Source organism: Rhodoferax sp. LB1P47, from assembly GCF_056521445.1.
Genome location: NZ_JBWMAU010000011.1, coordinates 57,672 through 114,639 on the forward strand (window position 1 = coordinate 57,672; position 56,968 = coordinate 114,639).

The 56,968-nt window shown below is 62.3% G+C and carries 49 protein-coding genes, 5 tRNA genes and 1 pseudogene (2 of these 55 only partly in view); 23 read left to right on the plus strand and 32 right to left on the minus strand.

All coding sequences use genetic code 11. The features are described from left to right. Window positions 1-993: the 3' portion of a D-amino acid dehydrogenase gene (locus AC0969_RS13320; RefSeq protein ID WP_479624633.1), read on the plus strand. The gene continues 246 nt to the left of window position 1, outside the view; the window shows 993 of its 1,239 coding nt (coding positions 247-1,239); the start codon falls outside the window, past its left edge; its stop codon occupies window positions 991-993. A 57-nt stretch (window positions 994-1,050) separates the two neighbouring features. Here AC0969_RS13320 and AC0969_RS13325 read toward each other — a convergent pair whose 3' ends face one another. After that, window positions 1,051-3,768, minus strand: a complete 2,718-nt coding sequence (locus AC0969_RS13325) for a DEAD/DEAH box helicase (RefSeq protein ID WP_479624634.1) — start codon at window positions 3,766-3,768, stop codon at window positions 1,051-1,053. A 130-nt stretch (window positions 3,769-3,898) separates the two neighbouring features. On the opposite strand from AC0969_RS13325, the gene AC0969_RS13330 reads away from it, so the two are divergent. Both AC0969_RS13330 and AC0969_RS13335 read left to right on the plus strand, forming a co-directional pair. Continuing rightward, window positions 3,899-3,975 (plus strand) — tRNA-Arg (locus tag AC0969_RS13330). 235 nt (window positions 3,976-4,210) lie between these two features. After that, window positions 4,211-4,882 carry a hypothetical protein gene (locus tag AC0969_RS13335; RefSeq protein WP_479624635.1) on the plus strand — a complete coding sequence of 224 codons (672 nt, stop codon included), beginning with the start codon at window positions 4,211-4,213 and terminating at the stop codon, window positions 4,880-4,882. Between the two features lie 19 nt (window positions 4,883-4,901). Here AC0969_RS13335 and AC0969_RS13340 read toward each other — a convergent pair whose 3' ends face one another. After that, a complete protein-coding gene (locus AC0969_RS13340) occupies window positions 4,902-5,621 on the minus strand; it encodes a Crp/Fnr family transcriptional regulator (RefSeq protein ID WP_479624636.1) in 720 nt (239 codons plus the stop codon). Between the two features lie 247 nt (window positions 5,622-5,868). Between AC0969_RS13340 and AC0969_RS13345 the strand changes: the two genes are divergently transcribed. Next, window positions 5,869-8,082 carry a hypothetical protein gene (locus tag AC0969_RS13345; RefSeq protein ID WP_479624637.1) on the plus strand — a complete coding sequence of 738 codons (2,214 nt, stop codon included), beginning with the start codon at window positions 5,869-5,871 and terminating at the stop codon, window positions 8,080-8,082. A gap of 201 nt (window positions 8,083-8,283) precedes the next feature. Here AC0969_RS13345 and AC0969_RS13350 read toward each other — a convergent pair whose 3' ends face one another. The 3 genes from AC0969_RS13350 to lexA all read right to left on the minus strand — a co-directional run bounded on the left by AC0969_RS13350 (window position 8,284) and on the right by lexA (window position 10,599). Beyond that, a complete protein-coding gene (locus tag AC0969_RS13350) occupies window positions 8,284-9,291 on the minus strand; it encodes a D-2-hydroxyacid dehydrogenase family protein (RefSeq protein WP_479624638.1) in 1,008 nt (335 codons plus the stop codon). A gap of 63 nt (window positions 9,292-9,354) precedes the next feature. Then, the gene (locus AC0969_RS13355; protein WP_479624639.1) at window positions 9,355-9,720 is read right to left on the minus strand and encodes a hypothetical protein; all 366 of its coding nucleotides are present in this window, start codon (window positions 9,718-9,720) and stop codon (window positions 9,355-9,357) included. Window positions 9,721-9,933: 213 nt separating this feature from the next. Beyond that, window positions 9,934-10,599, minus strand: coding sequence for a transcriptional repressor LexA (gene lexA, locus AC0969_RS13360; RefSeq protein ID WP_479624640.1), 666 nt, complete (start codon window positions 10,597-10,599; stop codon window positions 9,934-9,936). Between the two features lie 102 nt (window positions 10,600-10,701). Here lexA and AC0969_RS13365 point away from each other — a divergent pair, with 102 nt between their 5' ends. Beyond that, a complete protein-coding gene (locus tag AC0969_RS13365) occupies window positions 10,702-11,691 on the plus strand; it encodes an asparaginase (protein ID WP_479624641.1) in 990 nt (329 codons plus the stop codon). A 39-nt stretch (window positions 11,692-11,730) separates the two neighbouring features. On the opposite strand, the gene adk is transcribed toward AC0969_RS13365, so the two are convergent. The 6 genes from adk to AC0969_RS13395 all read right to left on the minus strand — a co-directional run bounded on the left by adk (window position 11,731) and on the right by AC0969_RS13395 (window position 15,486). Continuing rightward, window positions 11,731-12,387, minus strand: a complete 657-nt coding sequence (adk, locus tag AC0969_RS13370) for an adenylate kinase (protein WP_479624642.1) — start codon at window positions 12,385-12,387, stop codon at window positions 11,731-11,733. Window positions 12,388-12,490: 103 nt separating this feature from the next. Beyond that, window positions 12,491-13,246, minus strand: coding sequence for a 3-deoxy-manno-octulosonate cytidylyltransferase (gene kdsB, locus AC0969_RS13375; protein WP_479624643.1), 756 nt, complete (start codon window positions 13,244-13,246; stop codon window positions 12,491-12,493). Continuing rightward, window positions 13,243-13,425, minus strand: coding sequence for a Trm112 family protein (locus tag AC0969_RS13380; RefSeq protein ID WP_479624644.1), 183 nt, complete (start codon window positions 13,423-13,425; stop codon window positions 13,243-13,245). The genes kdsB and AC0969_RS13380 overlap by 4 nt, the downstream gene beginning before the upstream one ends. Before the next feature lie 9 nt (window positions 13,426-13,434). Beyond that, window positions 13,435-14,427, minus strand: a complete 993-nt coding sequence (lpxK, locus tag AC0969_RS13385; protein WP_479624645.1) for a tetraacyldisaccharide 4'-kinase — start codon at window positions 14,425-14,427, stop codon at window positions 13,435-13,437. Between the two features lies 1 nt (window position 14,428). Beyond that, window positions 14,429-14,845: an ExbD/TolR family protein gene (locus tag AC0969_RS13390; protein ID WP_479624646.1), complete on the minus strand. Its 417-nt coding sequence runs from the start codon at window positions 14,843-14,845 to the stop codon at window positions 14,429-14,431. Window positions 14,846-14,853: 8 nt separating this feature from the next. Further along, a complete protein-coding gene (locus tag AC0969_RS13395; RefSeq protein ID WP_479624647.1) occupies window positions 14,854-15,486 on the minus strand; it encodes a MotA/TolQ/ExbB proton channel family protein in 633 nt (210 codons plus the stop codon). Between the two features lie 461 nt (window positions 15,487-15,947). Here AC0969_RS13395 and xseA point away from each other — a divergent pair, with 461 nt between their 5' ends. Together xseA and AC0969_RS13405 are read left to right on the plus strand one after the other, a co-directional pair. Continuing rightward, on the plus strand, window positions 15,948-17,279 hold the full coding sequence (gene xseA, locus AC0969_RS13400) for an exodeoxyribonuclease VII large subunit (protein ID WP_479624648.1): 1,332 nt from the start codon (window positions 15,948-15,950) through the stop codon (window positions 17,277-17,279). Between the two features lie 54 nt (window positions 17,280-17,333). Continuing rightward, window positions 17,334-17,915 (plus strand): Fe-Mn family superoxide dismutase, encoded by a 582-nt coding sequence (locus tag AC0969_RS13405; protein ID WP_479624649.1) that lies wholly within the window; start codon window positions 17,334-17,336, stop codon window positions 17,913-17,915. 43 nt (window positions 17,916-17,958) lie between these two features. Here the strand turns inward: AC0969_RS13405 and AC0969_RS13410 are convergent, their stop codons facing one another. The 9 genes and pseudogenes from AC0969_RS13410 to AC0969_RS13450 form a co-directional block, all read right to left on the minus strand. Then, entirely contained in the window at window positions 17,959-18,414 is a 456-nt protein-coding gene (locus tag AC0969_RS13410; RefSeq protein WP_479624650.1) for a DUF192 domain-containing protein, read from the minus strand. 82 nt (window positions 18,415-18,496) lie between these two features. Then, window positions 18,497-19,576 (minus strand): nucleotidyltransferase domain-containing protein, encoded by a 1,080-nt coding sequence (locus tag AC0969_RS13415; RefSeq protein ID WP_479624651.1) that lies wholly within the window; start codon window positions 19,574-19,576, stop codon window positions 18,497-18,499. After that, entirely contained in the window at window positions 19,573-20,490 is a 918-nt protein-coding gene (locus AC0969_RS13420; RefSeq protein ID WP_479624652.1) for an HprK-related kinase A, read from the minus strand. Before AC0969_RS13420 ends, AC0969_RS13415 begins: the two co-directional genes overlap by 4 nt. Next, window positions 20,490-20,783: an HPr-rel-A system PqqD family peptide chaperone gene (locus tag AC0969_RS13425; protein WP_479624653.1), complete on the minus strand. Its 294-nt coding sequence runs from the start codon at window positions 20,781-20,783 to the stop codon at window positions 20,490-20,492. Before AC0969_RS13425 ends, AC0969_RS13420 begins: the two co-directional genes overlap by 1 nt. Window positions 20,784-20,811: 28 nt before the next feature. Continuing rightward, complete coding sequence (locus tag AC0969_RS13430; RefSeq protein WP_479624654.1) at window positions 20,812-21,432, minus strand: hypothetical protein; 621 nt, start codon at window positions 21,430-21,432, stop codon at window positions 20,812-20,814. 259 nt (window positions 21,433-21,691) lie between these two features. Further along, window positions 21,692-22,489, minus strand: a complete 798-nt coding sequence (gene cobA / locus AC0969_RS13435) for a uroporphyrinogen-III C-methyltransferase (protein WP_479624655.1) — start codon at window positions 22,487-22,489, stop codon at window positions 21,692-21,694. Beyond that, a complete protein-coding gene (gene ybiB / locus AC0969_RS13440; protein ID WP_479624656.1) occupies window positions 22,486-23,415 on the minus strand; it encodes a DNA-binding protein YbiB in 930 nt (309 codons plus the stop codon). Before ybiB ends, cobA begins: the two co-directional genes overlap by 4 nt. A gap of 30 nt (window positions 23,416-23,445) precedes the next feature. Further along, window positions 23,446-26,223, minus strand: coding sequence for a nitrate reductase (locus AC0969_RS13445; RefSeq protein WP_479624657.1), 2,778 nt, complete (start codon window positions 26,221-26,223; stop codon window positions 23,446-23,448). 125 nt (window positions 26,224-26,348) lie between these two features. Then, window positions 26,349-27,578: pseudogene (locus tag AC0969_RS13450) on the minus strand (NAD(P)/FAD-dependent oxidoreductase); the annotation flags it as partial. A gap of 320 nt (window positions 27,579-27,898) precedes the next feature. On the opposite strand from AC0969_RS13450, the gene AC0969_RS13455 reads away from it, so the two are divergent. The 6 genes from AC0969_RS13455 (at window position 27,899) to AC0969_RS13480 (ending at window position 36,407) form a co-directional block, all read left to right on the plus strand. After that, the gene (locus AC0969_RS13455) at window positions 27,899-29,152 is read left to right on the plus strand and encodes a type IV pili methyl-accepting chemotaxis transducer N-terminal domain-containing protein (RefSeq protein WP_479624658.1); all 1,254 of its coding nucleotides are present in this window, start codon (window positions 27,899-27,901) and stop codon (window positions 29,150-29,152) included. Window positions 29,153-29,471: 319 nt separating this feature from the next. Further along, a complete protein-coding gene (locus tag AC0969_RS13460) occupies window positions 29,472-31,223 on the plus strand; it encodes a bifunctional protein-serine/threonine kinase/phosphatase (RefSeq protein ID WP_479624659.1) in 1,752 nt (583 codons plus the stop codon). A 100-nt stretch (window positions 31,224-31,323) separates the two neighbouring features. Further along, window positions 31,324-31,713 carry a VOC family protein gene (locus AC0969_RS13465; protein WP_479624660.1) on the plus strand — a complete coding sequence of 130 codons (390 nt, stop codon included), beginning with the start codon at window positions 31,324-31,326 and terminating at the stop codon, window positions 31,711-31,713. A gap of 98 nt (window positions 31,714-31,811) precedes the next feature. Further along, window positions 31,812-32,291 (plus strand): GyrI-like domain-containing protein, encoded by a 480-nt coding sequence (locus AC0969_RS13470; protein ID WP_479624661.1) that lies wholly within the window; start codon window positions 31,812-31,814, stop codon window positions 32,289-32,291. Window positions 32,292-32,362: 71 nt separating this feature from the next. Continuing rightward, a complete protein-coding gene (locus AC0969_RS13475; protein WP_479624662.1) occupies window positions 32,363-33,049 on the plus strand; it encodes a helix-turn-helix transcriptional regulator in 687 nt (228 codons plus the stop codon). A gap of 160 nt (window positions 33,050-33,209) precedes the next feature. Then, window positions 33,210-36,407, plus strand: a complete 3,198-nt coding sequence (locus tag AC0969_RS13480) for an EAL domain-containing protein (protein ID WP_479624663.1) — start codon at window positions 33,210-33,212, stop codon at window positions 36,405-36,407. Between the two features lie 195 nt (window positions 36,408-36,602). Here AC0969_RS13480 and AC0969_RS13485 read toward each other — a convergent pair whose 3' ends face one another. From AC0969_RS13485 to AC0969_RS13520, 8 genes are all read right to left on the minus strand, one after another. Further along, a complete protein-coding gene (locus AC0969_RS13485; protein ID WP_479624664.1) occupies window positions 36,603-37,061 on the minus strand; it encodes a chemotaxis protein CheX in 459 nt (152 codons plus the stop codon). A 2-nt stretch (window positions 37,062-37,063) separates the two neighbouring features. Next, window positions 37,064-37,435 (minus strand): response regulator transcription factor, encoded by a 372-nt coding sequence (locus tag AC0969_RS13490; protein WP_479624665.1) that lies wholly within the window; start codon window positions 37,433-37,435, stop codon window positions 37,064-37,066. Further along, window positions 37,432-39,564, minus strand: coding sequence for an ATP-binding protein (locus AC0969_RS13495; protein WP_479624666.1), 2,133 nt, complete (start codon window positions 39,562-39,564; stop codon window positions 37,432-37,434). Before AC0969_RS13495 ends, AC0969_RS13490 begins: the two co-directional genes overlap by 4 nt. A gap of 178 nt (window positions 39,565-39,742) precedes the next feature. After that, entirely contained in the window at window positions 39,743-40,579 is an 837-nt protein-coding gene (locus tag AC0969_RS13500) for an ABC transporter ATP-binding protein (RefSeq protein WP_479624667.1), read from the minus strand. 133 nt (window positions 40,580-40,712) lie between these two features. Then, complete coding sequence (gene ntrB / locus AC0969_RS13505) at window positions 40,713-41,657, minus strand: nitrate ABC transporter permease (protein WP_479624668.1); 945 nt, start codon at window positions 41,655-41,657, stop codon at window positions 40,713-40,715. A gap of 57 nt (window positions 41,658-41,714) precedes the next feature. After that, the gene (locus tag AC0969_RS13510) at window positions 41,715-42,959 is read right to left on the minus strand and encodes a CmpA/NrtA family ABC transporter substrate-binding protein (protein ID WP_479624669.1); all 1,245 of its coding nucleotides are present in this window, start codon (window positions 42,957-42,959) and stop codon (window positions 41,715-41,717) included. A 311-nt stretch (window positions 42,960-43,270) separates the two neighbouring features. Beyond that, entirely contained in the window at window positions 43,271-45,448 is a 2,178-nt protein-coding gene (locus tag AC0969_RS13515) for a putative bifunctional diguanylate cyclase/phosphodiesterase (protein ID WP_479624670.1), read from the minus strand. A gap of 312 nt (window positions 45,449-45,760) precedes the next feature. Then, the gene (locus tag AC0969_RS13520; protein ID WP_479624671.1) at window positions 45,761-46,408 is read right to left on the minus strand and encodes an ANTAR domain-containing response regulator; all 648 of its coding nucleotides are present in this window, start codon (window positions 46,406-46,408) and stop codon (window positions 45,761-45,763) included. Window positions 46,409-46,483: 75 nt separating this feature from the next. Between AC0969_RS13520 and tsaD the strand changes: the two genes are divergently transcribed. Continuing rightward, window positions 46,484-47,512 carry a tRNA (adenosine(37)-N6)-threonylcarbamoyltransferase complex transferase subunit TsaD gene (gene tsaD, locus AC0969_RS13525; protein WP_479624672.1) on the plus strand — a complete coding sequence of 343 codons (1,029 nt, stop codon included), beginning with the start codon at window positions 46,484-46,486 and terminating at the stop codon, window positions 47,510-47,512. On the opposite strand, the gene AC0969_RS13530 is transcribed toward tsaD, so the two are convergent. Continuing rightward, the gene (locus AC0969_RS13530; protein WP_479624673.1) at window positions 47,509-47,877 is read right to left on the minus strand and encodes an Hsp20/alpha crystallin family protein; all 369 of its coding nucleotides are present in this window, start codon (window positions 47,875-47,877) and stop codon (window positions 47,509-47,511) included. The genes tsaD and AC0969_RS13530 overlap by 4 nt on opposite strands. 92 nt (window positions 47,878-47,969) lie before the next feature. Here AC0969_RS13530 and AC0969_RS13535 point away from each other — a divergent pair, with 92 nt between their 5' ends. Next, window positions 47,970-49,241 (plus strand): branched-chain amino acid ABC transporter substrate-binding protein, encoded by a 1,272-nt coding sequence (locus tag AC0969_RS13535; RefSeq protein ID WP_479624674.1) that lies wholly within the window; start codon window positions 47,970-47,972, stop codon window positions 49,239-49,241. Here the strand turns inward: AC0969_RS13535 and AC0969_RS13540 are convergent. Continuing rightward, entirely contained in the window at window positions 49,238-49,441 is a 204-nt protein-coding gene (locus AC0969_RS13540; RefSeq protein ID WP_479624675.1) for a hypothetical protein, read from the minus strand. The genes AC0969_RS13535 and AC0969_RS13540 overlap by 4 nt on opposite strands. A gap of 56 nt (window positions 49,442-49,497) precedes the next feature. Between AC0969_RS13540 and AC0969_RS13545 the strand changes: the two genes are divergently transcribed. The 7 genes from AC0969_RS13545 (at window position 49,498) to AC0969_RS13575 (ending at window position 52,483) form a co-directional block, all read left to right on the plus strand. Continuing rightward, window positions 49,498-50,655, plus strand: coding sequence for a pyridoxal phosphate-dependent aminotransferase (locus AC0969_RS13545; protein ID WP_479624676.1), 1,158 nt, complete (start codon window positions 49,498-49,500; stop codon window positions 50,653-50,655). Window positions 50,656-50,756: 101 nt separating this feature from the next. Further along, window positions 50,757-50,832: transfer RNA gene (locus tag AC0969_RS13550), tRNA-Gly, on the plus strand. Window positions 50,833-50,880: 48 nt separating this feature from the next. Beyond that, window positions 50,881-50,954, plus strand: a tRNA-Cys gene (locus tag AC0969_RS13555). 67 nt (window positions 50,955-51,021) lie between these two features. After that, window positions 51,022-51,097, plus strand: a tRNA-Gly gene (locus tag AC0969_RS13560). A 231-nt stretch (window positions 51,098-51,328) separates the two neighbouring features. Continuing rightward, window positions 51,329-51,413, plus strand: a tRNA-Leu gene (locus AC0969_RS13565). A 57-nt stretch (window positions 51,414-51,470) separates the two neighbouring features. Next, complete coding sequence (locus AC0969_RS13570; protein WP_479624677.1) at window positions 51,471-51,692, plus strand: hypothetical protein; 222 nt, start codon at window positions 51,471-51,473, stop codon at window positions 51,690-51,692. 155 nt (window positions 51,693-51,847) lie between these two features. After that, on the plus strand, window positions 51,848-52,483 hold the full coding sequence (locus AC0969_RS13575; RefSeq protein WP_479624678.1) for a DUF6806 family protein: 636 nt from the start codon (window positions 51,848-51,850) through the stop codon (window positions 52,481-52,483). A gap of 11 nt (window positions 52,484-52,494) precedes the next feature. Here the strand turns inward: AC0969_RS13575 and murI are convergent, their stop codons facing one another. Both murI and AC0969_RS13585 read right to left on the minus strand, forming a co-directional pair. Beyond that, complete coding sequence (gene murI / locus AC0969_RS13580) at window positions 52,495-53,307, minus strand: glutamate racemase (RefSeq protein WP_479624679.1); 813 nt, start codon at window positions 53,305-53,307, stop codon at window positions 52,495-52,497. Beyond that, on the minus strand, window positions 53,304-54,857 hold the full coding sequence (locus AC0969_RS13585; protein WP_479624680.1) for a fumarate hydratase: 1,554 nt from the start codon (window positions 54,855-54,857) through the stop codon (window positions 53,304-53,306). The genes murI and AC0969_RS13585 overlap by 4 nt, the downstream gene beginning before the upstream one ends. 372 nt (window positions 54,858-55,229) lie before the next feature. Here AC0969_RS13585 and AC0969_RS13590 point away from each other — a divergent pair, with 372 nt between their 5' ends. Further along, window positions 55,230-56,968: the 5' portion of a sensor domain-containing protein gene (locus AC0969_RS13590; protein WP_479624681.1), read on the plus strand. 796 nt of this gene lie beyond the right edge of the window; the window shows 1,739 of its 2,535 coding nt (coding positions 1-1,739); its start codon is at window positions 55,230-55,232; its stop codon lies off the right edge, out of view.

The following is a 56,968-nucleotide window of genomic DNA, read 5'->3' on the forward strand; positions in this document are numbered from 1 at the left end:
AACCCCAAGCCCAGCTGGCACAAGATGGCCTGGTTTGCCGAGTTCATTGCCGCCATACCGCAGTACGAAAAAAATACCATCCAAACCACCCGCCTGGCGATGGCTGCGCGCCAGCATCTGGATGCCTGGGCAGCCGAGGAGGGCCTGGACTTTGACCACAAGCGCGAAGGCATCCTGCATATTTACCGCGACAAGGGCAACTTTGTGCATGCGGGCAAGGTCTCCAAACTGCTAGCCCAGGGCGGACTGGACCGCCGCGCCGTCACCCCGCAAGAGATGCGCGCTATCGAACCCACCTTGGCAGGCAACTACTACGGCGGCTACTTCACCGAGAGCGACACCACCGGCGACATCCACAAATTCAGCACCGGCATCGCAGCCGCCGCCGAGCGCCTGGGCGTGCAAACCCGCTACGGCCATGCCATCCAGAGCGTCAAAAGCGACGGCAAGTCCGTGACCATCACCGCGCAAGACGGTGACGACACCCACACCGGCGTGTTCGACGGCGTGGTGGTGTGTGCGGGCACAGCGAGCCGCGACATTGCCGCCCAGCTGGGCGACCGGGTCAACATCTATCCGGTCAAGGGTTATTCCATCACGGTGCACCTGGACGACGCGCACAGCCAGGCATCGGCCCCCATGGTCAGCCTGCTGGACGACGAAACCAAGCTGGTCAGCAGCCGCCTGGGGGCAGGGCGCTTTCGGGTGGCGGGCACGGCCGAATTCAATGGCTACAACCGCGACATCCGGGCCGACCGCATCCGCCCGCTGGTGGAATGGGTGCAGCAGTGCTTTCCCGGCGTGCGCACCGAAAACGTGGTGCCCTGGGCCGGGCTGCGCCCCATGATGCCGAACATGCTGCCCCGCGTCGGCCCGGGCAAGCGGCCCGGCGTGTTCTACAACACCGGGCACGGGCATTTGGGTTTGACGCTGTCGGCGGTGACGGCTGACATGGTTGCAGCGATGGTGGCGGCCCGCCCGTTGCATATATAAGAAATAGGCCGCTTGCGCCCATCACATGGGCGCAAGCAGCTATTGTTTTGATAGTTTTCAGGCGGCGCGGCTGCTGGTGCGGCCCCAACGGCGGGCGGCTTGCTCGGGGGATTGCGTGATGGCCCCGCTGCCTAACGGGGCCAGCAGGGCATCCAGATCGGCCGCATCAAACTTCAGCCCGCCCTGGGCATCAACGCCTAGCACGCTGTTGGCCAGCGCCAGCTTGCGGGCTTGCAGCTCCAGCATGCGCTCTTCGATGCTGCCTTCCACCACCAGCTTGTAGACAAACACCGGCTGGTCCTGGCCGATCCGGTGGGCGCGGGCGGTGGCCTGTTCCTCCACGGCGGGGTTCCACCACGGGTCCATGTGGATGACGGTGTCGGCGGCGGTGAGGTTCAGGCCCACGCCACCGGCTTTCAAACTCAGCAGCAGCACGGGTACTTCCTTGGCTTGGAAGCGTTGCACCACGCTGCCGCGCTCTTTCGGTGGGGTTTTGCCGGTCAGGCTCAAAAACGGCAACGCCAAAGCCTCCAGCTGTTCGGCCACCAGTACCAGTAGCTCGGTGAACTGCGAAAACACCAGCACCCGCCGCCCCTCGGCCACCATCTCGGGAAGCATGTCGGCCAGCAGCGCCAGCTTGGCGCGTTCCATGGTTTTGGCGGGCTTCTTTCCCTTGAGCAGATGCGGGTCGCAACAGACCTGGCGCAGCTTGAGCAGTGCATCGAGGATGGTCACTTGCGCGCCGTTGAAGCTTTGGCGCTCCAGCACGCGGCGCACCTGCAGGTCGGCTGCGGCACGCACGCCTTCGTAGAGCTCGCGCTGCTGGCCTTGCAGCTGTACGCGCAGGATGACTTCGGTGCGCGGGGGCAGTTCGCTGGCTACGTCCTGTTTGCGGCGGCGCAATATGAAGGGGCGCACCCGCTGGGCCAGCAGAGCGGCGCGCAGGGTTTCGCCGTTGTCTTCAATGGGCTTGCGCCAGCGTGCGGCAAAGCTGCGTGCATCGCCCAAAAAGCCGGGCATCAGCCAGTCGAACTGCGCCCACAGCTCGCCCAGGTGGTTCTCCAGCGGCGTGCCGGTCAGACACAGGCTGTGGCGGTTGTGCAGGCGGCGTAGGGCGCGGGCGCTGCGGCTGCCGGCGTTTTTGACCATCTGCGCTTCGTCCAGGATGACCAGGTGAAAGTGCTGCGCCGCCAGCGCATCCATGTCGCGCCACAGCAGCGGGTAGGTGGTCAGCACCAGGTCGTGCTGGGGCATTTGCGTAAACAAATCTGCGCGGTCTGGCCCTTGCAGCGTCAGCAGGCGCAGGCCGGGGGCCATGCGGCGGGCCTCGGCCTGCCAGTTAAAGATAAGCGAGGTGGGCAGCACCACCAGTGCGGGCAGGTCCAGGCGACCGGCTTGTTTCTCCACCAGCACATGGGCCAGGGCCTGCGCGGTTTTGCCCAGGCCCATGTCGTCGGCCAGAATGCCGCCCAGGCTGTGGGTGCGCAGGTATTGCAGCCAGGCCAGGCCTTCCAGTTGGTAAGGGCGCAATTGCACTTGCAGGCCTTCGGGCGTGGCCACAGGCTGCGGCACGCCCAGCGCGGTGAGGCGTTTGGCCAGGCTGGCCAGGCCCAGGTCGCCTGCTAGCTGCCAGGCGTTGTGCGGGCCGACGCGGTGCGCGTCCAGCAGCCCGGCGCGCAGGGACTCCAGCCGCCGCGCCTCCCACGCACCCAGGCGCAGCAGGCCGTTGTTGTGGTGGCGCAGCGGGTCGGTCAGCAAATCGACCATCGCGCCGACGATGGCCTTCAGCGGTGCGGCGGGTGCGTCAATGCGTCGGCCACCGGGCGCGCGCAGGCGGATGGTGGCGTGGTCGTCGATGGCGGCGATCTGGTCGGCGTGCAGCCAGCGGCTGTCGCGCTGGAGCAGGTCGGCCAGCATGGGGGCCAGGTCCAGGGTTTCGCCGTCGATCTCGATGCCTAAGCTCAGCAGCCACGCGCCTTCGCGCTCGGGCAGGCGCAGCTTTTGCACGCCGCGCTCGGGCTTGCGCAGCGGCTCGGCCAGTTCTTTGCTGGCGATGTCGCCGGTGTCGGGGTGGATGTGCAGCCGCCAACGCTGCACCGGCACGCTTTCATGCGCAAAGCCGGGTTGCACGGCCACCGCCCAGCCTTGGGCCTGCAAGCGCGGCACCTGGTCGGCCCAGAAGTCGCCAAAAAAGGCCTCTTGCACCAGCGTCCACACCGGGCCGAGGGTGGGGCGGTCATCCCGGTTGCGCCACTGGAAGCTGTGCGCGGCTACCGGCACCAGGCCCAGCTCCCACACCTGGTCCATCGCATCGGCTTCGGCCGCCAGGTTGCGCTGCATCTGCACCACCGGGCCGCCGGTGTCGAACAGTTCTTGCACGGCGGCGGGGCGGTTGTTCAGGATGGAGGTGGGCGCAGGTGTACTCCAGTGGTGGCCTGCGGTGGTGCGGTAGGTCCAATCGATCTGCGCCAGCGTTACGCTGTCGCCGCGCGGGCCCAGCTTGCCTTGTGGTTTGAGGCCCAGCAACCCGTCGCCCCGGCCCAGGGTTTGCAGGGTGATGCGGGGGCGGAAGTGGCCGATGTCGATGTCGCGCTCTGGTGGGGATGGTGCCGCGTGTTCTGGCGCTTCGTCCATCCGCAGCAAGGCCATAACCCGGGCCGCATCGGCATCGGCCAGGGTGGGCAGACCCTTGAGCGTGGCTGCGTCGGCCTGGTGGCGCAGCGCATCGACCCAGGCGGCGATGGCGTGGCGGGTGGGTGGCGACGTGCTGGGCATACGGGGATTGTGCCGTTAGGGGTGTGGAAGTAGCGGATGTGCCGTTATCATCGAAGACTTTCTGAATGTCGATTTGCGGAGCGCTTCGCAAATTGTCAAAAATGCTGGCAATAACGCCAGCATTTAAAGGCTACCCATAGCTCAGTTGGATAGAGCATCAGCCTTCTAAGCTGAGGGTCACAGGTTCGATCCCTGTTGGGTAGACCACAGCATGTCTTATTGCTGTAAGAAATTTTAGGCATCAAATGGGCCTATAGCGCTCATTCTGTATGCGCAAGCAGCTATACATAGTGTAGCAACCATCCCTTTGCCGTTTTGGGTACTGTGTTTTGCCAAACAACATCGCGCGCGCTGTGTCGCTGCGGATGGATGGTGCACATCGTCCCGTACCCGCGTGGGTCATTTCAATACACCTACGCACCTAAATAGAAAGCAGGCGCGCATGTTCAAGCGCATCAAAAACTGGCTCGGACGGACTTCGGGCCAAGGCCCCAGCCCGTCCGATCTGGAGGCCGTTAGTGGCTGGGCGAACACCCGGGGGCTGGCGTTTAACCTGCTGGACGACGGGGGGGGCTTTTCCCTGATCGGCACGGTGGGTGGGCGGCCTTGGCGGATGGAGCAGAGCCCGTCGGGCCGGGACTTTATTGCCGGTGCCGAGCTGCGGGCGCGGGCCGAGCTGGGCTTGCCCGAAGATTTGGCCATCATGCTGATCAACCGCCCGCTCAAAGAGTCGCTGGAGCGGCGTGTCTACGAGCAGGCCACCCACGGCGTGCAAACCTCGGTGGATGTGGATTTGCCCGAAGAAGCGCGCTGGCTGTCGCTGTACGACCAGGTGGGCTGGAACACTGCGCCGATGGCATTTTGGGAGCATTACGCCCTAGTTGCCGACACCCGCGCCCATGCCCAGCTGTGGCTGGAGGGGCCATTGATGGAGTTATTGCAGGCCTGGCCGACCAGCGCGGTGCAGCCCACCACGCCGTTTATTCTGCAAGTGCAGCGTGGCCGGATCTATCTGCGCATGGAGTATGCGCAGGCCGATATGCCAACGCTGCGGCATGCGGTGGCGGTGTTTACCCAGGCCTGTGTATCGGCACAGTTGCTCGCAAACGCTTGACCGTTAACGCAAAACCAAATTAGTGGTCCGCATCCACGATACGCAGCAGTGCCGTGCGGTCGCGGATCATCAGCCCCGCCGTTTCGATGGCAATCACGTCCTCGCGCTCCATAGCTTTCAGCTCCTGGTTGACGCGCTGGCGCGATGCGCCCAGCAATTGCGCCAGTTCTTCTTGTGCCAGTTGCAGGCTGATGCGGATTTCGTTGGCGTTGGCCAGGTTGGGAATGCCGTAGCTGCGCGCCAGATGCAGCAATTGCTTGGCCAGCCGGGCGCGCAAGGGCAGGGTGTTTAGGTCTTCCACCAGGCCAAACAGCTGGCGGATGCGGCGGGCTTGCAGGCGCAGCATGGCTTCGTACAGCTCGGTGTGCGTGGCCAGGATTTTTTTGAAGTCGGCCTTGGCGACGCACAGCAAGGTGGTCTCGCCGTGGGCGTAGGCATCGTGGGTGCGGCGGTCGCCGTCAAAAATGGCGATATCGCCAAACCAGGTGCCGGGCTCCATGTAGGTCAGGGTGATCTGCTTGCCGGAGAGCGAGGTGGAACTTACCCGCACCGCACCTTTGGCGCAGGCCACCCATTCCTCGGGTGGCTCGCCGCGTGCGGCAATCAGGCCATTGTCCTGGTAGCGCTTGACGTAGGCGCAGCGCAGGATGTCGTGCCGCAGCGACGGGGACAGCGATGCAAACCAGTGCCCGGAATTGATGGCGGCGCGTTCTTCAATTGTCAGAATAGGTTCGTCCATGGACTGTCTCTGGTGGCTGGTGAGCCGTGTATTGTCAGACTAGCGTCGCCTAGGTGACGCAAAAAACCCTGAATTGTGTCGCCTGCGTGTCTGATCGAGACACCCGGGGTTGGGTATTCACCGGTGTTTTTCTACCGGTAATCCCCACAGATAGCACGATAATTCCTGTTGTTTTAATGGCTACTGGCGGACATCCAATGGTATGGTCTGGATAAATCCCCCAAAACGTAATAAGTAAAAAATTGCAGTGAAACTACGCAACACCCTTCTTGGATCGACCCTCTTGGTCGCCGCATTTGGTAGCTCCGCCCTGTCTCTCGGCCGTGCGCGGGGTGCGGTGGTGTTGGGCCAGCCTCTGGACTTGGCTGTTGATGTCCGTCTCGATTCTGCTGACGACAGTGGCAATGCCTGTTTTGAAGCCGATGTATTCCACGGTGACGGGCAAGTGCCTTCCAACCGCGTGCGGGTCATCGTGATGTCGGGCGGGCAAGGGCAGGATGCGGTGGTGCGGATTCGTTCTTCGGCCATCGTGGATGAACCGGTGGTAGGCGTGGTCTTGCGCTCCATCTGTGGTCAAAAAGCCTCGCGCCGATACGATTTTTTAACCGACTTCGCGGTAGAAACCCGCGCAGCAACCGTACCGACCATCATTCCCGCCGTGGTCACGGCACCCTCGGTTGCCGAAGCACCCCAGGCGGCCCCTGCATCTGCTGTGCGCTCTGCACCCATCCGCAGCACCACCCCTCCCGTGGCCGTGGTGCGCCCCCCCAAGCCGGTGGCCAAGCCCAAGCCCATCCAGATCCAAGAACCGAAAGAGCCTAAAGAATCGGTAGCGCCCCCCAAGCCGCTGACCACCAAGGCGGAAGCGCCCGACAACAAGCCCCGCCTGAAGCTGGATGCCCCCGAGGCACCTGACGAACGGCTGGTCCAGCTCAAATCCGCCAGCGATCTGTTGCTGGCGCCCACGGATGACCCGCAAAAGCGTGAAGCTGCGGCCGCTGCCTGGCGCGAATTGAACCATCTGCCGGTTGAAAATGCCCAAGAAAAACAGCGCTGGATGGCGTTGGAAGCCGAGTCCAAAACACTCAAGGCCCTGTTGGCCAAAAACGAAGCCGACTTCAAGCAGCGCCTAGAAAAGCTGGAAAACAACCACTATGGCGAAGGCTTTGTGTACGGCCTGCTGGGCTTGCTGCTGGCCGCCATTGCCGCCGCCGCCTTCTTCTGGAACCGGGCACGGCAACGCATCCACTTTCCCCCCACCGACTGGGCGCGCCACGGCGAGCCCAGCACCGAAGAGTTAGGCGCTGCCGCCGCACCGATGAGCCGCCCCGCCTCGTTGGCCGCCCAGCTGCCGCCCAATACCTTGCCCGGCCCGAACCATGACGCCGACGTGGACGAGTCGCTCTTTGACGACCTGAAAAAATTAACGGCCATGACCATGGCCACCAAACCTTTGGTGCCCACGCCCCGCTCTGCTGCCACTGCGTTGCCAGCGCGAAGCATGTATTCCGAAGATTTTCTCGACGTGCAGCAGCATGCCGAGTTCTTTGTGTCTCTGGGGCAATACGACCAAGCGATTGATGTGCTGAAAAAGAGCATCCATGCCGATGCCAGCCCATTGGCCTATTTGGAATTGCTCAAGATCTACCACACGCTGGGCCGCCAGGCCGAATACCAGCAGGAACGCGATACGTTCAACCGCCAGTTCAATAGCCATATCCCGGCGTTTCCTGCGTTTACCCAGGAAGGGCAGACCTTGGAGGCGTACCCAGCCGTGCTGCACAGCATCGAAAGCCACTGGGGAACCGCTAAAGCGCTGGTCTTCATCGCGTCCTGCCTGTTTCGTGATGCCACGTTCGATGCTGGCAAACCCTTCGACCTGGCCGCTTACCGTGAACTCCTGTTGCTCTACGCGGTGGCCCAGGGCACCGTGCGCCAAGCGGATGGCACATTGCACGACACCATGCCCCAGGTGCGCGGCGGGCGAGTCAGCCGTCGGCAAGAGCTGGAGCTGGATCTCTCCCGGCCTGCTCCGCTGGATGTCGCCACGCCGAGCGACACCACCTTTACCCAGCCGATGGCGTTAATGTCGGAAATGGCCCCCCTAGACGGGCAAGATACGCATTCCGAGGCCTTGTCACCGGCATACCGCCAGCCGCTGGATCTTGACCTGGACCTCGACTTGAATCTGGATTTTTCCAATTCCGAGCTGATGGCGATGCAAGAGTTGCCAACCGCGCCGTTGGTGATTGCGCCAGCTCCCATGCCTCCATTGGCAGCGACAGTGCTGGACCTTGATTTGAACCTGGACTTGGACTTGGACTTGGGTACTGCGCCCAGTGCTAGCCCCTTGGAAACCGAACCGACCTCGCCGATAGCCCAGACCATCGACAGCCATATGCTGGAATTTGACCTGTTTGACCCCAAGGTCGAAGCCAAAATTTCCCCGAAAAAAGACTAAGCCCCAGACTCGCGCAGTCTCCCTTGCGGAGGGGCGCAGTCTGGCAAAGCCAGCTCTGAGGTGTTTCTGGATGCCGCGTGCTCTGGCGGTGAGGTAGGCAAAAAAAGCGGCAAAAACATGCCGTTTTAGGCCACTAGCGCAGTTTCTACCTGCGGGAGGAGCTACAAAATAATTTTCAAAATAGAGAGCGGATGTGCAGGATCAGCGCCGAACCTGTAATGCACCCGGATTGATGATGTTGGTCGGCGTGCCTTTGATGAAATTCAGTACGTTGTCAAACGCCGCATTGAAGTACAGCTCATAGCTGTTTTGCTCTACATAACCGATGTGGGGCGTGCAAATGCAGTTCTCCAGCCGCAGCAAGGCATGGCCTTGCAAAATTGGCTCGCTCTCAAACACGTCAATCGCCGCCATGCCAGGATGGCCCCGGTTCAGGCCAGCCAGCAGCGCATCGGGCTCGATCAGTTCGGCCCTTGAGGTGTTGACCAGCAAAGAGGTGGGCTTCATGCGCGACAGGTCTTCCAAGGTGACGATGCCCCGGGTTTCGTCGGTCAACCGCAGGTGCAGCGACAACACATCGGACTGTGCAAACAAGGCTTCCTTGCTATCAACCACTTCCACCCCGTCGGCCAGGGCGCGGGTGCGGGAGGTTTCGCGGCCCCAGACCAGCACCTTCATGCCGAAGGCGCGGGCGTAGGTGGTCACGATCTGGCCAATCCGGCCATAGCCCCAAATGCCCATAGTTTTGCCCTTTAGCACCGTGCCCATGCCAAAGTTGGGTGGCATGGACGCGGTTTTCATGCCCGACTGCTGCCATACCCCGTGCTTGAGGTTGCTGATGTACTGTGGCAGCCGCCGGGTGGAGGCCATGATCAACGCCCAGGTCAGCTCGGCAGGGGCGGTGGGCGAACCCACCCCCTCGGCCACAGCAATACCGCGCTCGGTACAGGCAGTGACATCCACATGGGCACCGATGCGACCGGTTTGGGCGATCATTTTGAGGCGGGGCAGCTTTTCGATCACCGCCCGGTTGAGCTGCGTGCGCTCCCGGATCAATACGATGATGTCGGCATCTTTAAGGCGTACCGACAACTGGCCTAGGCCCTTGACGGTGTTGGTGTAGACCTTGGCCGCATAGGGCTCCAGCTTGCTGGCGCAGTCCAATTTGCGGACTGCATCTTGGTAGTCATCGAGGATCACAATATTCATCCCCTGATTGTGCCTTGGTGCCAAGGCTTACCTGCCAGTACCTGCCGAACTTTGGGGCCAAGCTTATTGCAGCATTGCGCCGCTGCGGGGCGTAGATTCCAGTGCGGCCAGGCGCTCCAGTTCGGCACAGACATCGGCCATGCGGCCCGAAATGCGCATACGCCCGGCACTGGCGGCCGATGGGGGCGTTTCTATGACACGCAATACACGCACCGGGCGGCGTGCTATGGCCGGCGGCGGGGCGGTGCCGCTGGGACGGCTGGGGGGGCTAGCACAACTGGGCGACCACGCGGCGGTAGAGTGCGGTGCCTGGGGTGTGCGCGGTGCGTGCGGGCCCGATGCGCTGGCGGTGAGCCAGCCCATCCAACCCAGGAAAGAGCCTTGGAATGAACCTAGTAAACCCGTGGCCGAAAACGATGCGATTCCCATAGGACCTCCCCAACAAGCGGTGTTGAATACGGACGAAACGGTGGCTATATGCGCAGATATACGCGGATGGCAGATGGTGGATGTGGCGGGATGCTCCCGCATGCGGCTGCGCTTTACCTGGAATGAACGTGCAACAACTTTCATGGCTCGGGGTGCTCTGCACCCGAGCCCATGACCGTTAGGTTTGACGCTGCGCAGCTGCCGGTGGCGTGGCTACATCAGCAAGGTGTTGCGGATGAGTCCGACGGCCAGGCCTTCAATGGCGAAGCTTTCTTCCGGATCGACCACGATGGTGGGGTAGTCGGGGTTTTCGGGCAGCAGCTCGATGAGGTTTTTGGTGCGGCGGTAGCGTTTGACGGTGACATCGTCACCCAGCCGGGCCACCACGATCTGGCCGTTTTTGGCATCGGTGGCGGTCTGCACGGCCAGCAGGTCGCCGTCGAGGATGCCGATGTCGCGCATGGACATTCCGCGTACCTTGAGCAGGTAGTCGGGCTTGTGGCGGAACATGCTGGCTTCTAGGTGGTAGGTTTGGTCTACGTGTTCCTGCGCCAAAATTGGGGAGCCTGCTGCCACCCGGCCAATGAGGGGCAGGGCGAGTTGGCTGAGCAGGTTCTGTGAGCGCGATTCGTGGATGGAGCGCAGGGTTTCGCTTTTGAGGCGGATGCCACGCGAGGTACCGCTGACCAGTTCGATGGCACCCTTGCGGGCCAGGGCCTGGAGATGCTCTTCGGCGGCGTTGGCCGATTTGAAGCCCAGGGTGTTGGCGATTTCGGCCCGGGTGGGGGGTGCACCGGTGCGGGCAATGGCGGACTGGATCAGCTCCAGAATCTGCTGCTGGCGGGCGGTGAGTTTGGCGGGAAACGAGGGCAGATCCATAGGATGACTCCGGTGCTTGGCAAAGTTGCTGGGCTGTTTTAATATCCAGTGACTGTATTTTTAACCAGTTTTTGAAAGTTTGCAAGCATGTCTGTCGATTCAATGACTTCCAAGATTGTGGTGCTGGGCACCGGCGGCACGATTGCGGGCCGGGCCAGCCGGGCGGGCGACAACCTGGGCTATACCGCTGGCGAGGTGGGTGTGGCGCAGTTGCTTGAGTCGCTGGGTGGCTTTGCGGATGTGGATCTCATTGCCGAACAGGTGGCGCAGGTGGACAGCAAGGACATGGGGTTTGCCCTGTGGCAGCAGCTGGCGCAGCGCTGCGAGCACTGGCTGGCGCAGCCGGATGTGGCGGGCATCGTCATTACCCACGGCACCGATACGCTGGAAGAAACCGCGTATTTTTTGCAGGCGGTGTTGAACCCGGCCAAACCGGTGGTACTGACCTGCGCCATGCGCCCGGCCACGGCCCTGGTGCCCGACGGGCCGCAAAACCTGCTGGATGCTGTGGCCGTGGCTAGCACTCCTGGCGCACACGGCGTGGTGGCGGTGTGCGCGGGCAATATCCACAGCGCCCGCGATGTGCAGAAGGTGCACAGCTACAAGGTAGACGCGTTTGCCTCGGGCGACGCGGGGCTGGTGGGCTTGGTAGAGGAGGGCCGGGTGCGCCTGCTGCGGCCCTGGCCGTCGGCGCTTGATTTTTATGAGGAAAATAAGCCTTTAGCGCATATGTTAGTTGCGCAAGCAGCTATTAAAAATATAGTGTTGGGCGCTTGGTCTGCAAGCGACTGGCCACGGGTGGAGATCGTGTTGAACTACGCGGGTGCCAGCGGTTTGCTGGTGGATGCATTGGTGGCCCAGGGCGTGCAGGGCATCGTGGTCGCGGGCACCGGCAATGGCACGCTGCATGCCGATGTGCAAGCGGCTTTGCTGCGGGCTATGGCGGTGGGCGTGCGGGTGCTGCGGTCTACGCGCTGTGTGTTTGGCCGGGTGCTGGGTACAGGCGCGGACGTGATTCCCGATGCGCAGGGCTTGTCACCAGTGAAGGCGCGGATTGCCTTGATGCTGGAGCTATTGGCCCAGCAGGCGTAAAAAAACCCGCCGGGCGGGTTTTTTTAGAGGAGGTCAGGCTTAGGCTGCAAGTGCAGCAAAGGCCCGTGCAGTGATTTCGTCGACGCTGCCCGTGCCGCTGATAGCGCGGTATTTGGGGGCCGCGCTAGGCTCGTTTTCGGCCCAGCCGGAGTAGTAATCGACCAGCGGACGGGTTTGGGCGCTGTACACCTCCAGCCGTTTGCGCACGGTTTCTTCCTGGTCGTCAGGGCGCTGCACCAGGGCTTCGCCGGTGATGTCGTCCAGGCCTTCGACCTTGGGTGGGTTGAACTTGACGTGGTAGGTGCGGCCCGAGGCGGGGTGCGAGCGGCGGCCGCTCATGCGGTCGATGATGGCGTCAAAGGGTACGTCGATTTCCAGCACGTAGTCGAGCTTGACACCGGCGGCCTTCATGGCATCGGCCTGGGGCAGGGTGCGGGGGAAGCCGTCGAACAGGCAGCCATTGGCGCAGTCGGGTTGGGCCAGACGTTCTTTGACCAGGTTGATGATCAGGTCGTCGCTGACCAGGCCGCCGGACTTCATCACCGCATCGGCTTGCAGGCCCAGCGGTGTACCGGCCTTGACGGCGGCGCGCAGCATGTCGCCGGTAGAGATTTGGGGGATGCCGTATTTTTGGCAGATGAAGGTGGCTTGCGTGCCCTTGCCGGCGCCGGGTGCGCCCAACAAAATGAGTCTCATGGAAATATCCTCGAAGTGTTTAAAACTGCGCGGCGTTGCTGGCGGGCTTGTGCTATGCACCGCCTTCCGCAACGCTTCATTGCGCGTGAGGATACCAGAGGCTTTAGTACAGTTTGCTGACGCGTTCCAGGTCTTCTGGCGTGTCCACACCCGCACCCGGGGCATGCTCGGTGACGTGTACAGCGATACGGTAGCCGTGCCACTGGGCGCGCAACTGTTCCAGCGCTTCGCTGACCTCGATCGGGGCCTGCGCTAGGGTGGGAAACAGGCGTAAAAACCCGGCGCGGTAAGCGTAAATACCGATGTGGCGTAGCGGGGCCGGGCTGGGCAGGTGCTGGAAACTTTTGTCTGCCGTGGCACCGTCGCGCCACCAGGGAATCGGTGCGCGGCTGAAGTACAGCGCGTGTTGCTGCGCGTCAAGCACCACTTTGACGACGTTGGGATTGCAAAAGTCGGCCAGCGTGGCGATGGCGTGGGCCGCAGTGCCCATGCTGGCCAGGGGGCGCTGTTGTAGCAGGGCGGCGACCTGGTTGATGAGTGCTGGGTCAATCAAGGGCTCGTCGCCCTGGACGTTGACCACCAGGTCATCGCCATCCAGTCCCAGCAGGGTGCAGGCTTCGGCCAGACGGTCGCTGCCGGAGGGGTGGTCGTCGCGGGTCAGGATGGCTTCAATGCCGTGTGCGGCACAGGCCTCCAGGATGGACGGGCTGTCGGCCACCACCACGGTGCGCTGGGCCTGGGACAGCTGGGCGCGCTGGGCCACTCGGACCACCATCGGCACGCCGCCCAGCAGGGCCAGTGGCTTGTTGGGCAGGCGGGTGGAGGCCAGCCGGGCGGGGATCAGAACGGTGAAGCTCACAGGCCCAGCTCCTCGTCGCTGAGGGTGCGGGCTTCGTTTTCCAGCAGGATGGGAATGCCGTCGCGCACCGGGTAGGCCAGCCGGGCGCTGCGTGAGGTGAGCTCTTGGCGTTCGCGGTCGTATTGCAGCGGGCCCTTGGTGACGGGGCAGACCAACAGCTCTAGAAGTTTGCTATCCATGGGGAATTCTCAATCAGGTTGGGGTGGGGATGATAGCCAGGGATCGACGCGCTGGTCGAGGGCGGCCCAGAAGCCGGGGTCGATTGCCAGCACCAGCGGCACGGCCAGCGCGTCGGGCTGGTGCTGCCAGAGTTTGACGGCATCTTTTTCAGTGCAAATAACGGTCTGGCGCATATTCTGTAAGTGCTGCCAGCTATCAAAGTTGTAGTGGTCCGGCAAGGCCCGTGTTTCTGCCAGTGTGAGCTCTGTTGAGCGCAGCATGCTGAAAAAATGGTCTGGCTGGGCGATGGCGGCCACGGCCAGTAGCGAGGTGCCGTGCAGAGAGGCTAGCGGGACGTGCGTGCCATCGGCCTGCACCGCGTAGTCGGCCAGCGTGCGCTGTGCTCTGAATCCTGCAAACGCCGGGTTTGCCCCGCTGTGCAGCACCAGATCGACCGGGCGCGGCCAAGCTTCGCGCAGCGGCCCGGCGGGCAGCAAAAAACCGTTGCCCACGCCCCGGTCGTCAAAGATGCAAATCTCCAGGTCGCGGTGCAGGGCGTGGTGTTGCAGGCCGTCGTCGCAAACGATGAGCTGGGTGGCCGGGTAGGCGGCTAGCAGGGCTTGGGCGGCTTGCAGGCGCTGGCGGGCCACGAATACCGGCACCTGGCAGCTGCGTTGGACCAGGGCGGGCTCGTCGCCCACTTCCGATGGCAGGTTGTCGGGCCGTACTTCACGGCAATCGGTGCTGCTGCGGCCGTAGCCGCGCGAGACCACGCCCACCCGCACGCCACGTGCCGTCCAGTGCTGCACCAGGGCCATCACCACCGGGGTTTTACCCGAGCCGCCGGCCACCACATTGCCAACCACGATGACGGGCACGGCGACGCGGCCCGATTTTTTGATGTGCAAGCGGTACAGGAGGCGGCGCAGCCCAGCCAGCAGGCCGTAGAGCAAGGAGAGCGGCCACAGCAGCCAAGCCTGCCAGCCGCGCCGTTTCCAGATGCGCAGCAGGGCTTGTTCCACGCTATGGGGGGGTGGACTGGGTGGCAAACGTGATCTGGTTCAGGTTGGCGCGGCGGGCGGCTTCCATCACGGTGATGACCGACTGGTGGGTGGCGCTGGCATCGGCGCTGATGATGACCACCATGTCTTTGCTACCGTGTGCCGCGTTGACCAGGGCCAGAGACAGGGCTTCGATGCTGCGGCCATCGACCGGGCCCTTGTTGACGGCGTAGCGGCCATCGCTGCTGACCGCCACGATGATCTCTTTGGGGTAGTCACGCTGGGCATCGGTGTTGGCCACCGGCAGGGTGATTTGCATCTCGGTGAACTTGCTGTAGGTGGTGGACAGCATCAAAAAGATCAGCACCACCAGCAGCACGTCAATGAACGGGATGAGGTTGATCTCGGGCTCCTCGCGGGAACGGTGGCGAAAGTTCATGCTGCGCCCTAGCCCCGTTTGCGCACGGCGTTCAGGTGGCGGGCAAACTGGTCGGCAGCCAGCTCCAGGGTCAGCAGATATGCATCCACCCGGGCCCGGAAGTAGCGCCAGAAGATCAGCGAGGGAATCGCCACGATCAAACCAAACGCGGTGTTGTAGAGCGCCACCGAGATGCCGTGCGCCAACTGTGCGGGGTTGCCGCCCATGCCGCCGCCATTGCCTTGCGAGCCAAAGATGTCGATCATGCCGATCACCGTGCCCAGCAGGCCCAGCAGGGGAGCCGCCGAGGCAATGGTGGCCAGCGCGCTGAGGTATTTCTCCAACTTGTGCGCCACGGCCCGGCCGGTTCCTTCCATGGCCGCACGTACATCCTCGTCGCTGCATTGGGGATGGCTGTTGAGCACCCGCAGGCCGCTGGCCAGCACTTCACCCAGGCTGGAGTTTTGCGACAGCTGGTTGACGATGCCGGGGGCGGGAATGCTGGTTTGCGATACCGTCAGCACCTCGTTGAGCAGCTTGGGCGGCACAATTTTGATGGTTTTGAGGCTCAGAAAGCGTTCAATAACCAGGGCTACGGCCAGGATGGAGCAGGCAACCAAGGGCCAAATCGGCCAGCCTGCGGCTTGTATGATCGAAAACAATATAGCTCTCCGCACGAACCTGTCGGCCTTGCCAGCGGGTGCTGCCGGGCAAACAAGTTGTTTTAGGTTGAGGACTTATGCTGCGCCCTCTGTTTGCCCGCTGGGCGCACGGAGGAACTTGCGTCAGTCCTATGGTTGATAGATGCATAGTGATTATGGCTTAGCCGCCCATGCGTCTCGGGCTTTGTTCACGCGGCCCATCCAACCCGCTTTTCACCCACATTTCCTGTGGATAACTTTGTGAAGAACTTGGCCGCGAGCGCTGGAAATCCAGCGCCCATGCGGGCTCGTGACACTTCGATGAAAAATTAAGCAGAAAAAATCCAATTGAAATCAAGCACTTACCACACTAAATCAACGCCCTTGGGGAAGGATGGGTCTATTTTGGATGCCTGCAAGGCAAACTCCGCGCCTGTGGAGCACTCCGTATCCAAATGTTGCGCTTTGGCGCGCCAAACCTGATGGTTGGCCACGTAAACCCAGCATTGGGGCCGCAAATTTGGCCAGTTGGGGCGCTATGCCGCGCCATTGCTGATGCTTTGGAGGCGCGCTTCAATCCTGTCGCGGTGCGCGGGGAGATTTCGGGTTTCTCGCGCGCATCCAGCGGGCATTGCTATTTCAACCTCAAGGATGCGCAAGGCCAAATCCGCTGCGCCATGTTTCGTCGCGCTGCCAGCCTGCTGGACTTTGCACCGCGCGATGGTGAGCTGGTGGAGGTGCGTGGCCGCCTGGGCGTGTACGAGCCGCGTGGCGATCTACAGCTGATTGTGGAGAGCATGGGCAGGGCAGGGCAGGGGGCTTTGTTCGAGCAGTTCTTGCGGCTTAAGGCGCAGCTAGAGGCCGAGGGCTTGTTTGACCCGTCGCGCAAACGCCCGCTGCCGCTGTTACCGCGCGGTATCGGCGTGGTTACCTCCCTGGGCGCGGCTGCATTGCATGATGTGGTGGCCGCATTACAACGCCGCGTGCCGCATATCCCGGTGGTGCTGGCCCCGGCCTTGGTGCAGGGTGCGGCGGCACCGGGCGAGCTGGTCAAAGCGCTATTAAATCTATACCAGTATGCGCAGGCAGAATATGCGCCAGAGGCCGATTTGGTGCCTAAAAAAGGTGTGCATATCGATCTGATTTTGCTGGTGCGTGGCGGCGGCTCGTTAGAGGATTTGTGGGGCTTTAACGACGAGCACCTGGCCCGCACCATTGCCCGTAGCCCAGTGCCCATCGTTAGCGGCGTGGGGCATGAAACCGACTTCACCATTGCCGACTTTGTGGCCGACCTGCGTGCCCCCACGCCCACGGCGGCCGCCGAATTGGCGGCCCAGCCACGCGATGTCTGGTTGGGTGCCTTGGGCCTGGCGGGTCAGCGCTTGCAAGATGCCGTAACGCGCCAGCTCGATACCCAGGCCCAGCGCTTGGATGGTGCAGCGCAGCGCCTGGGCCGCCCGTCTGGTTTGGTTGCACGCCAGCAGTGGAAGCTGGGCCAGCAGGCGCAGCAGCTACGCTATGCGGTGCTATCGAATATGCAGCTAAAGGCCCTTGCACTGTCTACGCTAGAGGCTAATTTACCCCGTAAATTTAAAACAAGCATTGACCAGCACCACACGCGCCTGGAGCGGGCGGGCCGCAGTCTGGCCTTGCTCGACCCGCTGCTGGTGCTGCAACGCGGCTACGCTTTGCTGCGCACCGCTGATGGCGTACCGATGACCCGTGTGGCACAGGCGTCAGCGGGCCAGTCGGCCACGGCCGTCCTGGCGGACGGTGAGGTTGATCTCCACGTCCTACAGACGCGCCGCAATTAGTTTCTACAATTCATCCGTTAGCCAATAAATCACCACCCACCCACGAGGAAAAATATGGAACATACCCTGCCCGCACTGCCTTACGCGATTGACGCTTTGGCCCCCGCTTACTCGCAAGAAACCCTGGAATTCCACCACGGCAAGCACCACAACGCTTACGTGGTCAACCTCAACAACCTGCAAAAAGGCACTGAGTTTGAAGCGCTGACGCTGGAAGAAATCATCAAGAAGTCCAGCGGCGGCATCTACAACAATTCGGCCCAGATCTGGAACCACACCTTCTTCTGGAGCTGCATGAAGCCCCAGGGCGGCGGCGAACCCACCGGCGCGCTGGCGGAAGCCATCAACGCTAAGTTCGGCTCTTACGCTGAATTCAAGGCTGCTTTCGTCAAGTCTGCCGTGGGCAACTTCGGCTCTGGTTGGACCTGGCTGGTGAAGAAGCCTGACGGAACGGTAGACATCGTTAATACCGGCGCTGCCGGTACGCCCCTAACCACCGCCGACAAGGCGCTGCTGACCGTGGACGTGTGGGAACATGCCTACTACATCGACTACCGCAATATGCGTCCCAAGTTTGTTGAGACTTTCCTGGAAAAGCTGGTGAACTGGGAATTCGCAGAAGCCAACTTCGCTTGAAGTTCTAGCGCTCAGAAAAAAGCCCGTCTTGGACGGGCTTTTTTCATTTGGCCACGTCAAACGGCTTTCCGCCGAGTTTGCTGCCCGCTTTGATGCCTTTTTTGGTAAACCAGCCGACATTCATTTCCAGCACATAGCGCACCGGCTTGGTTGAGCAGTGCGAGTCCGTGGTTTGCGGCTTCATGTCAGCTAAGTTGACGATGATGCCCTGATCGTCCACAAAGGCTGCGGTTAACGGCAGAAGGGTATTTTTCATCCAGAAGCACTGGGTGCCGGGTTGCTCGAAAACAAACAGCATTCCCTCTTGTTGCGGCATCTCGCGGCGGTACATCAGTCCGATTTGGCGTTGTTCCGGGGTCAGGGCCAGCTGGGTGTCGATCTGGTGGATGCCCGCCGTCAACGTAGTGCGCGGCAGGCTGGTTTGTGGGGTGTCTTGGGCCAGGGCGGGTGCGCCGACCAGCGATAGCGCCAGTAGAGCGTGGAAGAGGGTTTTATGCATGGACAGAGCGTTGTGTGAAATAACGCGATTCTGGCAGCAGTGGCTTGCCGATGCGCCTCCCGACTTTTTCTGCGCTACCGGTTCAGGGCTTTTTCGGAAAGCGTTGCATCCATGATTTGCGTACCAAATGCGGAACCAGCAGATGCATGGGCATGCGAAAAGCGTGCGAGCGCACATACAGCATCCAGCGGGCAAGACCCGTCCAGCGCGTATGGCAGCTCGGGTGCTTGGGTTGCAGTGCCAGGCCCAGCATCCATGCCATGGCCGCGCGGGCGACCTGGTGGGGGCCCATCTGGTCCACGCGGTTTTGCACGTCCGGCGGAGGGCCAAAGCCAAACAGGCGGCGAAGGTGAAACAGTGCGTGAAACAGCGGAATCTGCAAGCCGAGGATGCCAGCGCGGGCTAGCAGGAGCTCCCAAAAGTCTGTTTTTTGGCTGAAATTTTGCAGCAGATCATGGAGGTCCAGCAGATCGCGCAACCCATGTCCGAACTCACCCTCTTGGAATAAATGCACGGCGCTGTGCAGCACCATATCGACAGGCGACAGCACATACAGTCCGGGGTAATTCTCTAAAGGAATGATGTCGCGCAACAGCGCCGCGCCATCGACGTTGAAGCGCGAGGTCGGTGGCGTAATCGTGTGGTGCAGGTCGATGTAGGTACTGCGGTGCACGTGGCGCAACGGTGGAATTTCGTGCATCCACTGCCTGTAATAGCGTTCGTTGTAGGCATCCTGCTCATCCGAAATCCAGCCCGCGCCGAACAAGGCACTTTCAGTGGCTTCGATTTTTTCACGGGCAACCAGAATGTCGATATCGGCAAACAGTCGGCCACGGGCGCAGGGCAGATTGGCCATCAGATACGCCGCCCCCTTGAGCAATACCACCGGAGTGTCGATAAGGCGCAAAGCCCGGCGGATGCAGTCGACCTCCCACCGAACCTCATGCTGTTGGCGGTCGGCAAGCCGTAAAGCCCCTTCTAGGTGGGGGCGTGGCCCGTCTGGCACCGAGTTCAGAACGCCTGCATCGGCATGGAGGTAGGCCAGTCGCGCCAAAAGGCTGGACTGGCGGGCTTGGCCCACCAAAGATTCCCACTCGCGGACCGATAAGTTTGGCTGCCAGCCAGGGGTCGCCCAGGCGGCTGTTAGCAGGTTGGTGCTCAATCGTTTCTCCTGGCGGCCAATGCATCAAATGCGGCTACGGCATCGTCGAGTTGGCTGTACTGAAAATCATAGCAATCGCTGGTATCGATCACCTTGGAGAGCACCTCAAACCCCTTGAGCCCCAGCACCATGTAGTTGAACGAGTTGCGCCCCAGTTCCAGCATGCTGTTAGCCTTGGAGCGCGGGACCATCTGGGGCGGCGAGCCTGCCACGTATTTCGGAAAGACGACCCAGCGTGGCTGGGCGGATTCGTTGATGCGCTCGATATGGGCCGTGGGCACTTTCATCAGCGAAACGCGGCCTTTGGAGGTATCGTGCACCTCCTTGCTGAACACGGCACCGGGCACGAAGTTGCGCATTACCTCGATGGATTGGTTTTTGAGGCTGATGGGGCGGCCCAGTGGCGTGATGGTGGTGTCGGTGAGGGAAATCAGCGCCAGCTCATCCGACAGCAAGCGCCAGCCGCGGTGTACCAGGCCTGCGCACAGGGTGCTTTTGCCCGAGCCGGGCGGGGCGGGCATGACCACGGCACAGCCATCTTTCTCGATCACGGCGGAATGCAGCAGCAGGTAGTGGTGGGCGTGCAAGGCAATGCACCAGTTCATCGACCATTCCAGCAATGGAAACGCGTGGTCTTCGGGCAATGGAATGAACGGCTCCATACCATCGAATATGAACACTGCTTGGCGCCGCGTCCAGCGTCGCAAACCCGTGCCCGACGCAATGGTGACGGTGTAGTCTACGAAGTGGCTGTCATCCAAAACCACATAATCGGCGTATAAGCTGACTATGCCAGCGGCAATGGAGGCTATGGGCGAAATGATTCGAAATGAAAATGGGCCGATTTTTAAAATCAGCCCATTACTTGTGAGTCTACTGAGAATTGCGGTAGTGGTTAGTTCTGCTAATTTCACTAGGAAGCCATTTCTACTAATCCTTGCGCGCCGAACTCATTCAAAATTGTATCAAGCAGTTCTCTCAAATTGGAGGCTTCGGCCAGAGAGGAAATGCCGGAGAGTTCATGCAATAGATTTTCAAAATTGGTTGCACGGTAACACAACATGTTAAGAACAAAAGCCCGAACCGGATCCATCTGATGCGTTTGGCCGGAGCCTTCGTCAAAAACTACATACTCGTCAACCCACGAAGCCCAGTGCAACCGGACTGCGGAGTTAAGTTGATAAGCCTGGGTTAATACTGCGGGCACTTGGTTTTTGCGCAGAAAATCAATCAGACTAGAGTGTTTCCATGTAGCCCTTAAAGAAGTTCAGCGCATTTGTGTATGTAGTACCAGAAGTTGAATTGAAAAAACCGATGACTTCCGTTGGCGAGTAAGGGTAGTTCGTGGCTTTTGAAGCTGATAAAGAATTCAATAGCGCCGCAATCCAATGAAACTCGGCTGAGTTTTGTTCATTGTTCATGATGTAGATAAGTGTTTTGTTACCTACCGAGCTGCTACCACCAAACACAGAAGTAAAGGTGTTATTTTGCGTGAATTTTTTGGAGTTAATATAGTTGGTGGCAATACCGGTTTGGCCATTGTAATTTGGCCAGTGCTCAATCTTATGGTAGTAACCAGGACTTAAGCCACCGCAAACGGCGGTGATGGTCTCTTTGGAATGTACCCCCGACATCGTTCCTGAGATTGTGCAGCGCTTGCCCTTGCCATCTGCTGAGGTCAGCGATAGCGAACGCGTAGTAGCCAAAGTGTGCATTGGTATTGCTGCTGCAGCAATAACAGACGAGCCTTTGCCCAAGCTTTTCAACAACATGCGACGGCGGGCCATGGCATCGGGTGCGAGTCCGGAGGTGTCGCACTGCGTGGAATGCGTGTCGGCTGCTTCTGTTTCGGGCATTGAAGTGTGTAGATTCTTTGACATAGGTAGTCCTGAGCGTTCTGTGTGCGACTGCTGAATTTGGGCTGATAGCCCAAACGCTGCAAATATTGTGCCTTGTATAAATTATAAAAAAATATCCATATAATTCAACAGCTTACAGGCCATACGTAGGCTTCCATGCTTCAATTGTGTGCAAAAAGTCCGAACACTGTAAAAAAAATCGACACCTCTGTTGCTGCAGGTAAAGCAGCCACGTGTGGGCGGTGCTCCGGGATGTTCAAGCCGCCTGCGCCTGTGTGCCTTGTGCTGCGGCTTGGATGCCGCGCACCACGTCGCCGACGACCATGATGGAGGGGCTGCCGAGCTGTTCGCGCACGATGGTGTCAAACAATGCGCCCAAAGTGGTGACCACGTGGCGCTGGGTGGTGAGTGACACGTTTTGTACTACCGCCACGGGGGTGTGTGCGGGCAGGCCGGTGAGTAGTTCGTTCTGGATGCGTTGCGCTCCGCTGACACCCATGTAGATTACCAGCGTGAGTTTGGCGCTGAAAGCGGTGGCGGCCAGGGCTTGCCAGTCGGTGCCTGCGTCATTGGGTTTGGCGTGGCCGGTGACGAACACCACGCCGTGGGCGTATTCGCGGTGGGTCAGGGGGATGTTGAGCGATGTGACGGCCGCCAGCCCCGAGGTGATGCCATTGACGACGCTGACTTGCACGCCTGCGGCTTGCAGGTGTTCGACCTCTTCGCCGCCCCGGCCAAAGATGAATGGGTCGCCGCCCTTGAGGCGGACCACGTTTTCGCCTTCCCGGGCGGCCATGATCATTAGTTTTTCGATGAAGGCTTGCGGGGTGGATTTACAGCCACCGCGCTTGCCTACATAGACGATGCGGGCCGTGGGCGCAGCAAAGGCGGTGATTTCGTCGCTGACCAGGTCATCCACCAGCAGTACGGTGGCGGCCTGGATGGCTTTCAAGGCTTTGAGCGTCAGCAGCTCAGGGTCGCCTGGGCCGGCACCCACCAGTGTGCAGCGGCCGCCCTGGAAGGCTTGGAGGGAGGATGTGTCGGTGGGCGTCATACGGTGGCCGGGCTGGGTTCGTGGATGTGTTGTGTCAAGTGCAAGATGTGCGCCACTTGCTGGGCGATGGGGGCGGGCACGGGTTTGCGCCCGGCCATCACGTCGCGGATGTAGGCGGCGGTGCTGTCGGCATCGATTTCTTTGGGCAGATCGGGCACGGCGGCCAGTGGGCCGATGTGTGCTTCTTGCATCAGCCGGGGCTGGCCGCGCAGGTAGCCGGTCATTTGCGGGGCGCGGCGTGCATCGGCCACCACTTCGCCTTCGGTGCCGCGCAGCAACAGGGCGTTGGACTGCATCAGCGCGAAGGTGGCGGCCATGGAAATGGCGTATTCGGGATGGGTGTAGCTACTGACCACCAGTGCCGGGCCGCTGCACGGGGCCATCAGCTTGACCAGGCTGTGCGCCGGGTTGCGCAGGCCCACAAACCGGCGCACGTCGAGCAGGCGCTTCAGACCGGGGCAGAGCAGTTCGGTGGTGGCAAAAGCGACTTCGCCATTTGCTATTTTTTTAATAGCTTTAAGCGCAGGTATATCAAGCGCTAGAAGCACATTTTGTGCTGATATTCGGGTCGATTCGGTGGCGGTGCCGTGGACCAGCACCGGCAGGCCCTCACGCGCCAGCAGCAGGGCCAGCAGCGGGGTCAGCACCGGCAGCTTGCGGGCGCCGTTGTAGCTGGGCAGCACCACCAGCGGGCGGTCGCAGGCGGGCACCAGGGCTAAGCGGGCGTAGGTGGCGTCCAGAAAACCGGCCATTTCCAGCTCGGTTTCGCCTTTGATGCGCATGGCCAGGCAGAAGCCGCCGATTTCCAGGTCGGTGACGGTACCGTCCAGCACCTGGCCGAACAGGTCGGCGGCTTGCACGCGTGACAAGGCCCGTGCGCCGTCTTTGCCACGGCCGATTTCTTTGATGTATTGGCTGATTCCCATAGGGCGATTGTCTTAGAAATAACCCGGGATTCAGGCCGCCACTTTGGCGGGCATGCTGATGCGGACCATTTTGCGCACTTCGGGCAGGCAAGAGCCGCAGTTGGTGCCGCATTTCAAGGCCGTTTGCAGCTGACCCAGGCGCTCGTCTTCAAAGCCCCGGCAGTGCGCCAGTTCGGTGCGGATGGCCTCGTCGCTAACGTTGAAGCAGGTGCAGATCTGTTTGCCGCGTGCCTTGACCGCCACCGGGGCCTTGGCACCGGGGGCCAGCAGCAGGCGGCCATAGGCTTGTGCCGGTAGCTGGTCTTGCAGCAGGGTTTTGATCCAGACCTCGGCACTGGTGTCGCCCGCCAGCACGAAACCGGTGAGTTCCGCGTTGTCGGCCGTGCGCTCTAACTTCACGGCGCGGCGTTGGCCCTTCTTTTTGTCGGCGTAACGCAGCACATCCACCCCGCCCAGGCCCAGCAGGGCTTCGATCTGGGCAATAACTTCGTCGGGCGCAGCATCATGGCTGGCGGCGCGGAACAGCAGGCCGGTGCGCTCGCGGCCAAATGGCACCACGCTGGCAAACGGGAACTGGGCCATCAGCACTTTGAGCTTTTCGCGGGCGACCAGCGCCTCGGCCTCGGGCAGCCAGGCCACGCCCAGCAGCGACCAGGGCATGTCGGCCTTCAAAATTTTGACGGCGGTGTGCTTGAGCTCGGGCTGCTTGGAGGTGGGGCAGAACACCGAATTGGTCAGCGCGTTGACACCCATCAGGCGCTGGCCGCTGGAGCTGACACCGCTTAAAAATTCTTCACCCCAATGCATGGCAATGAAGGCCTGCTCCAGGCCGACATCCGCGCTGGCCACCAGCGGCACCACGATGGAGCCGCGCTTGCTGGTCACAAATACCAGGTCGCCTTCTTTGAGATCGCGGCGGGCCATGTCTTGCGGGTGCATCTGGATGCTGGGTTCGGCCACATGGCCAAACAAGCGGCCCAGCGTGCCGGTGCGGCTCATGCCGTGCCACTGGTCGCGCAGGCGTCCGGTGGTGAGCGAGAACGGGTAGCGCGGCTCGCGCGGCTCTGCCACCGGCTGGTAGACGGTGTTGGCGAACTTGGCTCTGCCGTCGGCGGTGGGGAAGATGCCGTTTTCGTACAGGCGCGCCTGGCCCACCGTTTCGCCGGTGCGCAGCGGCCATTGCTGTGGCGCGGCATCCAGCATGGCGTAGCTCAGGCCGGTGATGTCGAGGTCGCGGCCCCGGGTGGATTCGCGGTGTTCGTTCCAGATGGATTCGGGTGTGGTGTAGTCGAATAGTTTGGGCGGTAGCGCCAGTTCGGCCTCCAGCAGCTGGGCAAATTCCACCGCAATCGACCAGTCGTGCCGGGTCTCGCCGGGCGCTGCCACGGCCGGGCGCACGCGGCTGATGCGGCGCTCGGAATTGGTCACGGTGCCGACTTTTTCGCCCCAGGTGGTGGCGGGCAGCAGCAGGTCGGCGTATTCGCAGGTGGTGGTGGTGGCAAAGGCTTCTTGCACGATGACCAGCTCGGCACGCTCCAGGGCGCGGCGCACGGTGGCTTGGTCGGGCATGCTCTGGGCGGGGTTGGTGCAGGCAATCCACAGCACCTTAATTTCGCCGTCGGCCGCAGCCTGGAACATCTCGATGGCGGTTTTGCCGGGCTTGGCGGGCACCTCATTCACACCCCACAGCGCAGCGACTTCGGCGCGGTGCTCGGGGTTGGCCAGGTCACGGTGGCCGCTGAGCAAATTTGCCATACCACCCACTTCACGCCCGCCCATCGCATTGGGCTGGCCGGTGAGTGAAAACGGGCCCGCACCGGGCTTGCCGATCTGCGCACTGGCCAGGTGCAGGTTGATCAAGGCCGCATTTTTGGCCGTGCCGCTGCTGGACTGGTTCAGGCCCATGCAGTACAGGCTGAGGCTGGCTTTGCTGGTGGCAAACCACTGGGTGGCTTGGTACAGCGCTTCCATGCTGATGCCGCAAACCTGTGCCACCACTTCGGGCGTGCAGTCGCGCACCGTGGCTTCGATGGCCGCGAAGTTGTTGGTGTGGGCGGCGATGTAGGCGGCGTTTGTCCAGCCCTCGCGCAGCATCAGGTGCAGCATGCCGTTGAACAGCATCACGTCGGTGCCGGGCTGGAGGGGCAGGTGCAGGTCGGCGATTTCAGCCGTGTCGGTGCGGCGCGGGTCGGCCAGGATGATCTTCATCGCCGGATTCGCGCGTTTAGCGTCTTCGATGCGGCGGAACAGGATGGGGTGGGCCCAGGCGGTGTTCGAGCCGACGATAAAGATGCAGTCGGTGTGGTTCACGTCGTCGTAGCAGGCGGGGGGCGCGTCTGCGCCCAGCGTGGTTTTGTAGCCCGCCACGGCGCTGCTCATGCACAGCCGGGAGTTGGTGTCGACGTTGTTGGTGCCGATCAGGCCTTTGGCCAGTTTGTTGAAGACGTAGTAGTCCTCGGTGAGCAGCTGGCCGGAGATGTAGAAGCCCACTGCGTCCGGGCCATGGTCGCGGATGACCTGGGCGAACTTGCGGCTGGCCATACCCAGGGCGTGGTCCCACGACACGCGCTTGGCGGGCTGGCCGCGTTGCAGGCGCTGCATGGGGTAGAGCAGGCGGGTTTGCAGCGTCACGGCGGCCGTGGCGGTGTGGTGCAGGGTGGAGCCCTTGGTGCACAGGCGGCCAAAGTTGGCCGGGTGGTCCGGGTCGCCCCGCACGCCGGTGATCTGGTTGCCCGTGGCGGTGATGATCACGCCGCAGCCGACGCCGCAGTAGGGGCAGGTGGACTTGGTTTCTGAGGGGAGTGTCATGGCTGTGGGGTGCTATTTAATTTGTAGCTGCTAGCGCAGGTGATATATGCGCTAGAGGCTTATTTTTTATAAATTTACGAGGCGGACTCTTCTGGCTCTACGGGCGGCTCGGAGTCGTCTGCCGGTTCACCAAAGATCAGCCGGTCGCGGATCTCGGCCACGCTCAGGCCTTCGCGCAGCAGCTTGAAGTAGTAGCTGCCGTCCACCGTTTCGCCGTACAGGCAGGCGCCGACGAGCTTGTCGTTCTGGATCACCAGCTTTTTATACACCCCGCCAAACGGGTCGTTGATGGTGATTTCTTCGGTGCCTTCGCCGCCGGTGAAGTTGCCCGCGCTGAACAGGTCGATGCCGGTGACCTTCAGCTTGGTGGAGGTTTGCGAACCCATGTAGCGGCCGATGCCCATCTCGGCCAGGTGGTTGGCTGCTACCTTGCCCTGCTCGAACAGCGGGGCCACCAGCCCGTAGGCAATGCCCCGGTGCGCCGCGCATTCGCCCACCGAGTAGATGCGGCCATCGGTGACGGTTTGCATGGTGTCGGTGACCACAATGCCGCGTTCGATGTGCAGGCGCATGCTGGCGGCCAGTGCGGTGTTGGGGCGCACGCCCACAGCCATTACCACCAGGTCGGCGGCGATTTCGGTGCCGTCCTTGAAGCGCACGGCGGTGACCCGGCCCGGCTTGCCATCTACGTCGGGGCCGCCCACCAGCTCTTGGGTTTGCGCGCCCAGGCGAAAGTGCAGGCCACGCTCTTCCAGGGTTTTTTGCAGCATCTGGCTGGCCACGCTGTCGAGCTGGCGCTCCATCAGCCAGTCGTTGACGTGCACCACGGTGACCGTCATGCCGCGCAGCATCAGGCCGTTGGCCGCCTCCAGGCCCAGCAGGCCACCGCCAATCACCACCGCGTTTTTAAACTTGGTGGCGGCGTCGATCATCTCGTTGGTGTCGGCAATGTCGCGGTAGGCGATCACGCCCGGCAGGTCTTTGCCGGGGATGGGCAGGATGAAGGGGTTGGAGCCGGTGCAGATCAGCAGGCGGTCGTATTCGGCCTCCACCACGCTGCCGTCTGGCGCGGTGGCGCGCACGATGCGTTTCACCCGATCGACGGCGGTGACCTTGGTGCCCGTGTGCAGGGTGATGTGGTGGTCGCTATACCACTCGCGGGAGTTGAGCACGATCTCGCCCAGCGTTTGCTCACCGGCTAATACGGGCGACAACATGATGCGGTTGTAGTTGGGGTGCGGCTCGGCGCCAAACACCGTGATGTCGTACATGCCGGGGGCGATTTTGAGCAGTTCTTCCAGCGTGCGCACGCCCGCCATACCGTTGCCGACCAACACTAGCTTAGATTTTTTCATTGTGGGTAACTCCATTGGGGCGTTGTAGGGGCGCAGATGCCAAGGCGCAAACTGTGTGCCAGAACATTCGGATGCGGTGGTGGATACGAATGCCTGATGCCAAGTGGGCATCGGGCAGAACAGTCTGCTGGGCACACAGCGGTGTGTGCGGGCTCCGCAGCGCAGTGGCGGCGGGTGGGCGCTTCGTTACGCCCGCACAAGCTAATGCAAAACCTGTGCCATATGATGGGCATCCAGCGGCTTCGCTCCGGTCCGTCCGCCCTGTGCTGCGGCCCGAGTGCGGAGTTCGGCCTCGTATCCTCTCTAAGTGGTTGATTTGCATGACATCTGTGGTGTATTACGGTTCTGGGTTCGGTGCGGTGGCCGTGTCGGGCGCGGACCTGCAAGCCGCCAGCCTGGACCTGCTGGGCGAGGTCACAGAACGCCATAAATTGGTGCATGGCGTGGTTCTGCATGCACCAGACGTGTTGATTTGCGCGGTTGCCCGGCCGGACGCGGCCTTGTTCAAGCTCCTCCACACCCTGGCCGACACCGCCCCGTGTGCGGTGCTGCTGCTGACCACCGATACCGATGCCGCGCACATCGACCAGGCTATCGCGGCGGGGGTCCATGCCTATGTGGTCGATGGCTACGCCCCGCACCGCCTGCGGACCCTGGTGCAACTGGCCCTGGCCCGCTTCAAGCACGAGCGGGCTTTGCGTGTGGCCCTGGCCGATGCCGCCATCCGCCTGGAGGAGCGCAAGGTGGTGGACCGCGCCAAGGCCATCCTGATGCGGGCCCGGCATTTGTCGGACGACGACGCCTTTCGCATCCTGCGCACCGCCTCCATGCACACCAACCAGCGCCTGGGCCAGGTGTCAGAGAGCATCGTCCATTCGGCCCTGTATGCCGACGGCGTGAACCGTGCCGGGCAGCTGCGCATGCTGTCGCAGCGGCTGGTCAAGCTGTACCTGCTGCTGCGTGCCAGCGGCGGTGCGCAGCCGTACCGTCACTTGCTGCAAGACTCGGTAAAACGCATCGACACCAACCTGCTGCTGCTGGGTAAAAGCCTGTCCCAGCCCAACTTTGGCGACCTGGTCGAGCGCGTGGCCAGCCCCTGGAGCCGCCTCAAGCGGGCCCTGCAAGCCAAGCCCCTGGCGGACGACATGCAGCCCATCGACGACCTGGCCGAGCAACTGCTGGCCGAGGCCGAGCGCCTGACCACCGCACTGGAGAAAGCCGGTGGCGTGGCCCCGCTGCACATGCTCAACACCGCAGGCCGCCAGCGCATGCTGAGCCAACGTTTTGCCAAATACGCGCTGCTGGGCCCCAGCCACAGCGCGGCGATGGCGGACACCCGGGCCGCCTTTGAGCAGGCCCAAAGCCACCTGCAACAAGTGCCTTTGAGCACCCCGGACATCCGCCGCACCCTGGAGGCCGCCGCCCAGGGCTGGCAGCAACTGCTGGCGGGCACGGCCGAAGTCCAGCGCCCCGCTGGCCAGGAGCGGCTGGCGCAGGCCAGCGAGGATTTGTTGGATGTGTTCGAGCAACTGTCTGTGCATTTTGAAACCAGCATGCAGATGCTCATGGGCTGATTGGCTCACCCCCAGGCTGCAGCGCAAGCGCTGATTCCTAACCCCCTGCGAGGGCTGGCGTATGCACACATCGTGGATGGCTGCCCGCCCCCACCCCAACCCTCCCCCGAAGAGGGAGGGGTAACACCGGGCCCCGCATTACTCCCTCCCCTTCCGGGGGAGGGTTGGGGTGGGGGTCTGCAAGGCCCACCACGGCATCAGTGACTTGTGTGCATACGCTAGCCTTCGGCATTGCCTGCCGGGAGGGGACGTTCTGTTTTTGGGATTGGGGTAAACCTTAATGCACCAAATTGGGCATCAAACTTGCATGCCACGGTGCATGGCATTTCAACTCGACATCGGTTTCACCTCTCTCGCGGGCACCAAGCCCGTTAACGAAGACTTCTGCGCGGCCATGCTGCCCGAGGCGGGCCAGGTGGACATGGGCTGCATCGTGGCCCTGGCCGACGGCGTGAGCACCGGCGGCATGGGCAAAGAAGCCGCCCAAACCACAGTCACCAGTTTGGTGCGCGACTACTACAGCACGCCCGAAACCTGGGACACCACCGTGGCCCTGGACCGCGTCATCGGCGCGCAAAACGCCTGGCTGACCGGCATGAACCGCCGCCGCAAACCGGCGATGGGCCTGACCACCCTCACCGCCGTGGTGCTGCGCGGCCAGTCGTACACCGTGGCCCACGTGGGCGATTCGCGGGTCTATTTGCTGCGCGATGGCCAATGCACCCAGCTCAGCCACGACCACGTGGCCGACCACCCCGACCTGCGCCACCAGCTGCTGCGCTCGGTGGGCGTGGAAGACCGGCTGGTGGTGGACTACTTTCAGGGCGACCTGCTGGTGGGCGACGTGTTTATGCTGGTCACTGACGGTGTACACGGCGTGCTGGACGACCTGCAAATGGCAGCCCTGGCCCGTGCTGACAGTGCCAAAGCCGCTGCTGAAACGATGGTCCAAACCGCCCTCAAAGCCGGTAGCCGCGACAACGCCACCGCGATGGTGGTGCGCGTGCTGGGCCTGCTGGATGCCACCCTGGAGGACGAAAACCGCGCCGCCCGCGAGCTGCCCATCCCCGGCCCGTTCCGCGTCGGCGAGGTGATCGACGGCCTGACGGTGACTGCCCCGGTGGCCGACAACGGCATCAACGTGGTGGTGCAGGTGCGCCATCCCGCCACCCAGGCCCTCTACGCCCTCAAAACCCTGCACCCCAGCCGCGCCCACGACCCACAAGAGCGCGCCATGCTGGCCCACGAAGCCTGGCTGGCCAAGCGCATGTTCTCCAGCCGCGCCGCCGAGCACCTGGTGGTGCTGCGCGACACGCATCCGCGCAACAGCGTGACCGGCGAACCCGCCCGCGCTTTCTATCTGCTGTACGACTGGCATGGCGGCGAAACCTTGCAGCACATGCTGGACCGCAAGCACAAATTCAGCGTCCACCAGGCCGTCAGCACCGCCCGCCAGGTGGCCCAGGCGCTGGGGCGGCTGCACCAGCAAAACGTCATCCACCGCGACATCAAACCCGCCAATCTGCACCAGGGCGAAGACGGCGTGCTGCGCCTGCTTGACCTGGGCGTGGCTCTCAGCGGCCGCGAGCCCGAAGCCATGCGCAAACTGCACGCTGGCACGCCCAGCTACGTCAACCCCGAGCAATGGGGCTTTAACGCCTTTGGCGGTGACGCGGCCGAGGAATTGCCCACCACCCAGAGCGACCTGTTCGCCCTGGGTGTCACCCTGTACCAGCTGCTGACCCACAAGCTGCCCTATGGCGACGTATTGCCCTACCAGGTGGGCCGCTACTACCGCGACCCCATCGCTCCCAGCCGCCACAACCCCGAAATTCCCATTTGGCTAGACCACGTGGTGCAAAAAGCCGTGGCCCGCGACCAACGCCAGCGGTTTGAAACCGGCGAAGAATTCCTGCTGGCCCTGGAGCGCGGCGCGTCCCGCCCGTTAAGCGCCCCGGCCCCGTCGGCCTTGCTGCACCGCGATCCGACATCGGTGTGGAAGCTGGCGCTGGGGGTGTCGCTTCTGTTGAATGTGTTGCTGGTGTTTTTTCTGCTGTTCATGCAGGGATGACGCAAGGGAGATGGGGGCTATGTGCGTCTGCTGACACCCCGTTGTCAGTAGCAGGCGCGCACCATGCAGTTCTCTTTAACTGCACCGAAAGGCCCGCCCCATGTCAACAATCAACGCTATCAGCTGGTTTGAAATTCCGGTCACCGACATCGACCGCGCCCAGCCTTTTTATGAAACCCTGCTGGCCCAAACCCTGCACCGCGAGGCGTTCCCGATGGGCGGCCAGAGCTACACCCTGGCCATCTTCACCGCGCCGGACGAGGGCGTGAAAGGCTGCCTGCAAAGCGGTGCCGACACGCCCCAATCGACCACCGAGGGCACCCTGGTCTACCTGGACTGCTCGCCCAGCATCGATGCCGCGCTGGCCCGTGCCCAGGCGCTGGATGCCAAACTGCTGAAACCCAAAACCGCGCTGCCACCGGGCATGGGTTTCATCGCCCACATCCAAGACCCCGACGGCAACCGCGTGGGCTTGCACGCGCTGGCTTGAAGTTCCGCGATGCAACGCTTCTGTCACGGCAAGACCATGCGGGCGAATGGAGGCTTGCTGCGGTGTAAATTGCCCCCTCTGTTTGAAAAGGCCCCGCCATGACCCCAACCGCACCCCGCCTCGTCCACCGCGACCAGCCTTTGCACCTAGCGGGCATCAGCACCCGCACCACCAACGCGGACGAGTTTTCACCCGCTACGGCCAAAATTGCGCCGCTGTGGGGGCGGTTTTTTTCGGAACGGGTGGCGCAGGCGGTGGCCGACTACACGCCGCAATCGGCCTTGTACGGCGTGTACAGCGGCTATGCAACCGATGCGATGGGGCCGTTCGATGTCAGCGCTGCCGTGCTGGCCACCGAGGTGCCCGAGGGGCTCAAGGCCGTGACCTTGCCCGCCGGGCCTTACCTGATGTTCGAGGCCCAAGGCCCGATGCCCGCCACGGTAATCGCGCTGTGGGCGCAGGTGTGGCAGTACTTTCAACACCAGCCCGCCCACCCGCGCCGCTACGCCAGTGACTTCGAGGAATACACCGGGGAAGGGCGGATTGCCATCTATATCGGCGTACTGGATGCAGCGTGAGTCACTATGTTTTCAATAGCTGCTTGCGCATGTGGAATATGCGCTAGAAGCCTAAAAAGCTTGTAAAAATTATGCGCCGTGCCGACCGTCTTTTTCACCTGGTGCAGCTGGTGCGCGGGCGGCGCTTGTCTACGGCGGCGTTTCTGGCCGAGCGGCTGGAAATCTCCGAGCGCACGGTGTACCGCGACGTGGCCGACCTGCAACGCCAGGGTGTGCCGATCGAGGGCGAGGCGGGCGTGGGCTACCGCTTTGGCGCGGGTTTCGAGCTGCCGCCGCTGATGTTCAGCCAGGACGAGGCCAAGGCTTTGGTGGCGGCGGTGCGGCTGTCGCAGCCCTGGCTGGATGCGCCGCTGGCCTTGGCCGCCGAAGATGCGCTGGGCAAGATGCTGTCCATCCTGCCCGCCGCTGCCCGTGCCGCGGCCGAAAGCCTGGCGCTGTACGCACCGCCTGCCAGCTATAACGGCCTGACGGCCCCGGTGCGCGCCGATTTGCAGTTGTTGCGCGAGGCGATTGGCCTGCGCCGCAAGGTGCAGATGGATTATTGCGATGCCAAAGATGCCGTGAGCCAGCGCACGGTGCAGCCGCTGGGGTGTTTTTACTGGGGGCGTACCTGGACGCTGGTGGCCTGGTGCGAGGCGCGACACGACTTTCGCAGTTTTCGGATCGACCGCATGCAGGCCGTGGCGGTGCTGGACACACCGTTTCGCTCCGAGGCAGGCCGCAGCTTGGCCGATTTTTTGCGTACGCTGGCGTGCTGATGTGTGGCAGGGTTAGACTTTTGGGTGTCGCTGGTGCCATGTAGTTACAGTACCGGCGCAGATACATGCAGTAACAGCCATGGTGAGGGCTTACCAAAGCCCTGATGCTTGTGAGGTCCGGCGTATGAGCCGGGCGCAGCCCGTACCCTGAGGAGACGTTTTGAATGGACTGTTGATGAAGGCATCCTCCGTGCCCCGTGTGTTCCATTGGCTGTCGCTGAAAACCCGGGTGACGTTGAGTACGTTGGCGATTTTTTTGGCGGGCATTTGGTCTTTGTCCTTCTATGCCAGCGCGGTGCTGCGCGATGAGATGACGGTCATTTTGGGCGAGCAGCAGGTGGCGGCGGTCAGCGCTGCCGCTGCGGCGATCGGCAGCGAGCTGGACCAGCGCCTGCGTCCGCTGGGCATTTTGGCAGCGATGCTGACGCATATTCCGGCCACCGAGTGGGGCGCGTTGCAGGGTATTTTGGACACCCGCCCGGTGCTGGCCAGTTTGTTCAACGGGGGCTTTATCGTGTATGGGGCGGATGGCCTGCTGGTACACGCCGATGGACTGCCCGTGGGGCCAACGCTGGGGTTGCCGGTGGCCACAGACGCCATCCAGCGGGCCTTGCAGGGCGGCGTGGCCAGTGTGGGGCAGCCCAGTTTTTATGCGCCTTTGCAGGCAGCGGTGTTTCCGGTGGTGGCCCCGATCGTCGATGCCGATGGGGTGGTGGTGGGCGTTTTGGTGGGCCTGACCAACCTGCATTTGCGTAATTTTTTGGACCGCATTACCGACAACCGCTACGCCAAAACCGGGGGCTATGTGGTCAGCGAGCCGGTCTCGCGCCAGGTGGTAACGGCCAGCGATCGGCAGCGTATTCTGGAGCGGCTACCGGCGGTCGGTGTGGATCCGGTCAGCGACCACATGCTCCAGGGCCAAGAGGGTTTTAGCCTGCTGCGGGACCACCAGGGCATGGAGGTGCTGGTGTCCACCAAAGTGGTTCCCGAGTCGGACTGGACGGTGGCCGCCGTGCTGCCCACCGAGGAGGCGTTTGCTCCCATCCGCACCATGCAGCAGCGCATGCTGCTGGCCACGCTGGGCCTGACCCTGCTGGCCGGGGTGCTCACCTGGTGGATGCTGCGCCGCCAACTGGCCCCGATGCTGGAGGCGGTAAACACGCTGGCCCGCCTGTCCGATCCGGCCCAACGCAACCTGCCTTTGCAGCCGCTGGCCATCCAGCAGCAAGACGAGGTGGGCGAGTTGATTGGCGGGCTGAACCATTTGCTGTTCACACTGGGCCAGCGCGAACAGGCCCTGCGCGATAGCGAGGAGCGGTTTCGCACCCTGGTGGAGTGGTCGCCCGAGGCCGTAATCGTGCATGTGAACGACCGCATCGTCTACGCCAACCCGGCGGCGGTGCGGCTGTTTGGCGCGGCCTCGGCGGACGACTTGACCGGGCGGCTGATGGCGCAGCTGCTGCACCCCGAGTCACTGCCCCTGGCGCACCAGCGGGCCCGCTTTGTGGCCGAAACCGGGGAGTCTGTGGGCGTGGTGGCGCTGCGCTTCTGCAAACTCGACGGCACGCTGATCGACGTGGAAGTGCAGGGTACGCCGATCCGGTTCGATGGCGCCAAGGCCGTACACACCATGCTCAGCGACATCACCGGCCGCAAAAAAGCCGAGGTGGAACTGCGCATCGCCGCCACTGCGTTCGAGTCGCAGCAGGGCATGCTGGTGACCGACGCTAACTGGATCATCCTGCGCGTCAACCAGGCGTTTACCGAGATCACCGGCTTCTCGGCCGAAGAGGCCGTGGGGCAAACCCCCTCCAGCCTGCTGCGCTCGGGGCTCCACGATGCGGCGTTTTTCGAGCAGATGCTGGACAGCCTGGGGCGCAGCGGTTCCTGGCAGGGCGAAATCTGGGACCGGCGCAAAAACGGCGAGCTGTTTCCCGGCTGGTTTGCCCTCACCGCCATCAAGGACGAGCACGGCCAGATCAGCCACTATGTGGACACCTTTACCGACATCACCGCCCGCAAAGCCGCCGAAGACCAGATCCAGAACCTGGCCTTTTTTGACCCGCTGACCGGCCTGCCCAACCGCCGCCTGCTGATGGACCGGCTGACCCTGACTATGGCCAACCACGCCCGCGACCAGCACTTTGGGGCGCTGTTGTTTGTCGATCTGGACAACTTCAAGAACCTCAACGACACCCACGGCCACCACATGGGCGACCTGCTGCTGCAAGAGGTCGCGCGTCGCTTGTCCACTTGTATCCGCAAGGGGGATACGGTGGCCCGATTGGGAGGCGACGAGTTTGTGGTGATGTTGGAAGACCTGGGCCAACTGAGCCTGGTCGCCGTGACCCATGCTGAATCGGTGGGCGACAAAGTCCTCTCGGTGCTCCAGCAGAACTACCTTCTTGCGGGCGTGGTCCACCACAGCACGCCCAGCATCGGTATCACCTTGTTTGGCGAGCGCGAAGAAGGTATCGAAGAACCCCTGAAGCGCGCCGATCTGGCTATGTACCAGGCTAAAGGGGCGGGCCGCAACACCCTGCGGTTCTTTGACCCCGACATGCAGGCCGTGGTGACCGCCCGCGCCGCGCTGGAGGTGGGCCTGCGCGAGGCGCTGGCGGACCACCAGCTACAGCTCTACTACCAACCGCAAGTCGACGGTGAGAACCGCCTGACCGGCGCCGAAGCCCTGGTGCGCTGGCTGCACCCCGCGCGCGGCATGGTGCCGCCGGCCGAGTTCATCCCCCTGGCCGAAGACACCGGGCTGATCCTGCCGCTGGGCCTGTGGGTGCTGGAAACTGCCTGCACCCAGATGGCGCAATGGGCCCACCAGCCCGCACTGGCACACCTCACCGTGGCGGTCAACGTCAGCCCGCGCCAGTTCCAACAAAGTAACTTTGTGGACCAGGTGCTGGCTGTGCTGGAGCGTACCGGTGCCCGCCCAGAGCGCCTCAAGCTGGAGCTGACCGAAAGCATGCTGGTGGCCCACATCGACGGCGTGATTGCCAAGATGACCGCCCTCAAGGCCGTGGGCGTGGGTTTTTCGCTGGACGACTTTGGCACCGGCTACTCGTCGCTGTCACACCTCAAGCGGCTGCCGCTGGACCAGCTCAAGATCGACCAGGGCTTTGTGCGCGACATCCTCACCGACCCTAACGATGCTGCCATCGCCAAAATGGTCATCGCCCTGGGCGGCAGCCTGGGCCTGGCCGTGATCGCCGAAGGCGTGGAAACCGAAGCCCAGCGCCAGTTTTTAGCCCAGCAAGGCTGCCAGGCCTACCAGGGCTATTTGTTCAGCCGCCCGCTGCCGGTGGATGCGTTCGAGGTGTTTGTGGCGACGATGAATGCTACAAAATAAATAGCTACTTGCGCATATTCCATAAGCGCTAGCGGCCTAAAATGCATATGCCGCGTAAGGACTCAGCTCCCAACGTTCAGCCAGAACGGATGTAAGCCAGGGATGGCTGGCCCCGGCTTTGCCGGGCCACTGGCATCGCCCCCTGCAAGGGGGGTGGCGAAAAGCGCTTGCGCTGTAGCCTGGGGGTGTGCCCACTCATCCTTTGCGCTCCATATCCACCAGCACCAGCGCCGGTTGGTGGTTCCAGCGCAGGGTAATGGCGTAGGGGTGGGGGCGCACGGTGGGGGGCAGGGTGGTGCTGCCTTGGTGGGTGCTGGGGACGGAGATTTTCAGGCCGTCGCCCAGCGCTTTGCGGGCGTTGCCGGCCAGGGTGTTGGCGATTTCACCCACTGCATCGCGCAGGTTGGCGTCACTCAGATCGGCGGCGTGCTGTAGCACCAGTAGCTCGCGCAGTAACTGGCCGGGCATGGACACCTGCACCTGGCCGTGGTAGCTGCCCGAGAACTGCACGCAGCCGGTGAACTGGTGGCCTGGCACCGGCTCGGTACCCAAAAAGGCCGAGGTGATGTGGGGCGGCTGGGCGGTGGTGGTGGTGAAGTAGCGGCGTACCGAGTCCACGAAAATCTTGAGTTCGGCATCGGAGAGGGCTGGCATGGTCAGTGGCCCTCCATTACGTCTAGCAGCGCTAAACGCAGTTCATCGTCGGTAAATGGCTTGGCCACAAAGCCGCGCGCGCCGAGCTTGAGGGCGGCGATGGCGGTAGATTTGTCGTTCAGCGCGCTGACCACCAGGATGCTGGTGGTGGGCAGCAGGCGCAGCATTTCGCGGATGCATTCCACGCCGTCCATCTCGGGCATGGTCAGGTCCATCGTCACCACATCGGGCTGGGTGGCTTGGGCGATGCGCAGGGCCTCAACCCCGTTGCGGGCCAGGCCGACGAGCGCAATCTTGCCCAGACCGCCGTCTTGCACCACTTTGCTGATGCGCGTGCGGATCATGTTGGAGTCATCAACAACCAAGAGTCTCATGCTTCAAATCGAACGGTTATTTCGGTAAATTGTCCCGGCGTGGAGGCCAGCGTCAAGCGCCCGCCCAGGCGCTGCACGTTGGCGTGCACCACGTCCAGCCCCACGCCCCGCCCCGCGTGGATATCGGCATGTACGCCAGTGACTTCGGCGGTGGAGAAGCCGGGTTTGAAGATGTGGCCGACGATCTGGCGGTCGTCAAAGCTCTCTAGCTGGCGGGCGGTGTACCAGCCCAGGGCGAGCAGTTTTTGCCGCAGCAGGCTGGCGTTCATGCCCCGGCCGTCGTCTCGCACACGCAAGATCCATTCCGTGCCGTTTTGCTGCAATTGCACCTCCAACTGACCGGTGGCGGCTTTGCCAGAGGCCTGGCGGGTGGCGGGCGCTTCGATGCCGTGCACCACGGCGTTGCGGGTCAGCTGGGTGCTGATTTCGCGCACCAAATCGGCGGCTTCGGCGCCCAGTGCGCTGTGCTGCTCCATCTGCATGACCGTGGCCACGCGCTTGCCGTGGGCGCTGGCGGTGTCTTGGGCCAGCCGGGTCAGCGCGGCGTTCAGCACGGTGCCCGATGGGTGGCTGTCGCGCTGCAAGCCGGCCAGGCTTTTCAGCGCCGCCATCTTGGTCAGCAAGGCCTCTAGCGGCACGGGCAAGGCCAGCAGCGGGTCGCCACTGTCGTCACGGGAGTGGTGGCGGGCTTGTAGCAGGGCGGTCTCGAATGCGTGGGCCTGGTGCACCAGCGAATCCAGCCCCAGCGCGCCCGCGTCGCCCTTTAAGGCGTGGATGCGGCGCACGGCCTGGTCCAGTGCGTGGCCGGATGCGTTGCGGGTGGCCGGTTTGCTGTGCCCGCCGGCGCGCAGCAGGTCGTTGATCTCCAGCAGGGCGGCCTCGGAGCGGGCCACAAACTGGCGCAGCAAGGCCGGGTCGGCTTCGCAGGCGGCCAGCAGCAGGGCGATTTCCTTTTGCGAGCGCAGGCGTTCGGCCTGCAACTGGGTGTGCAGCAGGGTGCGGTCGGAAATGTCTTGCACCGTGACCAGCACATGGGCGATGGCCGTGCCCGACCCCGTGAAGACCCGGTTGAAGTGGAAGGCCAGGGTGCGCGGCACGTCTTGCCCGAGCCGGTTTTTCACCCGCGTGTGCACCTCTTGCAGCGGGTTGATGTCTTGCACCAGCGTTTCCTTGATGTGCGGGGCAAACAGCAGGGCCACGTAGTCTTGGGCCTCGTGCAGGGCCAGCCCGTCCACCATGTGGGCCAGCAGGTCGAAGAAGCCTTCGCCGGGGACCAGCGGTCGACCCAGCAGCAGCTGGGCCGACTGCGATACCTGCGAGCCGAGCTGGAACTCGGGCGTGATCAAAAACAGGCCCTCGCGCACGCTGGCCAAAATCTCATAGTTCTCGCGGGTGATCGCTTCGATGCCCGCGTCCAGGCGGCGCAGGCGGCGTAAAAACTTGAACAGGATGAAGGCAAAGTTCAGTAGCGCCAGCACGATGCCAGCGGTTTGCACCTGGCGCAGGGTGGTGGCGCGCTGGGAGGCGGTGGCCTCCAGCGCGGTGGTCAGTCGGTTCATCTGCTCCAGCAGCGCCAGGTTGTGGGTTTGGGCGTAGGCGCTGGCGGTGCGCAGCGCGGCATCGCTGGCCTGGCCGTTTAGCACCGGCGCCAGGGCCTGCTGGAACGGGTTCCACAGGGTTTGGGCCTGTTGCACCGCCAGCACCGCAGCCGCACCTTCGGCGGCTTGCAAAAACACCGGCTGGCCGTTGCCGCCGGGGACGGTGGCGCCCGATTGAAACCCGTTCAGCGTCGCGTCAAACAGGGCCACGGCGTTGCGCAGTTCGGCCACCTCCTGGGTGGCGGGCAGCCCCTGGCTGCGGGCGTTTTCTACCGCCAGCAAAGCCTTGGCGGTGCGCTGCGACAGCATGCGCTGGCGGCCAGCCAGGTTGATGCCCAGCGCGTCCTCGCTGATTTGGTACGAGGTGTAGAAGTTGACCAGCAGCACGCCCAGGTCGAACAGTAAAAACAGCGCCACCGCCAGCACAATGTCCTGGTATTTTCCTAAAGAAAATAGGCCTCTGGCGCTTAATCCTTCTGCGGGAGTAGCTACTTTTTTGATAGTGCTGGCATCGAGCGAGAGTGCGGACATGGCTAAGGGCGGTAGAAAAATAGGTGGATGAACGCTAATTACTTGACCCGCTGCAACAGCCAGAACGCACGCCTTTCAGGAACAGCGCGGAACTGGCTCCGCCAGGCCGCTGCTGTTGCCCCCTGCAAGGGGGGTGGCGAAAGATGCGAAGCACTGCAGCCTGGGGGTGAGCCAAAAACTATGCCGTGATCTTTTCCACGTGGGCTTGGCGGGTGTAGAGGAAGTCGATCACGGCCTTGCGGTAGTGCTGGTACTGCGCACTCTCAGTCAGTTCCACCCGGTTGCGCGGGCGGGGCAGGTCCACGGCCAGCACTTCGCCAATGGTGGCGGCGGGGCCGTTGGTCAGCATCACGATCTTGTCGCTCAGCAGCACGGCTTCGTCCACGTCGTGGGTCACCATCACCACGGTGCTCTGGGTTTTTTGCACGATGGCCAGCAGCTCGTCTTGCAGTTTGGCGCGGGTCAGTGCGTCCAGTGCGCCGAAGGGTTCGTCCATCAGCAACACCTTGGGCTCCATGCTCAGGGCACGGGCAATGCCGACGCGCTGCTTCATGCCGCCGGAGATTTCGCCGGGGCGCTTCTGGGCGGCGGCGGTCAGGCCCACCAGGGCCAGCACTGCATCGGTGCGGGCCTTGAGCTGGGCTTTGTTCTCTGACGGTGCACCGGTGGATTTGTTGGCCGCGCCAAACACGCGCTCTACCGCCAAGTACACGTTTTCAAAGCAGGTCAGCCAAGGTAGCAGCGAGTGGTTCTGGAACACCACGGCGCGCTCGGGGCCCGGGCCCTTGATCTCGCGGTTGGCGCACAGCAGGGTGCCGTTGGTGGGTTCGGTCAGGCCGGCAATCAGGTTCAGCAGGGTAGATTTGCCGCAGCCCGAGTGGCCGATCAGCGCCACGAATTCGCCTTTGGCAATGGTCAGGTTCACATCGCGCAGAGCCGGGAAGATGCCTTTGGCGGTCTTGAAGGTTTGCTCTACGCCTTGGATTTCGATGTATTTGGTGGTCAGTGAGCTCATGGGGTCGTCCGATCTTTGAAGTTGCGGGGCAGGGGAGTGCCCCCACCCCAACCCTCCCCCGGCGGGGGAGGGAGTAAGGCGGGGCCCTGAATGCCTCCCTCCCCTTCCGGGGGAGGGTTGGGGTGGGGGTGTCTTAAGACTTCACTTCCTCAAACGTAAACGCCGTGGCCAGTTTGATCAGCGCGTATTCCAGCAGCAGACCGACGATGCCGATCACAAAGATGGCGATGATGATGTTTTTGACGTTCAGGTTGTTCCACTCGTCCCACACCCAGAAGCCGATGCCCACGCCGCCGGTCAGCATCTCGGCCGCCACGATCACCAGCCAGGCGGTGCCCACGGCCAGGCGCACGCCGGTCAGCATGTAGGGCAGTACGGCGGGGAACAAAATTTTGGTGACGATCTTCCACTCAGACAGGTTCAGCACCCGGGCCACGTTCATGTAGTCCTGCGGCACGCGCTGCACGCCTACGGCGGTGTTGATGACCATCGGCCAGATCGAGCAGATAAAGATGGTCCAGATAGCCGCCGGGTTGGCCCCCTTGAACACCATCAGGCCAATCGGCAACCAGGCCAGCGGCGACACCGGGCGCAGCAGGCTGATCAGCGGGTTGAACATGCGGCCCATGAACTCAAACCGGCCAATCACAAACCCGGCGGGTATGCCCACCAGCGCCGCCAGCCCAAAGCCCACGGCCACACGCTCCAGCGAGGCCAGCACGTTCCAGCCCACGCCCTGGTCGTTCGGGCCCTTGCGGTAGAACGGGTCGCTGAACAGCACTACGGCCTGCTGGAAGGTCTCGATCGGCGACGGAATGCTGCTGCTGGTGCTGATCGACACAATCGCCCAGATGCCGATCAACAGGCCCAGACCCAGAATAGGCGGCAGCACCTGGCGCCAAAAGCCGCGCCAGTCGTACGGCATTTTGGGAGCCGCAGTTTTTACGTCTTTTGGGCTGCTAGCGCTTGTATCAATTGCGGTGGTAGCTAGCATTTTGGAAGCATTCTGGGGGGCTGTCGTTGACGCGGATGCATCCAACGATGCATCGCGGGGGGAGTGGAATACGGCACTAACCATGGTTTTCTCCTTCGTGGGGGGAAAGGGCTCCCGCCGGGTGGGCGGGAGAAGATGCATTTAGGCGTGAACTTTGAAGCTGTCGGCGTACTTCTTGGGGTCTTTGCCATCCCAGACCACACCGTCCATCAGCTTGCTGGTGCGCATATCGCTCTTGGGCACCGGCGTTTTGCTGGCGGTGGCGGCTTGCTTGTAGATGTCGATGTGGTTGATCTGCTTGGCCACGGTGAGGTAGTCGGGGTGGTCTTTCAGCAGGCCCCAGCGCTTGTGCTGGGTCAGGAACCACATGCCGTCGCTGAGGTACGGGAAGCTGGCCGCGCCTTCGTTGTAGAACTTCATGCTGTTCGGGTCGTCCCAGGTCTTGCCCAAGCCGTTTTGGTAGCGGCCCAGAATGCGCTGGTTGATGGCGTCCACGCTGGTGTTCACATAGCTCTTGTCGGCAATGGTTTCGGCCATCTTGGTCTTGTTGGTCAGGCTGGCATCAATCCAGCGGCCAGCTTCCAGAATCGCGGCGGTCACGGCACGGGCCGTGTTGGGGTACTTTTTGGCAAAGTCGCCAGTGGTGGCCAGCACTTTTTCGGGATGGTCTTTCCAGATGTCCTGGGTGGTCTGGGCGGTGATGCCGATGCCGTCGATGATGGCGCGGTGGCCCCAGGGCTCGCCCACGCAGTAGCCGTCCATGTTGCCCACGCGCATATTGGCCACCATTTGCGGTGGCGGCACGGTAATCACCTTGGCATCCTTGATCGGATCAATACCGTGCGCCGCCATCCAGTAGTACAGCCACATGGCGTGGGTGCCGGTGGGGAAGGTCTGGGCAAAGGTGTATTCGCGCTTCTCGCTGGCCATCAGCTTGGCCAGGCTGGGGCCATCGACCGCGCCCTTGTCGGCCAGCTTTTTGCTCAGGGTGATGGCCTGGCCGTTCTGGTTCAGCGTCATCAATACGGCCATGTCTTTTTTGGGGCCGCTCAGGCCCAGATGTACGCCGTAGACCAGGCCGTACAAGGCGTGCGCAAAGTCCAGCTCGCCGTTGACCAGTTTGTCGCGCACACCGGCCCAGCTGGCTTCCTTGCTGGGGATGATTTTCACGCCGTATTTCTTGTCGAAGCCCAGCACGGAGGCCATCACCACGCTGGCGCAGTCGGTCAGGGGAATGAAGCCAATTTTGACTTCTTCTTTTTCGGGCTTGTCGGAGCCTTGGGCATAGGCCAGGGCGCGCAGGGCGGGGCTGATACCCACGGCACCCACGGCGGCGGTTTGCAGCACCGAGCGGCGGCTGAGTTTGGTTTTCAAGAGGTTAGTCATCAAAAGGCTCCCAAAATTAAGATTTCCAGAACGAAAAAAGGCGTCCTCACCGCGCAGCGCGCTGCGATATGCAGCCTCTAACGGGTGGGGACGCCTTTGTCCGAATACGTGGCATTTCGCACCCGCCGTTGGGTACTAGCTGCCATGGGACCATCAGTGGTCCTGGTTTAGTTATGCAAGCACTGTGCCAGGTTGGTTGCGCTGTAATTTGCTACTGAATTAATAGCTACTTGTGCAGGTGGTGCGTGCGCTAGAGGTCATTTTTACTTATAGCTGGGACGGCTTGCACTGTTTGTGTGCACTGCACCATTTCAGCGGGCGGGGCGGTTGAGTGGTGCTTGGCGGATGAAGCCGCCGTCAAGGGCTAACAGTTGGCACAGGTCTGCATTCGCCATCGGTTTGGCCAGCAGGTAGCCCTGGAATTCGTCGCAGCCCTGGCCCCGCAGCAGGTCGAACTGAGCCTGGTTTTCGACGCCTTCGGCAACCACGGTTTTGCGCAGGTTTTGGCACAGGCCGACCATCGCGCGGGCGATCATGGCCACGTCGGCGTCGAATTCGATGTCGGTGATCAGGGAGCGGTCGATCTTCACGGTGTCCAGCGGCAGGTGGCGCAGGTACGACAGGCTGGAGTAGCCGGTGCCAAAGTCGTCCATCGCGACCCGAAAGCCCTGCGCCTTGAAGGCGTTGAGCACGCTGATGGCGCGGGTGCTGTCGTCCAGAAACACGCCTTCGGTAATCTCCAGCTCCACCCGTTCCGGGGGCAGGCCGCTGGCGCGCACCAATGCGGCCACCCGCAGCACCAGGTCGTCGGCCAGAAACAGTTTGGCCGACAGGTTGACGGCAATCACCAGGCCCGCCCCTTGCGGGCCTTCCCACAGCGCGGCGGCGGCAAAGGCCTGGCGCAGGATGGCGTCGGTCAGCTCGCCAATCAGCCCGGTTTCTTCGGCGATCGGGATGAAACGGTCGGGCCCCACCGTGCCGATGCTGGCACTGTGCCAGCGGGCCAGGGCCTCTACGCCGACGATGCGCCGGTGCGGGTCCACCTTGGGCTGGTAGGCCACGGTAAATTCGTTTTGCTCCAGCCCTACGCGCATGGCGGTGGCCAGGTCGAGCCGTTCGTCGGCCACCTTGTTCAGTTCGGGGGTGAAGAATTGGAAGTTGTTGCGGCCCCGCTCCTTGGCGGCGTACATGGCCACGTCGGCGTGCTTGAGCAGGCTTTGCGCGTCCTCGCCGTCCTGTGGGTACAGGGCGACGCCCATGCTGGCGCCCATCTGGAATTCGCGGCCCAGCAGGCTGACCGGCAGGTTGATTTGCTTGAGCACCCGTTGCAGGTGCGAGATGACGCTGTTGACGCGAAAGTGCTCGTTCAGCAGCAGCACAAACTCGTCGCCGCTGTGGCGCGATACGGTGTCGCTGGCGCGCACGCAATTGCGCATGCGCTGCGCAATCTCCACCAGCAACTGGTCGCCCGCGTCGTGGCCCAGGCTATCGTTGATGAGCTTGAAGTGGTCCAGGTCAATAAACACCACGGCCAGGAAGTGCCCCATGCGCTCGGCGTGGGCGATGGCCGGGCCGATGCGGTCGCGCAGCAGGTTGCGGTTGGCCAGGCCGGTCAGGCCGTCGTAATTGGCCTGGCGTTCCAGCTGTTCGCGTTGGCTGCGGCGCTCGGTAATGTCTTGTACCGTGCCTTCAAAGCAGAGCAGTTCCCCTTGCGCATTGCGCACGCAGTGGGCGTTTTCAGAGATCCAGATCTTGCTGCCGTCGCGCCGGTAGACCTCGGACTCGAAGTTGCGCACCTCGCCGTGCGCGGCCATCAGTTTTTGGAAGCGTTCGCGCCGCAGTGGCTGGACGTACAGGCGGCGGTCGATGTCGGCCAGGTCGGTGATCAGTTCTTCGGCCGTGGTGTAGCCGTAGAGGCGGGCCAGTGCCGGGTTGGCCGACAGGTAGCGGCCTTCTTGCGAGGTCTGGAAGATGCCTTCGCGCGCATGCTCGAAGATTTGCCGGTAGCGGGCTTCGGCATGCGCCAGCGCCTCCAGGGTCACAAAGCCCTCGGTCACGTCTTCGATAAAGCCTTCGAGTACCTGCTGCTCGCCTTCGTCGGTCACCATCACGCCCTGTTCTTTCACCCGGCGTGTGCTGCCGTTGCGGTGGACGATGGTGTAGTGCACGGTAAAGCGCTGTGCGGCGGCGGTAGCAGCCAGGATTTCGTGGCGCACCCGGAGGCGGTCGTCGGGGTGGGTGATGCGCTCCCAGGACACCGTTTGGTTGTCGATCAATTCCAGGGCTTGGTAGCCGCTGAGTTTGTAGCAGCCCTGGCTGACGAAGCGCATGGTCCAGTGCACATCAGGCAGGCAGCGGTAGGCCATGCCCTCCAGGTTGTTGACCAGGGTGTCGAGTACCTTGTGCAGATTCACCGAGCGCGCAATCAACGGGCTCGAATGGTGCGAGCGGACAGCGAAGGGGGCGATGGTTTCCAGGAGGGAGGGCAACAGGGATTGCATATGAACGTGTCAGAAACAGGAAAAGGCATCCTCACCCACCCAGGCGCTTGCCTGAAGGGGGTGGGGACACCTTTGTCCGAAGCAATGGTTTCCACCCGCCGTTGGGTGGCAACCATCATAGAGCCATCATGGCCTCACCATAATTCAGCAAGTCCCATGCCAGTGCATTGGTGGATTTTTTGCTATTAAATAAATAGCTTCTCATCCACGCTGGTATTGCGCTAAAAGCTTATTTTGTAAAAAACAACTGGCAATAAATGTTTGCACCAAATGCGTGCACTGCGCCTTGGTGTGGCGGGTCTAGCCGAGCAGGTCGGCCACATCCAGCATGCGCTGGGCTACGTCTACCAGCTTCATGCTTTTGTCCATGGCGGCTTTGCGCAGGCGGTCGTAGGCGGCTTGCTCGGTCAGGCCCTGGCGCTGCATCAGCAGGCCCTTGGCACGGTCGATCACCTTGCGGTTGAGTAGCTCGGCCTTGTGGTCGTCCAGCGCCTCGCGGGTATCGGCCAGCTCTTTGCGCAGCGCCTGCTCGTGCTCAAAGCGGGCCATCGCCACGTCCAGAATCGGCTTGATGCGTGCCGCCGACAACCCGGCCACGATGTAGGCCGACACCCCCGCCGCCACCGCGTCCTTTACGTGCGAGGTGTCGTCGTCATTGGTAAACATGACGATCGGGCGGCGCGCATTGCGGGTGGCCATCACTACGTGTTCCAGCGCGTCGCGGGCCTCGCTCTCGGCATCCACAATCACCATGTCGGGCTGCAACTGGGCCAGCCGTTCGGTCAAAAAGCTGTCGCCCGGCAGCACCGCCACCAGGTTGTAGCCGTTTTCCAGCAGGCCAATGCGCAGCGCCCGCGAGCGCTCGGCTTGCAGCAGAGCCGTGTCGTCACGCGGGTCCAGCACGTCCAAATCGGGGGCAATCACTACGATGCGCAGGGCTTCATTCATGCACAAAAACCTGCAAGATTCGCGCCAAGTGTGTGCGGCCCTACACTCGCGGGCTGTTTGACTGAGGAAACGCTTGTGCTGGTATTGGGTATTGAATCATCGTGTGACGAAACCGGCATTGCGCTGGTGCGCTCTGAGGGCGTGGCCCTGCCTGTGCTGCTGGCGCACGCGCTGCACAGCCAGATCGAAATGCACCAGGCCTACGGCGGCGTGGTGCCCGAGCTGGCCAGCCGCGACCACATCCGCCGCGTGCTGCCCCTGACCCGGCAGGTGCTGGAGGAGGCTGCGCATACGCTGCAAGACGTGGATGTGGTGGCCTTCACCCGGGGCCCTGGCTTGGCTGGCGCGCTGTTGGTCGGCGCGGGCGTGGCCTGTGCGCTGGGCGCGGCCTTGGGCAAACCGGTGCTGGGCGTGCACCATCTGGAAGGGCATTTGCTGTCGCCGTTTTTAAGCGCCGACCCGCCCGAGTTTCCGTTCGTGGCGCTACTGGTATCCGGCGGCCATACCCAGTTGATGCGGGTGGACGGCGTGGGCCGCTACGAGATGCTGGGCGAAACCATTGACGACGCAGCGGGCGAGGCTTTTGACAAATCCGCCAAGCTGATGGGCTTGGGCTACCCCGGCGGCCCGGCCTTGTCGCGGCTGGCAGAAAAAGGCGACCCGGTGGCCTTCAAGCTGCCGCGCCCCTTGCTGCACAGCGGCAACCTGGACTTTTCATTTGCCGGACTGAAGACGGCGGTGATGACGCAGGCGAAGAAGCTGGGCGACGATCTGGAGGCCCGTAAAGCCGACCTGGCGGCCAGCACCCAGGCCGCCATCGTCGAAGTGCTGCTGAAAAAGTCGATGATCGCCCTGCAGCGCACCGGCCTGCGCAGGCTGGTGGTGGCGGGCGGGGTGGGGGCGAACAAATCACTGCGCAGCCAGCTCAACGCCGTCTGCGCCAAATCGGGCATCCGCGTGCACTACCCCGAGCTGCATTTGTGTACCGACAACGGCGCGATGATCGCCATGGCCGGTGCCATGCGGCTGCAGTCGGGTTTGCAGGCGGCCACACGGACGTACGCTTTCGACGTCAAGCCGCGCTGGCCCCTGGATTCCCTTTAGTTGATGGTCAGGTTGGAGACGTTACTAACCGGCGCTTTCTTCGCCAGTTTCAAGGTCAGCACACCGTTCTCCAGCCGCGCATCGCTGGCCGACACGTCAATGTCTTGCGGCAACTCGTATGCGGCCTTGTAGCTGCGGGGTGCGTCGGGCTGGCTTTCAATGCGCACCACGCTGCCTTCGATGCCAATGGAGAGCTGCTCTTTGGCGATACCGGGCACGTCAAATTGCAGGCTGTAGGCATGCTCGTCCTGGGTGACGCGGTAGCTGGAAGCGCGTTTTTCATCGAGCAGGTGGTGCAGGGCGCGCAGGCTCTGGGCGTTGCTGGAAGAACGGGAAAAAGCGGGGTGGGTAGCTGCAATAAACATAGTGGACTCCATATACATTACGCGGCGCTCACCGTGATTGCCGCTTGGAACACATCTGCGTGCGCCGCACTCTATTTCAAGGAAATTCTTGCATGTTTAAGTTTCACCGTCCGCTCTTGAAATCGTGCGCTGTGGCGCTATGTGGCCTGGTTTTGGCCTCTGCCCAGGCCGCCCCTGCGCCCATCAAGCTGGCCCTGGTCGAGGGCTTGAGCGGCCCGTTCGGCAACGGCGGTGAGGCCGTGTTTCGCAACCTGATTTGGGCGGTGGAGCGTGTCAATACACGCGGCGGCGTGCCGCTGCCGGACGGCAAACACCTGCTGGCGCTGGAGCGCTATGACAGCAAGGGCCAGAACGAAGAAGCCCTGTCGGCCCTGCGTGCGGCCATCGACGACGGCGCGCAGTTCATCCTGCAAGGCAACTCCTCGGCCACCGCCGCTGTGCTGATCGACGCCATCAACAAGCACAACGACCGCGAGCCCGGCAAACGCGTGCTGCTGCTGAATTACGCGGCGGTAGACCCCGCGCTGACCAACGAGAAATGCAGCTTCTGGCACTTCCGCTTTGACGCGCACGCCGACATGCGCATGGCCGCGCTGATGGCGGTGTTCAAAGACGACGCAGCGGTCAAAAGCGTCTACATCCTGGGCCAGGACTACAGCTTCGGCCAAGCCGTGGCGCGCGAGGCCCGCCGCCAATTGGCCGTGCAGCGCTCCGACGTGCGGGTGGTGGGCGACGAGCTGCATCCGCTGGGCCGCATCAAAGACTTCATCCCCTACGCCGCCAAGATCAAAGCCAGCGGTGCGCAGGCCGTCATCACAGGCAATTTTGGCAACGACCTGACCCTGCTGGTCAAGGCTGCCCGCGAGGTCGGTTTTGAGGGCAAGTTCTACACCTTCTACGGCAACGCGCTGGGCGCGCCCGCCGCTTTGGGCGACGCGGGCGTGGGCAAAGTCATCGCCGTGGCCGACTGGCTGCCGAACACCCCCACCGCGCAAAGCCAGGCTTTTGTGCAGGCCTTCCGCCAGCGCTTCCCCAAGCCCGCCGATGACTATCTGCACATGCGCATGCAGCTGATGGTGGAGGCCTTGGCCCAGGCGGTGGAAAAAGCCGGTACTATCGATTTAATAGCTGTAGCCACAAGTCTGGAGCGCGCTAGCGTTAGTTTGTATGGCCAAACTGGCAGCATGCGCGCCGCCGACCACCAGTTCCAGCAGCCGCTGGCCGTGGGCAGCATGGACCGCCAAGGCACGCCGGGCGTGCAATTTGATGTGGAAGGCTCTGGCTACGGCTTTCGGGTGGTCAAGCGCACCAGCGCCGTCCAGGCCGAGATGCCCAGCACCTGCAAGATGGTGCGACCCGGCTAACGCGTATAGCCCGCGCAAGCCCCGGCGTTGGGTCGGCCCTTGCATTCGCGCAACAAACGGCGGTTGCGCTCGGCCGTGCTTTCAGACGAATCTTTGAGGATGCGGACTTGGGATGCGCCTTTGGGTTTTTTGGTTTTTGCAAAGCCGGGGCCGGCCAGCGCCAAGGCAAGAAAACAGCACATCAAAACGCGGTACGGCATGGGGACATCTCCAGATGGGGTGCGCATAATCATGCCTCCACAGCCCCCATCCGTCTATGCGCCAAGCCATCCTGAACCTCGAAGCATCCAAAATCCGTGAAGTCGCCAATGCGGGCATAGGGCGCAGCGACGTTCTGGCCTTCTGGTTTGGCGAAAGCGACGAGGCCACCCCCGATTTCATCCGCCAGGCTGCCATCGCATCGCTGCAACAGGGCGAAACTTTTTATTCCCACAACCTCGGCTTACCCGAGCTGCGCGATGCGGTTGCCCATTACATGGGCGCATTGCACGGCCCCCTCAGCGCCGACCGCATCGCCATCACCTCGGGCGGTGTCAATGCACTGATGCTGGCTATGCAGATGCTGGTGGACGCAGGCGACGAAGTGGTCGCTGTCACGCCGGTTTGGCCCAATCTGACGGCCCAGCCCGCCATCTTGGGCGCACGCCTGCGCTGTGTCGCGCTACAGCCGCAGCCCGACGGAGCCTGGACGCTGGACATGGCCCAGCTGCTGGCCGCCGTTACGCCTGCCACCAAGCTGCTGGTCTTGAACGCCCCCAACAACCCCACCGGCTGGACCCTGACCCGCGCCGAGCAGCAAACCATCCTCGACCACTGCCGCCGCACCGGCACCTGGATCTTGGCCGACGAGGTGTACGAGCGCTTGTACTACGCGCCCAGCGCCAACGGTTGTGCCCCCAGCTTTCTGGATGTGGCCGCGCCCGAAGACCGGCTGGTGGTGGTGCACAGCTTCTCCAAAAACTTCTTGATGACCGGCTGGCGGCTCGGCTGGCTGGTCATGCCCGCCAGCGCCACGTCGCACATGGGTAAGCTGATCGAGTTCAATACCTCCTGCGCCAGCGTATTTGTGCAGCGCGCCGGCATCGCCGCACTACAGGGCACCGACAACATCACGCCCCGTGTGGTGGCCCACCTCAAAACCTGCCGCGATACGCTGGTGCCGCTGCTGCAAGCCGTGCCCGGCGTGCGCGTGGCTACCGCGCAGGGCGGCATGTACGCTTTTTTCCAATTGGCAGGCCACCCGGATTCCCTGCTGACAGCCAAGCGTCTGGTCGCCGAAGCCGGTCTGGGTTTGGCCCCCGGCAACGCCTTCGCCCCCGAGGCCCAGGGCTGGCTGCGCTGGTGTTTTGCGTCCAAAGATCTGCATCGATTGGAGCAGGGCGTGGAAAGACTCAAAAAGTGGGCTATAATTTGAGGCTTGCTATAACGTATTTAAAGTACAGAGCAGCAAGCGACAAGAACCCTGGTTCAAGTCAAAATAAGCCGAAAGTCATGGTATGATTTGAGGCTTGAAACGCGGGAGTAGCTCAGTTGGTAGAGCGCAACCTTGCCAAGGTTGAGGTCGAGAGTTCGAGACTCTTCTCCCGCTCCAAATTGGTAAAAAGGGAAGCTTCAGGCTTCCCTTTTTTATGCTGAATTTGGCGCGATAACAAAGCGGTTATGTACCGGATTGCAAATCCGGCTAGCCCGGTTCGACTCCGGGTCGCGCCTCCAGAGATTCAAATATCGATTAAATCGGTATTTTGGGTAAAAAGTCATGCTAGAATGCAAGGCTTGAAACGCGGGAGTAGCTCAGTTGGTAGAGCGCAACCTTGCCAAGGTTGAGGTCGAGAGTTCGAGACTCTTCTCCCGCTCCAAATTGGCAAAAAAGGAAGCTTAGGCTTCCTTTTTTTATGCCCGTTTGTTTTTACGTTGCACTGTGGCCGTCGCCATGCGCCAAGCCTGAAATTGCCATCCCTGCGGGTTACAATGCGGCTGCTTTTTAGCCTAGGCGAGACGAAAAAGAGGCCCAATCCTCTGCCTTCAGCCCTGTCAACCACTGTGTTGCCGGGGTTGTTTTGTTTCACCATGCCAAGGTTCATGCAGCAGGCTCGGTGGTGTAATTGGTAGCCACAGCAGACTTAAAATCTGCCGACGCAAGTCGTACCGGTTCGATTCCGGTCCGAGCCACCATTTTTGCGGTTTCGCATGGCGATCTGCTGGCGATAATCAGGATTTGCAAAAAATCCCATGGAACAAGATAAACCCGAAACCCTAGAAGAATACGTGCCCGGCGTAGCCAATGGTCGCCACTACATGGCCAAGCTGTGCCATTGTGTGGATGGGCCGTGGTCCATTGAGGTTGTCCACGTCGAGGGGCTGCCGCCCTTGGGCGATAGCGAAAAGAGCTGGGCCACGCGCGATGAAGCGGTACAGGCCGCCAACACAATGGTGGCAGCACTCGCGCACTAAGCCTGCTCGCTGTCCGCATGGGCGTACACGTAAAATCAGCCTGCTGCGAATCCACCACCGACGGCGACACTTTTCTTTTGGCCGATTCCAAAAGCTTTTGACCGCTGCGCTTGACGCTGGTTTTCAACCCCCTCAAAAGCGCCTAATATCTCCCTATGTCCCGTTACAACGCTCCCTTTGAAATCCATGTGCACGGTCAGGTCGCTTTGCGTACCGACGTGACGTTCCACCAAATCCAGGACGCGCTCAAGCCACTGTGGAAATACGCCGGGGCCAAATCCCTGGCCGATGCCGCTAGCAGCGCTTACGAAGAAGAGCCGGGTATCCAGTTCAATGCCCCCGACCACATGCTGCAAATGTGCTGGACAGTGCCAGGCGACGAAGACTTCAAGCAGGCGCTGGACGAAATGTGCATGAGCCTGAACGAACTGGCCGAGCGCGGTGCCTCCATCGAAGTCACCTTCTACGACACTGACTTTGACGAAGAAGACGAGCAGGCCGAAGGCGAGTCGCGTGATGACTTTCTGATGCTGTTCGTTGGCCCTACGCCTGCGGCCATCATGCAGGTGCAGCGCGATCTGCTAGTGCAGGACGTGATCAACATGATGGAGCGCCATTTCGACGCGTCTGAGCTTAACGGCGTGGTGCGCGAGATCGACCTGCTGTTCACCCAGCGCTTCGATGCTCTGGTGAACTCGCTGGAGCTGGGCAAGCCACCCCGTGGCCCCGGCGGATCGGGCGGAGCCGGTGGCCACGGCAGCGGTGGCCGTCGGCCGCGCCATTTGCACTGAAGTTTGCGGACTTAATCCCAGCGCACCGCATCCTCGGTGGCAAACCCCAGCCAGCGCCGCGCTGCCGCTTGCAGCACGGCGGGCTCGCCGGTGGTGACCAGTTGTACCCGGCCTGGGCCCGCCACGGCCAACGTACCGGCCCCTTCCAGCAACTGCCGGGTGCGCCGTGCTACGGGTTCGCCGGTGGACAGGATGCGCACCTGTGGGCCGACCAATTCGGCCAGATGCGCCTGGGCAAACACGTAATGCGTGCAGCCCAGCACCAGCGTGTCGATTTCGCCCGGATTTAAGCCAAATAGGCCCATAGCGCTTATGTAGTCTGCGCAGAGTGCTATTGTTTTTGAGTCGTCACCCGAGGCCACGCTGCGGCTGATGGCATCGGCCAGGCCGTCGCAGGGCTGGACGACGAAGCTGGCCTGGTCTTGCAGGCTGCGGTGCAGGGTGTTGAACTTGGCGCTGGTGACGGTGCCGCGCGTGCCGATCACGCCCACGCGTTTCGTCTGGCTGGCGGCAGCGGCAGGTTTCAGCCCCGGCTCCACACCCACGATGGGCAGGTCGGGGTGCTCGGCCCTGAGCTGTGCCACGGCGGCCATCGTGGCGGTGTTGCAGGCGATGACCAGCGCCTTGATGCCGTGGGTGTCCCGCAGATAGGCGGTGATGGCGCGGGAGCGCGCCAGCACATACGCATCGCCGCGCTCGCCGTAAGGCGCGTGCAGGCTGTCGTCGAGGTAGACGAAGTGCTCCAGCGGCAGGGCCGCTTGCAGCGCTTGTAAAACGCTTAAGCCCCCGATGCCGCTGTCGAATACGCCTATGGGGGCATTCAAGCCGCGACAACTCCGATGTTTTTGAACTCGCCGGTGGCGATGCGTTTTTGCCATTCGGCCGGGCCGGTGATGTGGGCGCTGGTGCCGCCTGCGTCCACGGCCACTGTCACGGGCATGTCCACCACGTCGAATTCGTAGATGGCTTCCATGCCTAGGTCGGCAAAGCCCACCACCTTGGCGGTTTTGATGGCTTTACTGACCAAATAGGCGGCGCCGCCCACGGCCATCAGGTAGGCGCTCTTGTGCTTCTTGATGGCTTCGATGGCGACGGGACCGCGCTCGGATTTACCGATCATCGAAATCAAACCCGTCTCGGCCAGCATCATTTCGGTGAAGCCGTCCATGCGGGTGGCGGTGGTGGGGCCTGCGGGGCCTACGGCTTCGTCACGCACCGGATCGACCGGGCCGACGTAGTAGATGACGCGGTTGGTAAAGTCTACGGGTAGCTTTTCGCCCTTGGCCAGCATGTCCTGGATGCGCTTGTGGGCGGCGTCGCGCCCGGTGAGCATCTTGCCGTTCAGCAGCAAGGTGTCGCCGGGTTTCCAGCTGGCCACCTCGGCCTTGGTCAGGGTGTTCAGATCGACCTTTTTGCTCTTGTTGTAGTCGGGGGTCCAGTTAACGTTGGGCCACAGGTCCAGGCTTGGCGGGTCCAGGTAGACCGGGCCGCTGCCATCCATCACAAAGTGGGCGTGGCGGGTGGCGGCGCAGTTGGGGATCATGGCCACGGGCTTGCTGGCGGCGTGGGTGGGGTACATCTTGATCTTGATGTCCAGCACGGTGGTCAGGCCGCCCAGGCCTTGCGCGCCGATGCCCAGGGCGTTGACTTTCTCGAACAGCTCCAGGCGCAGGGCCTCGGTTTTGGTCAATGCGCCACCGGCGGATGATTTGGCTTGCAGCTCGTACATGTCCAGGTCGTCCATCAGGCTTTGCTTGGCCATCAGCACGGCCTTTTCTGCCGTGCCGCCGATGCCGATGCCCAACATGCCGGGCGGGCACCAGCCTGCACCCATCGTGGGCACGGTCTTTAGTACCCAGTCCACAACGGAGTCGCCGGGGTTGAGCATGACCATCTTGCTTTTGTTCTCGCTGCCGCCGCCCTTGGCTGCCACGGTGATGTCCAAGGTGTTGCCAGGCACGATCTCGGTATGGATGACGGCGGGGGTGTTGTCCTTGGTGTTCTTGCGGTCGAACTGGGGGTCGGCCACGATGCTGGCGCGCAAGGTGTTGTCGGGGTGGGCGTAGCCATGGCGTACGCCTTGGTTGATGGCATCGTCCAGCGAACCGGTGAAGCCTTCCCAGCGCACGTCCATGCCCACTTTCAAGAACACGTTGACGATGCCGGTGTCCTGGCAGATGGGGCGCTGGCCGGTGGCGCTCATTTTGCTGTTGGTCAGGATCTGGGCAATCGCGTCTTTGGCGGCGGCGCTCTGTTCGCGGTCATAGGCGCGGGCCAGATGGGCGATGTAGTCGGCCGGGTGGTAGTAGCTGATGTACTGCAGCGCAGCGGCGATGGATTCGATCAGGTCGGCCTGGCGGATGCTCGTGGTCATGGGTGGGCTTGTAGTTGGTGGAAAACGCCATCGATTATCTCTTTTGCCCGCCACGCTGGGATGGAGCGGTGGCGGTGGCGGTTTTTAGGGGGCGTTTGGTTGTGGGGCGCGGGTTTTTTTTGGCAGGCCGTGAGTGGTTTTGTGAGTGTAGGGAATAAGTCAAATTGTTTTACTAATAGTTACATAATTGGTACTTAGAACGTGGTTTGAATAAGATGCCAAACCAGAATCCAAGCAACGCACTTACTTTAATTTTTCAGAAAAAGTATGGAACCGCAAAATTCACCGAAAGAGAGCGGTTTAAGCCAAGACTCCATTCACTCTGCAGCGCATGCCGAGTCGTTAATTTGTAACGACCCGTACCGCAATTTAGTGACTGCGATGCCCGTGGGCGTGCTGATTCAGGCACCCGACTCCGAAATCATTTTGTGTAACCCCAAGGCCTTGGAGCTATTGGGCCTAACGGCAGACCAGCTGCTGGGCAAGACCTCTTTTGATCCCGACTGGAGTGTGATCCATGTGGATGGATCGCCCTTTGCAAGTTCAACCCACCCGGGGCCAGTGGCCATTGCGTCCAGGTTGCCAGTGCGAAACGTCGAAATGGGGGTGTTTCGCCCCAAGACCCAGGACCGCGTATGGCTGCGGGTGGATGCCGACCCGCAGTTACATGCCGATGGTTCGGTGCGGCAGGTTATTTGCACCTTCTCGGATGTAACGCATACCAACGTGGTGCGCGAGTCGCACTACAAAATAGGTGAACTGGAACGCGCGGCCCAGGCTATGCAAGAGCAAAACGCTTTCATGCACTCAATCTTGGATTCGGTGGCGGTGGCGGTGGAGATGGTGGTGGTGTCCAACAACGGCACTATTTTGGCGGTAAACCAACCCTTTAGCGCCTTTGCCCAGGCCAATGCGGCCCAGCCGAGTGTGGCAACCGTGCATGCAGGCATTGGTGGCAATTATTTGTCGGCCTATGCCTCCCAAAAGGGGCAGCCCACCAGCGCCGGTGAAGCCTACCGCGGCATCCGTTCGGTGCTAGATGGTGGCGTGCCGTTGTTCCGCATGGAGTACGCCTGCCACGCGCCAGACCAGCAGCGCTGGTTTCGCATGGATGTGACGCCTTTGTGGGCGGTGGGCGACCATGGGGCCGTCATAGTACACATCGACATCACCGCGAATAAGCTGGCCGAAATAGTGCAGCAAGAGCGCCAAGCCGATCTGGCCACCGCGCAAAGCATTGCCCACATTGGCAGCTGGAGCTGGGACGCCCAGACCGATATCAACACCGTGTCTGACGAGCTGCTGCGTATTTTTGGGCTGGAAGCTGTACTGCCTTTTCACCAACAGCGCGGCGTGATGTACACGCCCGACACCTGGGACATCTTGAACGAGGCGGGGCGCGATGCGGTGCGCTCAGGCGTGGGCTACAACCTGGAGCTGCCGGCCTGGCACGTCCTGGGACAGGATTTGTGGATCAACATCCGCGGCGTTGCGGTAGCCGGTGCAGACGGCAAAGTGGTTGGTTTGCGCGGCACGGTACAAGACATTTCTGAACGCAAACATGCCGAGCAGCGCATCCAGACGCTGGCCTACTTTGATGCGTTAACCCAGCTTCCCAACCGCACCCTGTTGATGGACCGCATCCAGCAGGCCATTACGGCCGGTAGCCGCGCTGGCGACGCTGGGGCGGTGCTGTGGGTCAATCTGGACCATTTCAAAACCCTCAACGACACCCGGGGCCACGAGGTTGGCGACTTGCTGCTGGTGCAAGTCGCCAACCGCCTGAGCGCCTGCGTGCGCGACAGCGACACCGTATCGCGCATAGGTGCTGATGCGTTTGTGCTAGTGCTCAATGGGCTTCACCACGACCCGCGCGATGCCGCAGCGCAGGTAGAGGCCGTCGGCAAGAAGATTCTTGGCGCGCTGCGCCAGCGCTACCTGCTGGGCACGCTAGAGTACACCTGCACGGTCAGCATGGGGGCGACCTTGTTTTTTGGGCATGACACCCAGGTGGAAGAGTTGTTGCAACAGGCCGAGCTAGCGGTTGACAAGGCCAAAGCATCTGGGCGCAACGTTATTCGCTTCTTCAACCCCGAGATGCAAACCCTGGT

Bases quoted from the DNA above. Each gene is read 5' to 3' on its own strand.
- AC0969_RS13325 (WP_479624634.1), bottom strand. From the start codon at position 3,768: ATGCCCAGCACGTCGCCACCCACCCGCCACGCCATCGCCGCCTGGGTC.
- AC0969_RS13335 (WP_479624635.1), top strand. From the start codon at position 4,211: ATGTTCAAGCGCATCAAAAACTGGCTCGGACGGACTTCGGGCCAAGGC.
- AC0969_RS13340 (WP_479624636.1), bottom strand. From the start codon at position 5,621: ATGGACGAACCTATTCTGACAATTGAAGAACGCGCCGCCATCAATTCC.
- AC0969_RS13350 (WP_479624638.1), bottom strand. From the start codon at position 9,291: ATGAATATTGTGATCCTCGATGACTACCAAGATGCAGTCCGCAAATTG.
- AC0969_RS13355 (WP_479624639.1), bottom strand. From the start codon at position 9,720: ATGGGAATCGCATCGTTTTCGGCCACGGGTTTACTAGGTTCATTCCAA.
- lexA (WP_479624640.1), bottom strand. From the start codon at position 10,599: ATGGATCTGCCCTCGTTTCCCGCCAAACTCACCGCCCGCCAGCAGCAG.
- AC0969_RS13365 (WP_479624641.1), top strand. From the start codon at position 10,702: ATGACTTCCAAGATTGTGGTGCTGGGCACCGGCGGCACGATTGCGGGC.
- adk (WP_479624642.1), bottom strand. From the start codon at position 12,387: ATGAGACTCATTTTGTTGGGCGCACCCGGCGCCGGCAAGGGCACGCAA.
- AC0969_RS13380 (WP_479624644.1), bottom strand. From the start codon at position 13,425: ATGGATAGCAAACTTCTAGAGCTGTTGGTCTGCCCCGTCACCAAGGGC.
- AC0969_RS13390 (WP_479624646.1), bottom strand. From the start codon at position 14,845: ATGAACTTTCGCCACCGTTCCCGCGAGGAGCCCGAGATCAACCTCATC.
- xseA (WP_479624648.1), top strand. From the start codon at position 15,948: ATGGTTGGCCACGTAAACCCAGCATTGGGGCCGCAAATTTGGCCAGTT.
- AC0969_RS13405 (WP_479624649.1), top strand. From the start codon at position 17,334: ATGGAACATACCCTGCCCGCACTGCCTTACGCGATTGACGCTTTGGCC.
- AC0969_RS13410 (WP_479624650.1), bottom strand. From the start codon at position 18,414: ATGCATAAAACCCTCTTCCACGCTCTACTGGCGCTATCGCTGGTCGGC.
- AC0969_RS13430 (WP_479624654.1), bottom strand. From the start codon at position 21,432: ATGCCCGAAACAGAAGCAGCCGACACGCATTCCACGCAGTGCGACACC.
- cobA (WP_479624655.1), bottom strand. From the start codon at position 22,489: ATGACGCCCACCGACACATCCTCCCTCCAAGCCTTCCAGGGCGGCCGC.
- ybiB (WP_479624656.1), bottom strand. From the start codon at position 23,415: ATGGGAATCAGCCAATACATCAAAGAAATCGGCCGTGGCAAAGACGGC.
- AC0969_RS13445 (WP_479624657.1), bottom strand. From the start codon at position 26,223: ATGACACTCCCCTCAGAAACCAAGTCCACCTGCCCCTACTGCGGCGTC.
- AC0969_RS13455 (WP_479624658.1), top strand. From the start codon at position 27,899: ATGACATCTGTGGTGTATTACGGTTCTGGGTTCGGTGCGGTGGCCGTG.
- AC0969_RS13460 (WP_479624659.1), top strand. From the start codon at position 29,472: ATGGCATTTCAACTCGACATCGGTTTCACCTCTCTCGCGGGCACCAAG.
- AC0969_RS13465 (WP_479624660.1), top strand. From the start codon at position 31,324: ATGTCAACAATCAACGCTATCAGCTGGTTTGAAATTCCGGTCACCGAC.
- AC0969_RS13470 (WP_479624661.1), top strand. From the start codon at position 31,812: ATGACCCCAACCGCACCCCGCCTCGTCCACCGCGACCAGCCTTTGCAC.
- AC0969_RS13475 (WP_479624662.1), top strand. From the start codon at position 32,363: ATGCGCCGTGCCGACCGTCTTTTTCACCTGGTGCAGCTGGTGCGCGGG.
- AC0969_RS13485 (WP_479624664.1), bottom strand. From the start codon at position 37,061: ATGCCAGCCCTCTCCGATGCCGAACTCAAGATTTTCGTGGACTCGGTA.
- AC0969_RS13490 (WP_479624665.1), bottom strand. From the start codon at position 37,435: ATGAGACTCTTGGTTGTTGATGACTCCAACATGATCCGCACGCGCATC.
- AC0969_RS13495 (WP_479624666.1), bottom strand. From the start codon at position 39,564: ATGTCCGCACTCTCGCTCGATGCCAGCACTATCAAAAAAGTAGCTACT.
- AC0969_RS13500 (WP_479624667.1), bottom strand. From the start codon at position 40,579: ATGAGCTCACTGACCACCAAATACATCGAAATCCAAGGCGTAGAGCAA.
- ntrB (WP_479624668.1), bottom strand. From the start codon at position 41,657: ATGGTTAGTGCCGTATTCCACTCCCCCCGCGATGCATCGTTGGATGCA.
- AC0969_RS13510 (WP_479624669.1), bottom strand. From the start codon at position 42,959: ATGACTAACCTCTTGAAAACCAAACTCAGCCGCCGCTCGGTGCTGCAA.
- AC0969_RS13520 (WP_479624671.1), bottom strand. From the start codon at position 46,408: ATGAATGAAGCCCTGCGCATCGTAGTGATTGCCCCCGATTTGGACGTG.
- AC0969_RS13530 (WP_479624673.1), bottom strand. From the start codon at position 47,877: ATGTTTATTGCAGCTACCCACCCCGCTTTTTCCCGTTCTTCCAGCAAC.
- AC0969_RS13535 (WP_479624674.1), top strand. From the start codon at position 47,970: ATGTTTAAGTTTCACCGTCCGCTCTTGAAATCGTGCGCTGTGGCGCTA.
- AC0969_RS13540 (WP_479624675.1), bottom strand. From the start codon at position 49,441: ATGCCGTACCGCGTTTTGATGTGCTGTTTTCTTGCCTTGGCGCTGGCC.
- AC0969_RS13545 (WP_479624676.1), top strand. From the start codon at position 49,498: ATGCGCCAAGCCATCCTGAACCTCGAAGCATCCAAAATCCGTGAAGTC.
- AC0969_RS13570 (WP_479624677.1), top strand. From the start codon at position 51,471: ATGGAACAAGATAAACCCGAAACCCTAGAAGAATACGTGCCCGGCGTA.
- AC0969_RS13575 (WP_479624678.1), top strand. From the start codon at position 51,848: ATGTCCCGTTACAACGCTCCCTTTGAAATCCATGTGCACGGTCAGGTC.
- AC0969_RS13585 (WP_479624680.1), bottom strand. From the start codon at position 54,857: ATGACCACGAGCATCCGCCAGGCCGACCTGATCGAATCCATCGCCGCT.